General features: G+C 56.9%; 52 protein-coding genes (2 of these 52 only partly in view). 30 read left to right on the top strand and 22 right to left on the bottom strand.

Going from position 1 to position 57,671, the window contains the following annotated elements; translation table 11 throughout:
* Together mrcB and hrpB are read right to left on the bottom strand one after the other, a co-directional pair.
* Positions 1 to 2,419: the 5' portion of a bifunctional glycosyl transferase/transpeptidase gene (gene mrcB / locus FHW04_RS08140; protein ID WP_069728412.1), read on the bottom strand. Its footprint begins 113 nt before the window's first position; the window shows 2,419 of its 2,532 coding nt (coding positions 1-2,419); the start codon lies at positions 2,417 to 2,419; its stop codon lies off the left edge, out of view.
* A 98-nt stretch (positions 2,420 to 2,517) separates the two neighbouring features.
* A complete protein-coding gene (hrpB, locus tag FHW04_RS08135) occupies positions 2,518 to 5,001 on the bottom strand; it encodes an ATP-dependent helicase HrpB (protein ID WP_179420076.1) in 2,484 nt (827 codons plus the stop codon).
* A gap of 36 nt (positions 5,002 to 5,037) precedes the next feature.
* Here hrpB and thpR point away from each other — a divergent pair, with 36 nt between their 5' ends.
* From thpR to panD, 9 genes are all read left to right on the top strand, one after another.
* Positions 5,038 to 5,565, top strand: a complete 528-nt coding sequence (gene thpR / locus FHW04_RS08130) for an RNA 2',3'-cyclic phosphodiesterase (protein ID WP_046289201.1) — start codon at positions 5,038 to 5,040, stop codon at positions 5,563 to 5,565.
* Between the two features lie 11 nt (positions 5,566 to 5,576).
* On the top strand, positions 5,577 to 6,281 hold the full coding sequence (gene sfsA / locus FHW04_RS08125) for a DNA/RNA nuclease SfsA (protein WP_069728414.1): 705 nt from the start codon (positions 5,577 to 5,579) through the stop codon (positions 6,279 to 6,281).
* Between the two features lie 248 nt (positions 6,282 to 6,529).
* Positions 6,530 to 6,985 (top strand): RNA polymerase-binding protein DksA, encoded by a 456-nt coding sequence (gene dksA, locus FHW04_RS08120; protein ID WP_031375735.1) that lies wholly within the window; start codon positions 6,530 to 6,532, stop codon positions 6,983 to 6,985.
* A 73-nt stretch (positions 6,986 to 7,058) separates the two neighbouring features.
* A complete protein-coding gene (gene gluQRS, locus FHW04_RS08115; RefSeq protein WP_069728415.1) occupies positions 7,059 to 7,985 on the top strand; it encodes a tRNA glutamyl-Q(34) synthetase GluQRS in 927 nt (308 codons plus the stop codon).
* A gap of 39 nt (positions 7,986 to 8,024) precedes the next feature.
* Positions 8,025 to 9,443, top strand: coding sequence for a polynucleotide adenylyltransferase PcnB (gene pcnB / locus FHW04_RS08110; protein ID WP_206108874.1), 1,419 nt, complete (start codon positions 8,025 to 8,027; stop codon positions 9,441 to 9,443).
* A complete protein-coding gene (folK, locus tag FHW04_RS08105) occupies positions 9,440 to 9,925 on the top strand; it encodes a 2-amino-4-hydroxy-6-hydroxymethyldihydropteridine diphosphokinase (RefSeq protein WP_089561394.1) in 486 nt (161 codons plus the stop codon). Before pcnB ends, folK begins: the two co-directional genes overlap by 4 nt.
* Before the next feature lie 83 nt (positions 9,926 to 10,008).
* The gene (gene panB / locus FHW04_RS08100; RefSeq protein ID WP_069728416.1) at positions 10,009 to 10,803 is read left to right on the top strand and encodes a 3-methyl-2-oxobutanoate hydroxymethyltransferase; all 795 of its coding nucleotides are present in this window, start codon (positions 10,009 to 10,011) and stop codon (positions 10,801 to 10,803) included.
* A gap of 15 nt (positions 10,804 to 10,818) precedes the next feature.
* Complete coding sequence (panC, locus tag FHW04_RS08095; RefSeq protein ID WP_031375739.1) at positions 10,819 to 11,673, top strand: pantoate--beta-alanine ligase; 855 nt, start codon at positions 10,819 to 10,821, stop codon at positions 11,671 to 11,673.
* 51 nt (positions 11,674 to 11,724) lie between these two features.
* Positions 11,725 to 12,105 (top strand): aspartate 1-decarboxylase, encoded by a 381-nt coding sequence (gene panD, locus FHW04_RS08090; protein ID WP_031375740.1) that lies wholly within the window; start codon positions 11,725 to 11,727, stop codon positions 12,103 to 12,105.
* Positions 12,106 to 12,164: 59 nt separating this feature from the next.
* Here panD and FHW04_RS08085 read toward each other — a convergent pair whose 3' ends face one another.
* The 3 genes from FHW04_RS08085 to FHW04_RS08075 all read right to left on the bottom strand — a co-directional run bounded on the left by FHW04_RS08085 (position 12,165) and on the right by FHW04_RS08075 (position 15,307).
* The gene (locus FHW04_RS08085; protein ID WP_046289199.1) at positions 12,165 to 13,178 is read right to left on the bottom strand and encodes an acyltransferase family protein; all 1,014 of its coding nucleotides are present in this window, start codon (positions 13,176 to 13,178) and stop codon (positions 12,165 to 12,167) included.
* A 435-nt stretch (positions 13,179 to 13,613) separates the two neighbouring features.
* The gene (locus FHW04_RS08080; RefSeq protein ID WP_089561393.1) at positions 13,614 to 14,384 is read right to left on the bottom strand and encodes an ABC transporter permease; all 771 of its coding nucleotides are present in this window, start codon (positions 14,382 to 14,384) and stop codon (positions 13,614 to 13,616) included.
* A complete protein-coding gene (locus FHW04_RS08075; protein WP_031375742.1) occupies positions 14,381 to 15,307 on the bottom strand; it encodes an ABC transporter ATP-binding protein in 927 nt (308 codons plus the stop codon). Before FHW04_RS08075 ends, FHW04_RS08080 begins: the two co-directional genes overlap by 4 nt.
* Positions 15,308 to 15,415: 108 nt before the next feature.
* Between FHW04_RS08075 and can the strand changes: the two genes are divergently transcribed.
* Complete coding sequence (can, locus tag FHW04_RS08070; RefSeq protein ID WP_089561410.1) at positions 15,416 to 16,069, top strand: carbonate dehydratase; 654 nt, start codon at positions 15,416 to 15,418, stop codon at positions 16,067 to 16,069.
* A 73-nt stretch (positions 16,070 to 16,142) separates the two neighbouring features.
* Here the strand turns inward: can and hpt are convergent, their stop codons facing one another.
* Positions 16,143 to 16,679 (bottom strand): hypoxanthine phosphoribosyltransferase, encoded by a 537-nt coding sequence (hpt, locus tag FHW04_RS08065; RefSeq protein ID WP_046289198.1) that lies wholly within the window; start codon positions 16,677 to 16,679, stop codon positions 16,143 to 16,145.
* A gap of 235 nt (positions 16,680 to 16,914) precedes the next feature.
* Here hpt and FHW04_RS08060 point away from each other — a divergent pair, with 235 nt between their 5' ends.
* Entirely contained in the window at positions 16,915 to 18,198 is a 1,284-nt protein-coding gene (locus tag FHW04_RS08060) for a cystathionine gamma-synthase family protein (protein ID WP_089561392.1), read from the top strand.
* Between the two features lies 1 nt (position 18,199).
* On the opposite strand, the gene cueO is transcribed toward FHW04_RS08060, so the two are convergent.
* The gene (cueO, locus tag FHW04_RS08055; protein ID WP_089561391.1) at positions 18,200 to 19,786 is read right to left on the bottom strand and encodes a multicopper oxidase CueO; all 1,587 of its coding nucleotides are present in this window, start codon (positions 19,784 to 19,786) and stop codon (positions 18,200 to 18,202) included.
* Positions 19,787 to 19,966: 180 nt separating this feature from the next.
* On the opposite strand from cueO, the gene FHW04_RS08050 reads away from it, so the two are divergent.
* The 3 genes from FHW04_RS08050 (at position 19,967) to speD (ending at position 22,123) form a co-directional block, all read left to right on the top strand.
* The gene (locus tag FHW04_RS08050; RefSeq protein ID WP_009092068.1) at positions 19,967 to 20,314 is read left to right on the top strand and encodes a YacC family pilotin-like protein; all 348 of its coding nucleotides are present in this window, start codon (positions 19,967 to 19,969) and stop codon (positions 20,312 to 20,314) included.
* A gap of 107 nt (positions 20,315 to 20,421) precedes the next feature.
* Entirely contained in the window at positions 20,422 to 21,285 is an 864-nt protein-coding gene (gene speE, locus FHW04_RS08045) for a polyamine aminopropyltransferase (protein ID WP_046289196.1), read from the top strand.
* A 28-nt stretch (positions 21,286 to 21,313) separates the two neighbouring features.
* Complete coding sequence (gene speD / locus FHW04_RS08040; RefSeq protein WP_046289219.1) at positions 21,314 to 22,123, top strand: adenosylmethionine decarboxylase; 810 nt, start codon at positions 21,314 to 21,316, stop codon at positions 22,121 to 22,123.
* A gap of 59 nt (positions 22,124 to 22,182) precedes the next feature.
* On the opposite strand, the gene FHW04_RS08035 is transcribed toward speD, so the two are convergent.
* From FHW04_RS08035 to dtnK, 3 genes are read right to left on the bottom strand one after another with little or no spacing between them, the layout of a single operon-like run.
* Positions 22,183 to 22,944 (bottom strand): DeoR/GlpR family DNA-binding transcription regulator, encoded by a 762-nt coding sequence (locus FHW04_RS08035; RefSeq protein WP_089561390.1) that lies wholly within the window; start codon positions 22,942 to 22,944, stop codon positions 22,183 to 22,185.
* A 6-nt stretch (positions 22,945 to 22,950) separates the two neighbouring features.
* A complete protein-coding gene (locus FHW04_RS08030) occupies positions 22,951 to 23,931 on the bottom strand; it encodes a D-threonate 4-phosphate dehydrogenase (RefSeq protein ID WP_031376678.1) in 981 nt (326 codons plus the stop codon).
* Positions 23,924 to 25,246: a D-threonate kinase gene (gene dtnK, locus FHW04_RS08025; RefSeq protein WP_031376679.1), complete on the bottom strand. Its 1,323-nt coding sequence runs from the start codon at positions 25,244 to 25,246 to the stop codon at positions 23,924 to 23,926. The genes FHW04_RS08030 and dtnK overlap by 8 nt, the downstream gene beginning before the upstream one ends.
* Before the next feature lie 186 nt (positions 25,247 to 25,432).
* Here dtnK and FHW04_RS08020 point away from each other — a divergent pair, with 186 nt between their 5' ends.
* From FHW04_RS08020 to FHW04_RS08000, 5 genes are all read left to right on the top strand, one after another.
* On the top strand, positions 25,433 to 26,584 hold the full coding sequence (locus tag FHW04_RS08020) for an iron-containing alcohol dehydrogenase (protein ID WP_046289194.1): 1,152 nt from the start codon (positions 25,433 to 25,435) through the stop codon (positions 26,582 to 26,584).
* An 8-nt stretch (positions 26,585 to 26,592) separates the two neighbouring features.
* Positions 26,593 to 27,477 (top strand): dihydrodipicolinate synthase family protein, encoded by an 885-nt coding sequence (locus FHW04_RS08015; RefSeq protein WP_031376680.1) that lies wholly within the window; start codon positions 26,593 to 26,595, stop codon positions 27,475 to 27,477.
* 213 nt (positions 27,478 to 27,690) lie between these two features.
* Entirely contained in the window at positions 27,691 to 29,106 is a 1,416-nt protein-coding gene (locus tag FHW04_RS08010) for a sodium:solute symporter family protein (protein WP_031376681.1), read from the top strand.
* A gap of 1 nt (position 29,107) precedes the next feature.
* A complete protein-coding gene (locus tag FHW04_RS08005; RefSeq protein WP_069728421.1) occupies positions 29,108 to 30,301 on the top strand; it encodes a sialidase family protein in 1,194 nt (397 codons plus the stop codon).
* Positions 30,302 to 30,309: 8 nt separating this feature from the next.
* Positions 30,310 to 30,981 carry an SDR family NAD(P)-dependent oxidoreductase gene (locus FHW04_RS08000; RefSeq protein WP_031376683.1) on the top strand — a complete coding sequence of 224 codons (672 nt, stop codon included), beginning with the start codon at positions 30,310 to 30,312 and terminating at the stop codon, positions 30,979 to 30,981.
* A gap of 13 nt (positions 30,982 to 30,994) precedes the next feature.
* Here FHW04_RS08000 and yacL read toward each other — a convergent pair whose 3' ends face one another.
* The 3 genes from yacL to FHW04_RS07985 form a co-directional block, all read right to left on the bottom strand.
* Complete coding sequence (gene yacL, locus FHW04_RS07995) at positions 30,995 to 31,378, bottom strand: protein YacL (protein ID WP_031376684.1); 384 nt, start codon at positions 31,376 to 31,378, stop codon at positions 30,995 to 30,997.
* 189 nt (positions 31,379 to 31,567) lie between these two features.
* A complete protein-coding gene (gene acnB / locus FHW04_RS07990) occupies positions 31,568 to 34,165 on the bottom strand; it encodes a bifunctional aconitate hydratase 2/2-methylisocitrate dehydratase (RefSeq protein ID WP_089561388.1) in 2,598 nt (865 codons plus the stop codon).
* Between the two features lie 461 nt (positions 34,166 to 34,626).
* On the bottom strand, positions 34,627 to 35,139 hold the full coding sequence (locus tag FHW04_RS07985; protein ID WP_162287698.1) for a phenolic acid decarboxylase: 513 nt from the start codon (positions 35,137 to 35,139) through the stop codon (positions 34,627 to 34,629).
* A gap of 102 nt (positions 35,140 to 35,241) precedes the next feature.
* On the opposite strand from FHW04_RS07985, the gene FHW04_RS07980 reads away from it, so the two are divergent.
* On the top strand, positions 35,242 to 36,138 hold the full coding sequence (locus FHW04_RS07980) for a LysR family transcriptional regulator (protein ID WP_089561386.1): 897 nt from the start codon (positions 35,242 to 35,244) through the stop codon (positions 36,136 to 36,138).
* Between the two features lie 519 nt (positions 36,139 to 36,657).
* Here the strand turns inward: FHW04_RS07980 and lpdA are convergent.
* The 4 genes from lpdA to pdhR form a co-directional block, all read right to left on the bottom strand.
* Entirely contained in the window at positions 36,658 to 38,082 is a 1,425-nt protein-coding gene (lpdA, locus tag FHW04_RS07975; protein ID WP_031376687.1) for a dihydrolipoyl dehydrogenase, read from the bottom strand.
* Between the two features lie 160 nt (positions 38,083 to 38,242).
* Positions 38,243 to 40,144, bottom strand: coding sequence for a pyruvate dehydrogenase complex dihydrolipoyllysine-residue acetyltransferase (gene aceF / locus FHW04_RS07970; RefSeq protein ID WP_089561385.1), 1,902 nt, complete (start codon positions 40,142 to 40,144; stop codon positions 38,243 to 38,245).
* Between the two features lie 14 nt (positions 40,145 to 40,158).
* Positions 40,159 to 42,825, bottom strand: a complete 2,667-nt coding sequence (aceE, locus tag FHW04_RS07965) for a pyruvate dehydrogenase (acetyl-transferring), homodimeric type (RefSeq protein WP_031376688.1) — start codon at positions 42,823 to 42,825, stop codon at positions 40,159 to 40,161.
* Positions 42,826 to 42,928: 103 nt separating this feature from the next.
* Positions 42,929 to 43,693 carry a pyruvate dehydrogenase complex transcriptional repressor PdhR gene (pdhR, locus tag FHW04_RS07960; RefSeq protein ID WP_031376689.1) on the bottom strand — a complete coding sequence of 255 codons (765 nt, stop codon included), beginning with the start codon at positions 43,691 to 43,693 and terminating at the stop codon, positions 42,929 to 42,931.
* 516 nt (positions 43,694 to 44,209) lie between these two features.
* Here pdhR and aroP point away from each other — a divergent pair.
* The 3 genes from aroP to FHW04_RS07945 all read left to right on the top strand — a co-directional run bounded on the left by aroP (position 44,210) and on the right by FHW04_RS07945 (position 48,133).
* Complete coding sequence (aroP, locus tag FHW04_RS07955; protein ID WP_031376690.1) at positions 44,210 to 45,565, top strand: aromatic amino acid transporter AroP; 1,356 nt, start codon at positions 44,210 to 44,212, stop codon at positions 45,563 to 45,565.
* Between the two features lie 199 nt (positions 45,566 to 45,764).
* Positions 45,765 to 47,177, top strand: a complete 1,413-nt coding sequence (locus FHW04_RS07950) for a glycoside-pentoside-hexuronide (GPH):cation symporter (protein ID WP_031376691.1) — start codon at positions 45,765 to 45,767, stop codon at positions 47,175 to 47,177.
* Entirely contained in the window at positions 47,174 to 48,133 is a 960-nt protein-coding gene (locus tag FHW04_RS07945) for a glycoside hydrolase family 43 protein (protein WP_089561384.1), read from the top strand. The genes FHW04_RS07950 and FHW04_RS07945 overlap by 4 nt, the downstream gene beginning before the upstream one ends.
* Here the strand turns inward: FHW04_RS07945 and ampE are convergent.
* A complete protein-coding gene (ampE, locus tag FHW04_RS07940) occupies positions 48,115 to 48,969 on the bottom strand; it encodes a beta-lactamase regulator AmpE (protein WP_046289190.1) in 855 nt (284 codons plus the stop codon). The two genes, FHW04_RS07945 and ampE, sit on opposite strands and share 19 nt — an antisense overlap.
* 16 nt (positions 48,970 to 48,985) lie before the next feature.
* Positions 48,986 to 49,537, bottom strand: a complete 552-nt coding sequence (gene ampD / locus FHW04_RS07935) for a 1,6-anhydro-N-acetylmuramyl-L-alanine amidase AmpD (protein ID WP_089561383.1) — start codon at positions 49,535 to 49,537, stop codon at positions 48,986 to 48,988.
* 198 nt (positions 49,538 to 49,735) lie between these two features.
* Here ampD and nadC point away from each other — a divergent pair, with 198 nt between their 5' ends.
* The 4 genes from nadC (at position 49,736) to hofC (ending at position 53,827) form a co-directional block, all read left to right on the top strand.
* Complete coding sequence (gene nadC, locus FHW04_RS07930; protein ID WP_031376694.1) at positions 49,736 to 50,632, top strand: carboxylating nicotinate-nucleotide diphosphorylase; 897 nt, start codon at positions 49,736 to 49,738, stop codon at positions 50,630 to 50,632.
* Positions 50,633 to 50,807: 175 nt separating this feature from the next.
* Positions 50,808 to 51,263 (top strand): prepilin peptidase-dependent pilin, encoded by a 456-nt coding sequence (ppdD, locus tag FHW04_RS07925; protein WP_031376695.1) that lies wholly within the window; start codon positions 50,808 to 50,810, stop codon positions 51,261 to 51,263.
* Positions 51,250 to 52,635 (top strand): type II secretion system protein GspE, encoded by a 1,386-nt coding sequence (gspE, locus tag FHW04_RS07920; protein WP_089561382.1) that lies wholly within the window; start codon positions 51,250 to 51,252, stop codon positions 52,633 to 52,635. Before ppdD ends, gspE begins: the two co-directional genes overlap by 14 nt.
* On the top strand, positions 52,628 to 53,827 hold the full coding sequence (gene hofC, locus FHW04_RS07915; protein WP_089561381.1) for a protein transport protein HofC: 1,200 nt from the start codon (positions 52,628 to 52,630) through the stop codon (positions 53,825 to 53,827). Before gspE ends, hofC begins: the two co-directional genes overlap by 8 nt.
* Positions 53,828 to 54,042: 215 nt before the next feature.
* Here hofC and FHW04_RS07910 read toward each other — a convergent pair whose 3' ends face one another.
* Positions 54,043 to 55,083, bottom strand: a complete 1,041-nt coding sequence (locus FHW04_RS07910; protein ID WP_089561380.1) for a GMP reductase — start codon at positions 55,081 to 55,083, stop codon at positions 54,043 to 54,045.
* 225 nt (positions 55,084 to 55,308) lie between these two features.
* Between FHW04_RS07910 and coaE the strand changes: the two genes are divergently transcribed.
* The 3 genes from coaE to yacG are packed head-to-tail and all read left to right on the top strand — an operon-like array spanning position 55,309 to position 56,880.
* On the top strand, positions 55,309 to 55,926 hold the full coding sequence (gene coaE / locus FHW04_RS07905; RefSeq protein WP_031376699.1) for a dephospho-CoA kinase: 618 nt from the start codon (positions 55,309 to 55,311) through the stop codon (positions 55,924 to 55,926).
* A gap of 4 nt (positions 55,927 to 55,930) precedes the next feature.
* Complete coding sequence (gene zapD, locus FHW04_RS07900) at positions 55,931 to 56,674, top strand: cell division protein ZapD (RefSeq protein WP_046289189.1); 744 nt, start codon at positions 55,931 to 55,933, stop codon at positions 56,672 to 56,674.
* 8 nt (positions 56,675 to 56,682) lie between these two features.
* Positions 56,683 to 56,880: a DNA gyrase inhibitor YacG gene (gene yacG, locus FHW04_RS07895; RefSeq protein ID WP_031376700.1), complete on the top strand. Its 198-nt coding sequence runs from the start codon at positions 56,683 to 56,685 to the stop codon at positions 56,878 to 56,880.
* Between the two features lie 30 nt (positions 56,881 to 56,910).
* Here yacG and mutT read toward each other — a convergent pair whose 3' ends face one another.
* Both mutT and secA read right to left on the bottom strand, forming a co-directional pair.
* Entirely contained in the window at positions 56,911 to 57,306 is a 396-nt protein-coding gene (mutT, locus tag FHW04_RS07890) for an 8-oxo-dGTP diphosphatase MutT (RefSeq protein ID WP_069728429.1), read from the bottom strand.
* 165 nt (positions 57,307 to 57,471) lie between these two features.
* A protein-coding gene (secA, locus tag FHW04_RS07885; RefSeq protein WP_031376702.1) for a preprotein translocase subunit SecA crosses the window boundary here: on the bottom strand, positions 57,472 to 57,671 show its 3' end. Its footprint extends 2,506 nt past the window's final position; the window shows 200 of its 2,706 coding nt (coding positions 2,507-2,706); the start codon falls outside the window, past its right edge; its stop codon occupies positions 57,472 to 57,474.

Raw genomic sequence — 57,671 nt, 5'->3', positions numbered from 1 at the left:
GCTGTTGCTGCTGCTGAACCTGTTGTTGCTGTTGCTGACACAGCGCATTCGGGTCCAGCGCCCACACTGGCAGCGAACGCCAGGTGCTGCTGCCGGTGCCGCAGACAAAGTTACCGGCCGAGTCGATATTCATCAGCGACACATCTTCCGGTGGCGTCAGCTGCAACGGCATAGGCGCCTGGTTGTCGAGGTAACGACGATAGAGCTGCATCGCCCCGCTGGCGCCGTACAGTTTGGTCGGCTGGTTGTTATCCCGTCCAACCCAGGTGATCGCCACTTCTTTGCCATCGATACCGGCAAACCAGCTGTCGACCAGATCGTTGGTGGTACCGGTTTTCCCCGCCAGATGTGCATTCGGGAATCGCGCGCCCAGCGCACGTGCGGTACCGTGATCGGCCACCTGCTGCATGGTGTAGAGCGTCAGGTAAGCGGCCTGAGCCGGCTCAACGCGCTGCGCCTGCGGATAGCTCTGATACAGCACGCTGCCATCTTCAGCAATCACCGAGCGCACCGCCGACAGCGAGGCGCGGTTGCCACCGCTGGCGATCGACTGGAACGCCTGCGCCACTTCAACCGGCGTCAGGTTTAACGCCCCCAGCAGCATCGCTGGCACCGGGTGCAGCTGCTCTTTCGGCACGCCCAGCTTGTTCCAGGTATCGACAACCGCATCCAGACCCAGCGTCATCCCCAGGTTAACCGTAGGCACGTTCATCGAGTTGGTCAGCGCATCCACCAGCATCACTTTCCCGCTGAAGCGACGATCGTCGTTCATCGGTTTCCAGACGCTGCCATTCGGCTGTTTCAGCGCGATGGGCTCATCGGCAATCCAGCTGTTAAGACGATAGCTGTTCGGCTGGCTCAGCGCGGTCAGATAGGTGGCCGGTTTTGCCAGCGAACCGATAGAACGACGCGCCTGCAGCGCACGGTTATAACCGGCATACTGCGGATCGGCACCGCCGACCATGGCGCGCACTTCGCCGCTGAAGCGGTCAACGACTACCATCGCGGTTTCCAGATCCTTCAGGCCACGCTGTTTTTTCAGCGTCGGAATGCCGTCGATTACCGCTTTTTCTGCCGCATCCTGCGAGACCGGATCGAGGGTGGTGAAAATCTTCACGCCGGAGAGATCTTTCACCTTGTCACCGAGCTTCGCCTGCAGCTCATTACGCACCATCTGCATAAAGGCTGGCTGCGGCGTAATGACTCCGCCTTTAGGCTGTACGCCCAGCGGACGCGCCGACAGCATGTCATACAGCTCCTGGTCGATCACTTTCTGCTGCTGCAACAGGCGCAGCACCAGGTTGCGGCGTTCCAGCGCCAGTTTCGGGTTACGCCATGGGTTATAGAGCGAGGCTCCTTTCACCATGCCGACCAGCATCGCCTGCTGATCGAGGCTCAGCTCATCAACCGGGCGACCAAAGTAGTAGAGGCTGGCCAGCGGGAAACCGCGGATCTGATCGCTGCCGGCCTGACCGAGATAAACTTCGTTCAGATAGAGTTCCAGAATGCGATCTTTGCTGTAGCGCGCATCCATGATCACTGCCATATAGGCTTCACGCGCTTTACGCCACAGCGAACGCTCGTTGGTGAGGAACAGGTTTTTTACCAGCTGCTGGGTCAGGGTACTGCCGCCCTGCACCGCTTTACCGGCGGTGATGTTGGCGAGGAAAGCGCGACCAATCGAATAGGGGCTGATGCCGTCATGTTCGTAGAAGTGGCGATCCTCGGTGGCAATCAGCGTATCGACCAGCAGATCCGGGAAGCCGGCGCGCGGTACAAACAGACGCTGTTCGCCATTTGGCGACTGCAGCATGGTAATCAACCGCGGATCGAGGCGGAAAAAGCCAAAATCACGGCCGGTTTCGAGGTTTTTAATCTCGCTCAGCTCATCCTTACTGAAACTCATGCGCGCGTGGATCTGCCCCTCTTTACTGTCGGGGAAATCGAACGGACGACGCAACAAATCAATGGTATTGCCTTTAACCGAAAACTCGCCAGGGCGGGTGATACGTGACACCTCGCGGTACTGGGTGCCCTCGAGCAGCGCCACCATTTCACTTTTGTTGTAGGCCATGCCCGGTTCCAGGCTGACCATACGGCCATAGACGGTAGCGGGCAGTTGCCACACTTTTCCGTCAATCCGGCTGCGAATTTCCGAGTCGAGGTAGACGCCCCATGCGGCCATCACCACAACAAACACCAGGAACAGCTTGATTAACCATCCCAGCCAACGGCGTTTGCCGCGCGGCGGTTTTCCACCTTTACCTTTACGTGGCACCGGCGCTTCCTCCTCGTCATCATTAAAATCATCCTGATCGATATCCTGTTCGATATCCCTGCGGCGTCCCCGGCGCGCACTGCTGCGCGGCGGCAACGGTTTACCTTTGCGCCCAATAGGTTCGCGATCGTTCCCAGACATTGCTTTTATTCTCCAGGCATAGCTTACGGCTGCGCCGCTACTCTAACTGCTTTCTGGTGTTCCGCATGGCAGAACCCTCTGAATTCGATCCAGCGGCCTCAACCTTGCGGGGACATTTTTTTGGTGCGCCTTGTCGGCAAGGCGGTGGCCGGATCGTCTGGCCAGGGATGTTTAGGATAGCGCCCTTTCATCTCTTTACGGACCTCCGGATATGCACCGCGCCAGAATGCCGCCAGGTCGCGGGTAATCTGTAACGGGCGCTGCGCCGGCGATAACAGCTCCAGCACCAGCGGCACCCGGCCTTCAGCGACGGCGGGATTAGTGGCTTCGCCAAACATCTCCTGAATCCGCACCGCCAGTGCCGGGGGCTTGTCCGCATGGTAGCGGATTGGCAGCCGGCTTCCGGTCGGCACAGTGTAATGAGTTGGCAGCGCACTATCCAGCCGCTGGCGTTGTGACCATGTGAGTAAATGTAATAGCGCGTTGACGAGGTCCACCGATTGCAGCGTTTTCAGATCGCGGACGGCGGACATCTGCGGCAGCAACCATTGTGGCAGGCTGTCGAGCAGCGCGGCGTCATCGACCGCTGGCCACGGCTCTTCCGGCAACCATTGTGCGGCACACTGGATGCGCAGGCGCAGCTGCTCCGCCTGAGGCGTCCAGCCCAACACCGACAGCCCCTTTTCCGCCACCCAGCGCAGAATAGCCGCCTGCAGCACCGCCGGTTCCGGACGGGCCAGCGGCTGGGTTTTCAGCACCAGCGCGCCAATCTGCTCACGTCGCAGGGTGCGCAGGGTGCCCTTCTCCTCATCCCATTCGACTTCAGTCCGCCGCTCAATCAGCGCAGGCTGCTGCTGACACAGCGCCTCAATGTCGACCGGCAACGCCAGCAACATCCGCGCATCCGGCGTGGTGCTGCCCTGTAACAACGCCGGAGCGATCAGCCACGCATTGCGCGTCAGACCATCCTGCTGATCCAGCATGGCACCCAGGCCGTTGGCCAGCTGATAGCGGCCGCTCTCGTCACGCCGGCGCGCCAGCCGATCACCGAAGCCCACCGCCAGTAAGGCGGCAAAACGGTCGTCGTCCACCCGGCCGCCGCTGACCTTAAGCCGTCGCTGCCACTGCTGCGCCCGACGCAGCCACTGCGGTTGCGGCCGGTGCAGCGCATCGCGCAGATCGGCGCTGCCGCTGCGCGGGGGATCTTCCAGAATCGCCACCAGCAGCGCGGCAGTAGCGACCGCATCGGCATCCTGACCGGCGGCGCACAGCATGGCCGCCAGCCGGGGATCGCAGCCCAGCGCTGCCATCCGCCGTCCCAGCGTGTTGAGCAGTCCATGACTGTCCAGCGCGCCAAGGCGGGTTAACTGCTGCTGTGCCGCCGCCAGATGTCTGGCCGGAGGCAGATCTAGCCACTGTAGCTGTTGCGGCTGGGTACAGCCCCACTGCAGCAAATCGAGCCACAGCGATGACAAATCACTGTGCAGGATCTCCGCCTCGCTCTGTGCCGCCGCGCGAGACGCCTGCTCCTGTGGCAGCAGATGCAGACAGATGCCCGGCATTAAACGCCCGGCACGTCCGGCGCGCTGGGTCATGGAGGCCTGGCTGTTGCGCTGGGTCTGCAGACGGGTCACGCCGCTGCGGGCATCAAACAGCGCGCTGCGTTCCAGCGCACTGTCGACCACCAGCCGGATCCCTTCTATCGTCAGGCTGGTCTCGGCAATATTGGTGGCGAGCACCACTTTCCGGCGTCCTTGCGCCGCAGGAAGGATCGCCCGACGCTGCGCCGCCAGCGGCAGTGCGCCATACAGCGGCGTCAGATCGACGTCATCGCTAATGCGTGATTCCAGCTCGCGTCTGACCCGTTCGATCTCCGCCACGCCGGGCAAAAACAGCAGTAACGATCCCCACTCATCGCGCAGCAGCTGCGCCACTTCACGCGCCACGGCTTCCTCGAAACGCACGGTTGTGTTCAGTGACGCGTAGCGCCGTTCAACCGGATAGCTGCGCCCTTCCGACACGATCAGCGGCGCGTCTGGCAACAGCGCCGCCAGCCGCGCATTGTCCAGCGTGGCTGACATCAGCATGATCTTCAGATCGTCGCGCAGCCCCTGCTGGACATCCAGCAGCAACGCCAGCGCCAGATCGGCCTGCAGGCTGCGCTCGTGGAACTCATCAAGGATCACCAGCGAAACCCCGTCCAGCATCGGATCGTGCTGTAGCATCCGCGTCAGCATCCCTTCGGTGACCACTTCCAGCCGGGTCTGCGGCCCGACACAGCTTTCGCCGCGCATCCGGAAACCGACCGTGCCCCCCGGCTGCTCACCCAGTTGCTCCGCCAGCCGTTGCGCCACGTTGCGCGCCGCCAGCCGACGCGGCTCCAGCATGATGATCCGGCCTGGCAGATCCGCCTGCTGCAATAGCTGCAGCGGCAGCCAGGTTGATTTGCCCGCGCCGGTCGGCGCCGCCAGCAGGATTTGTGAGGCGCGGCTCAGTGCCGCCAGGATGTCAGGCAGCACCGCGCTGACCGGTAAATCGCTCACAGCAAACTCCGCTTCTGCCTGTGCTAAGATGGCGCGCATTGTAGCATCCATCCGTGATATTTGCCGGAGAGCGCCATGTCGACCCAACGCTTATTTTTTGCCATCAGCCTGCCTGACGCGATGCAGCAACAGCTGGTGCGCTGGCGGGCCGATACCTTTTCCGCCGAGGCGGGCCGCCCGGTAGCCGCCGCCAATCTGCACCTGACGCTGGCGTTTCTTGGCGAGGTGACGCCAGAGACCGCACAGCGGCTGCAAACCCTGGCGTCGCGCATTGTACAGCCGGCGTTTGATCTTGATCTGGATGACGCCGGTCACTGGCCACGTCCCGGCGTGGTGTGGCTCGGCTGCCAGCGCGCGCCGCGCGGTCTGTTGCAACTGGCCAGCCTGTTGCGAGCGCAGGCCGCCCGCCACGGCTGTCATCAGAGCCCGCAGCCGTTTCATCCGCACATCACGCTATTGCGACAGGCAACGCAGCCGGTCGCCCTGCCGCCACGCGGCTTTCACTGGCGCTTTCGCGTCGCGCAGTTTTCCCTGTTCGCCTCTGACTTCGCTCAGGGCCGGACCCGCTATCGTGCGCTGGCCAGCTGGCCGTTACAGCCTTAATCAGGACGCTTATGGATTTTTCTCCGCCCCTCAAACCCGCTCGCTTGATCGCCCGTTACAAGCGTTTTCTAGCCGATGTCGAAACCCCCTCCGGCGAGATCCTGACGATTCACTGCGCCAATACCGGTGCCATGACCGGCTGCGCCACGCCAGGCGATCGGATCTGGTACTCCACCTCAGACAACCTGACGCGAAAATACCCGCACAGCTGGGAGCTGACCGAGACACAACAGGGCCACTGGATCTGCGTCAATACCCTGCGCGCTAATCAGCTGGTGGCTGAAGCGCTCGATCAGCAACGCCTGCCCGAACTGGCCGGTTATCAGCAGCGACAGGCAGAAGTGAGATATGGCAGTGAAAAAAGCAGAATTGATTTTCTGCTCAAGGCGCAGGACCGACGCAACTGCTATATTGAGGTGAAATCCGTAACCCTTTTACATGAAGGAAAAGGTTATTTTCCGGATGCGGTGACGGTTCGGGGACAGAAACATCTGCGCGAGCTGGCTATGGTCGCGGCAGAAGGTCATCGGGCCGTTTTGTTGTTTGCCGTTCTGCACTCGGGGATTGAGGACGTTTCCCCGGCGCGTCACATTGACGTGGCTTACGCAGAGCAACTGGTCCAGGCGCAGCGGGAAGGCGTGGAGGTTTTAGCGTATCAGGCGGACTTATCCGCAGCGGGCATGTTTCTTAAAACGCCGCTTAACGTAAGCTTGTAATATCTTTTGCAATTTTATGTGATAAGAATGTTCTATGCTAAGGCCCGATTACGCTGTTCCTCACAGGCTTGTCAAGGTGTGTTCACGAATAATTGCCAACCTTGACTGCTTCTGTTATTTATAGCGGCCTGTTTTTTTCCCCAATGGGGGATCGATGTACCCCGTAGATGTCAAACAGCAGGCTAGCAGCAACGCACCTGCAAGACGAAAGTCGAAGGGTATAGTGCGTGTTATCCAGGAGAAACAACATGCAAGAAGGGCAAAACCGTAAAACATCGTCCCTGAGTATTCTCGCCATCGCTGGGGTGGAGCCTTATCAGGAGAAGCCGGGCGAAGAGTATATGAACGACGCGCAGCTGACCCATTTTCGCAAGATTCTGGAAGCCTGGCGTAATCAATTGCGGGACGAAGTCGATCGTACCGTATCGCATATGCAGGATGAAGCTGCCAACTTCCCGGACCCGGTTGACCGTGCCGCGCAGGAAGAGGAGTTCAGCCTGGAGCTGCGTAACCGCGATCGCGAACGTAAACTGATCAAAAAGATCGAGAAGACGCTGAAGAAAGTCGAAGATGACGACTTTGGCTATTGCGATTCCTGTGGCGTTGAGATCGGTATCCGCCGTCTCGAAGCGCGTCCAACGGCCGATCTCTGCATCGACTGTAAGACGTTAGCAGAAATTCGTGAGAAACAAATGGCCGGCTAATGCCGCGTCCAGCACGTTGCCACGCAGTGGAACACCAACCGGTTTTTCCGCTGCGTGGTCACGTTTAACGCCTATGACCGCCTCCTGCATTGGCCGCTTCGCCCCCTCTCCGTCTGGTGAACTTCATTTCGGCTCGTTGATTGCTGCGTTAGGCAGCTACCTGAGCGCACGTGCTCAGCAGGGTATCTGGCGGGTACGGATTGAAGATATCGATCCGCCACGTGAAGTGCCGGGCGCAGCCTCGCGTATTCTGCATCAGCTGGAACATTACGGGTTAACCTGGGATGGCGAGGTATTGTGGCAGTCACAGCGCCATCAGGCTTACCGCGACGCGCTGGCCTGGCTTCAGCAGCATCGTCAGAGTTATTTCTGTACCTGTACCCGTCGTCGCATTCAGCAGATCGGCGGTTTCTATGATGGCTACTGCCGCGATCGGCAGCGCGGGCCGGAGAATGCCGCCCTGCGTTTGCGGCAGCATAACCCGGTCCTGGCGTTTGACGATCGGTTGCGCGGCCACGTGCAGGCGGACCCGCGACTGGCGCAGGAAGATTTTATCATTCACCGTCGCGATGGCCTGTTTGCCTACAACCTGGCGGTGGTGGTCGACGATCATTTTCAGGGCGTCACCGAAGTCGTTCGCGGGGCGGATTTGATTGAGCCGACAGTGCGGCAGATTGCGCTTTATCAGCAGTTTGGCTGGCCGGTCCCTGACTATCTGCATTTACCGCTGGCGCTGAATCACGACGGCAATAAGTTGTCGAAGCAGAATCATGCGCCGTCACTGCCGGATGGCGATGCCCGGCCGCTGTTAGTCGCGGCGTTACGCTTCCTCGGACAGCCGGTTTCCAGCGGCTGGCAGGACTTAACGCAGGACAAACTGCTGTCTGACGCGGTGTCGCAGTGGAATATCGCTTTGATGCCCCAGGACAACGCCCTGAAACCGGATGCAGAGACAACAGCATTCTCAAATGGTTCTCAACAGGCTATGATTAGCCGCTGATTTTACCTACACCCTTTTACGCCACTGTCGAGGTGTCCCATTTTTACCCGAGTAGCTAATTTTTGCCGGAAAGTCCTGAAGCGTGATGAAGAGGAAGCCCCTGCAGAGGTTGAACCAGAGAGTCATATGACCATCATTCCTCGTGAAAGCCACACCATCTCACGCAAAGACATCAGCGAAAATGCCCTCAAAGTGCTCTATCGCCTGAATAAAGCCGGTTATGAAGCCTATCTGGTAGGCGGTGGCGTGCGCGATTTGCTGCTGGGGCAAAAACCCAAGGATTTCGATGTCACCACCAACGCCACGCCAGAGCAGATGCGCAAGCTGTTCCGCAACTGTCGCCTGGTTGGCCGCCGTTTTCGTCTGGCGCACGTGATGTTTGGTCCGGAAGTGATTGAAGTTGCTACCTTCCGTGGTCACCACCAGGTGGAAGAGAGCGAAGACGATCGCAACAGCTCGCAGCGCGCCCAGAGCGGCATGCTGCTGCGCGACAACATTTTCGGCACCATCGAAGATGATGCCCAGCGCCGCGATCTCACCATCAACAGCCTCTACTACAGCGTCGCCGATTTCAGCGTCCGTGACTATGTTGGCGGTCTGCAGGATCTGCAACAGGGCATCATTCGTCTGATTGGCGATCCGGAAACCCGCTATCGCGAAGATCCGGTGCGGATGCTGCGCGTTGCGCGCTTTGCCGCCAAACTCAACATGAGCATTGCGCCGGAAACGGCTGAGCCGATCCCGCGTCTGGCCTCGCTGCTGCGTGATATTCCGCCCGCGCGCCTGTTCGAAGAGTCGCTTAAGCTGCTGCAGGCTGGCTACGGTTACAGCACCTATCTCAAGCTGTGTGAATACCAGCTGTTCCAGCCGTTGTTCCCGACGCTGGCGCGCAACTTCACCGAGCAGAGCGACAGCCTGATGGAGAAGATGCTGGCTCAGGTGCTGAAAAACACCGATAACCGCATCCACAACGACATGCGCGTCAATCCGGCCTTCCTGTTTGCGGCGATGTTCTGGTATCCGCAGCTTGAAGCGGCCGAACGCATTGCGCAGGAAAGCGGCCTGACCTATTTTGAAGCCTTTGCGATGGCGATGAACGATACGCTGGATGAAGCCTGTCGTGCGCTGGCGATCCCGAAACGTATCACGTCGCTGATCCGGGATATCTGGCAGCTTCAGTTACGCATGTCGCGTCGCCACGGTAAACGTGCCTGGAAACTGATGGAGCATCCTAAGTTCCGCGCCGCGTATGACCTGCTGGCGTTGCGCGCTGAAGTGGAGAATAACCCGGAACTGCTGCGCCTGAGCCAGTGGTGGGGTGAATTCCAGGTGGCGGCACCGCCACACCAGAAAACCATGCTCAACAACCTTGGCGACGATCCGGCACCGCGGCATAAATCACGCCGTCCACGCCGTCGTCCTTCGGCACCGCGTCGCGATAATCAAAACGCCTCATGACCCGGGTTTACCTCGCGTTAGGCAGTAATCTGGCCGATCCGCTGCATCAGGTTGATGCAGCGCTGAGCGCACTGGATGCGTTGCCAGAGACGCAACGCATCGCCACCTCGCCGTTCTATCGTACGCCGCCCTACGGCCCACCCGATCAGCCTGACTTTCTTAACGCCGCCGTGGCGCTGGAGACCGGGCTGAGCGCGGAGGCGTTGCTGGATCATACCCAGCGGATTGAGCGGGAGCATGGCCGGGTGCGCAAGGCAGAGCGCTGGGGTCCACGCACGCTGGATATCGACGTGATGCTGTTTAGCGACGCGGTGATTAACAGCGATCGCCTGATTGTGCCGCACTATGACCTGCTGAACCGCGCCTTTATGCTGGTGCCGCTGCTGGCAATCGCACCCGACGCCACGCTGCCGGATGGCCGGGCGCTCAGCGCCGTGCTTGCCACGCTGGATAGCAGCGCTATCCGTCTCTGGCACGCCTGAGCACACAATCACACATCTTCGATTCCGCTCTTTAACGCTATCCAGTAAACTGCGCCCATCAGAATTTCTGAGTTGAGAGCGCCATGAAACCCACCACAATGTCCCATCTGCGTCAGTGGAAAGCCGACGGCAAAAAATTCGCCACGCTGACCGCCTATGATTTCAGTTTTGCCCGCCTGTTTGCCAACGAAGGCATTCAGGTGATGCTGGTTGGTGATTCCCTCGGCATGACGGTGCAGGGCCACGATTCCACCCTGCCGGTCACGGTCAGCGATATCGCCTACCATACTGCCGCCGTCCGGCGCGGCGCGCCACAGGCGCTGCTGCTGGCCGATCTGCCATTCATGAGTTATGCCACACCACAACAAACCTTCGACAATGCCGCACAGCTGATGCGTGCCGGTGCCAACATGGTGAAGCTGGAAGGCGGAAGCTGGCTGGCAGAGACGGTACGGATGCTGACCGAGCGTGCGGTACCGGTCTGCGGGCACCTTGGTCTGACGCCACAGTCGGTCAATATCTTTGGCGGCTACAAGGTTCAGGGCCGGGATGAGGCAGGCGCAGAGCAGCTGATGACCGATGCGCTGGCGCTGGAAGCGGCGGGTGCACAGCTGATGGTGCTGGAGTGTGTACCGGTTGCGCTGGCTCAGCGCGTAACCGCTGCCCTCTCCATTCCGGTGATCGGCATTGGGGCCGGCAACGTAACCGATGGGCAGATTCTGGTAATGCACGATGCGCTGGGCGTGACCGGCGGGCATATCCCCAAATTTGCTAAAAACTTCCTCGCCGCGACCGGCGATATCCGCGCCGCGATTCGCCACTATATCGCCGAAGTCGAAGCCGGAACCTACCCGGCGGCAGAGCACAGCTTCCAGTAATTCAGGAGAGTAACCGTGTTGATCATTGAAACGCTGCCGATGCTGCGCCGTGAAGTGCGTCGCTGGCGGCAACAAGGTAAGCGCATCGCGCTGGTGCCCACCATGGGCAATCTGCACGAAGGACATTTAACGCTGGTCGATGAAGCACGTTCGCGCGGCGACATCGTAATCGTCTCCGTCTTCGTCAACCCGATGCAGTTTGATCGCGCTGACGATCTGGCGCGCTATCCGCGTACCCTGCAGCAGGATTGCGAGAAACTGAACCGCCATCAGGTTGATGTGGTGTTCGCCCCGTCACCGGCTGAAGTCTATCCGCACGGCCTGAAGAATCAGACCTTTGTTGAAGTGCCGGTGCTCTCTTCGCTGCTGGAAGGGGAAACCCGCCCCGGTCATTTTCGCGGCGTGGCAACCATTGTCAGCAAGCTGTTTAACCTGGTTCAGCCGGACATTGCCTGTTTCGGTGAAAAGGATTTCCAGCAGTTGGCTATCATTCGCAAGATGGTGGCTGACATGGGCTTTGACATTGAGATTGTCGGCGTGCCTACGGTGCGCGCCAAAGATGGCCTGGCGCTGAGTTCGCGTAATGGCTACTTAACCGCTGACGAGCGTAAGCTGGCGCCTGCGCTGAGTCAGGTAATGAATCAGATGGCGGCGCGGCTGGCTAACGGCGAGCGCCACATTGAAGAGATCATCGAAGCGGCCAATCAGACGCTGCTGGAGCGGGGATTACGCCCGGATGGCCTGGCCATCTGCGATGCGGAAACCCTGCAACCGCTGACGGTTGACAGCCAGCGCGCCGTGGTACTGATGGCGGCCTGGCTGGGTAATGCCCGTTTAATCGATAATCAAACTGTCGACCTGACGCAGTAAGCTGCATCCGCTGAAGGTCATTTTATTTCTCGTCTGACAAGGTTTCTGGCTATGATTCGCACTGTATTACAAGGCAAGTTGCACCGCGTGAAAGTTACGCAGGCGGACCTCAACTATGAAGGCTCCTGTGCTATCGATCAGGACTTCCTTGATGCGTCCGGCATTCTGCAATATGAAGCGATTGATATTTACAACGTCACCAACGGCCAGCGCTTTTCGACCTACGCCATCGCCGCTGAACGTGGCTCCAAAATCATTTCGGTCAACGGGGCGGCGGCGCGCTGCGCCTGTGAAGGCGACATTCTGATCATCTGTTCCTACGTGCAGGTCGAGGATGCGGAAGCGCGCCAGTGGCAGCCTAAAGTGGCCTACTTTGAGGGCGACAACCAGATGAAGCGGCTGGCGAAAGCGGTGCCGGTGCAGGTTGCCTGATCGAAAAAAGGGCCGCCGATCAGCGATCGGCGGCCCTTTTTTTGCTGACCTGACGGTCGTTACACCGGTTTAGTGGCGAGCGATTTAGACGGCTTTTTCATGGTAAACAGGAAGTTGAACCAGCCACGTTTTCTCAGCAGACACAGCGTCCACGGCAGCGCCAGCGCCACCAGAAAAGCGGAGATAAACTTCAGGTCGTTTACCCAGGCTGACGGGCTTTCAAATTTCACAATCTTACTGAAGAACTGAATCGCCAGATAATGCGACAGGTAAAAGACGATTGAGTTGACCCCGATGTAGTAAACCAGATCCGACTTCAGCTTCAGCGCAATCCAGACAAAGAACGGCACCGACAACAGCGCCAGCGGCGACAGTAAAGCCGGCGAGTTGGTCTCCAGCACAAAGATATTCAAGCAGGAGAGCAGCACAAAGCTTAACAGTGAAATAAATAACGTCGGGCCATGCTGCACTTTATCCGCAATATCGACCTGTTTTCTTACCACGTAGTCACCGAGGTAGAAGAAAACGAACAGGTAGAACGACTTATTCACGTGGGTGTTATCGAAGCTGGCGAATACGCTGTCAGGATCGATCGCCGGAAGGCCCCAGCTCAGCCCCATACAAACCGCGAACACCAGCAGGAACGGCAGGTGACGGGCAAAGATAATCACCACAAAGAAAATAAACAGCGACTGCAGGAACCATGTCATATCGCCCCCGCCCGTCAGGTGGGACAGAATGATATTCAACGGTGACTGCGGCGTATTGGCCATTGAGCTAAAGACGATCTTTAACCCGCCATAAATAATCACCCATACCACGAAAGGATAGAGGATGCTGCGGATCTTATTATTAAAAAAGGGACCCAGGCCTTTTCTTAATCCCGCATCGACAAATAAACCTGAAACGAAAAACATCAGTCCTAATCGAACTGGTGCAAGCATTTCATTTAACAGGCTACTGAAGGCGGTAAAGTGTCCGGCATTATTATGCACGGCGATAGTGCTATGCAAAAAAATGATTGCGAGAATACTCAATCCCCGCAGATTATCGATCCACGTAATACGATTCATCTTTTCCTGCCTTTTAATTAAGACTGGCCCTGATTTACCGGCCATCTTTCTTACTGAACTCTCAACATTCCCCCATTTCCATCCATGATCAAGGAAATAACGTTAATCTGACGGTATTTTGCTAACTCGGCTTCAATTAAACAACAGCCAGCTATTCATCCAATTCCTAAAAATTTTTTAACTGAGTTAAATCAGCGCGATATAAAGGAAGCAGGGGTTATTATCAGATAATACTTAGGGTTATTTTATTGCCAGTACCGCGGAGACTGGCATTAATGCCAGCAGCAGAGGAAGAATAATCAGCCGGGGTGGGATTAAGATGTTATTAAAAGGTTAAATTAGATACCGGCCACCAGCTTAAATCGGCCAGTCTTTATACGGTCAAAAAAAAGCCACGCCGTTTTCACCGCGTGGCTGCTTTGTTGAGAGCGGCAATCAGGTACGTAATCCGCGACCGCGCTGAATCAGGGTATATACCAGACCATAGAACACCACGATAAAGGCGATCAGCACCGACAGAGTAAATACCAGTGGCACGTCGTTAATACCGAGGAAGCCGAAACGGAAACCGCTGATCATATAAACGATCGGATTAAGTTTCGAGACCGCCTGCCAGAAAGGCGGCAGCAGCGTCAGGGAATAGAATACCCCGCCGAGATAGGTTAACGGCGTCAGCACAAAGGTCGGGATCAGGCTGATGTCATCAAAAGTCCGGGCGAAGACTGCATTCAGCAGGCCGGCCAGCGAAAACAGCACCGCAGTCAGCAGCAGCGTCACCGCCACCATGGTCCAGGAGTGGACATGGAACGGCACAAAGAACAGCGAAATGGCGGTAACCAGAATGCCGACGCAGACGCCACGCGCTACCCCGCCGCCCACGTAACCGGCGATGATAATGTGGGTCGGCACCGGTGCGACCAGCAGCTCTTCAATATTGCGCTGGAACTTGGCGCTGAAGAACGACGAGGCCACGTTGGCATAGGCGTTGGTGATCACCGCCATCATGATCAGACCCGGCACGATGAACTGCATATAGCTGAAACCGTGCATCTCACCAATCCGCGAGCCGATCAGGTTACCGAAGATGATGAAGTAGAGCGTCATGGTGATCACCGGTGGCACCAGCGTCTGGATCCAGATGCGGGCAAAACGGTTGATCTCTTTGGCCCAGATGCTCTTCAGCGCCACCCAGTACAAATGTGTCATGCTTTTGCTCCTGTTTTTCCCTGCGTCAGGCCGACGAACAACTCTTCCAGACGGTTGGCTTTGTTACGCATGCTCAGCACCTGCACGCCCTGCGCGCTGAGCTGGCTGAACACGCTGTTCAGACCCTGCTCCCGTAACACTTCCACTTCCAGCGTCGAGGTATCCACCAGACGATACTGGAAGCCTTCCAGCGTCGGTAACGGACTGCGCGGCGCCAGATCGAGGATGAAGGTTTCCGATTTAAGCTTGGAGAGCAGTTCTTTCATTGAGGTGTTCTCGACCAGTTCCCCGCTCTGAATAATGCCGATATTGCGGCACAGCATTTCTGCCTCTTCCAGATAGTGGGTGGTGAGAATAATGGTGGTGCCCTTGGCGTTGAGATCTTTCAGGAACACCCACATTGAGCGTCGCAGTTCGATATCAACCCCGGCGGTTGGTTCATCGAGGATCAGCAGCTTAGGTTCATGCATTAACGCCCGGGCGATCATCAGACGGCGCTTCATGCCGCCGGAGAGCATCCGCGCCCGTTCGCTACGTTTTCCCCACAGATCGAGCTGCTTCAGGTACTTTTCCGCCCGCTCATTGGCTTCGCGACGTTCGACGCCATAGTAACCCGCCTGGTTAACTACGATTTGCATCACCGTCTCAAACGGGTTGAAGTTAAATTCCTGCGGCACCAGACCGAGCTGGCGTTTGGCGTTGACCACATCTTTTTCCAGATCGTAGCCAAATACCCGGACGCTGCCGTCAGATTTGTTGACCAGCGAACTGATAATACCGATGGTGGTTGATTTACCGGCGCCATTCGGTCCCAGCAGTGCATAAAAATCACCGGCCTCAACGTTAAGATCGATACCCTTCAGCGCCTGCACGCCGCCGGGATAGGTCTTGGTCAGCCGGGAAAGTTCCAGTGCATAAGTCATTCCGAATCCATACCCTGTTTTGATGGCAATTTAATGCCGTTTAAATTTGTGAAGCCTTCGCCTATAGTACGCGCACGCACTCTGCGCAGTAACCGGTCGCTCAACGCCATGACAGATATCGATACCCTGATCAGTAATAACCGCGAATGGTCCAAATTACTGGTCGAAGAAGATCCCGGCTTTTTTGAGCGGCTCGCCCAGGCCCAGAAACCGCGCTTCCTGTGGATTGGCTGTTCTGACAGCCGCGTCCCCGCCGAACGTCTGACCGGACTGGAACCGGGTGAACTGTTTGTCCACCGCAACGTCGCCAATCTGGTGATTCACACCGATCTCAACTGTCTTTCCGTGGTGCAATACGCCATCGAAGTGCTGGAGGTTGAACACGTCATTGTGTGTGGTCATTATGGCTGCGGCGGCGTGCAGGCGGCGATGGATAACCCGGAACTGGGGTTGATCGACAACTGGCTGCTGCACATCCGTGACCTCTGGTACAAGCATAGCGTGTTGCTGGGGGAACTCTCGCCGGATAAACGTCTGGATAAACTGTGCGAAATCAACGTCGTTGAACAAGTCTATAACCTGGGACACTCGACCGTGCTGCAATCTGCCTGGAAACGCGGGCAGAATGTCTCACTGCATGGCTGGGTTTACGGCATTCAGGACGGCTGCCTGCGTAACCTTGATGTTACGGCAAACAGCCGCGAAATCCTTGAACAACGCTACCGTCACGGCATCGCTAATCTGTTGAATAGCGATAAATAAGCGGAGTCAGGCGCGACACAGCCTACACGAAGCAGGCGGTGCTGGCCTTGGAAGAATGTGCGGTGCGCTGTAATCAGGATTCGATCGGCACCACTTTGCCGATATACGGCAGATGGCGATAGTGCTGCGCATAGTCGATACCAAACCCAACCACGAACTCATCCGGGATGGCAAAGCCGACGTACTCAACGTTGACCTCTACTTCACGGCGTTCCGGCTTATCCAGCAGGGTACAGATCGCCAGTGATTTTGGCTGACGCAGCTGCAGGATTTCGCGCACCTTACTCAGAGTGTTGCCGGAGTCGATGATATCTTCGACGATCAGCACATCTTTGCCACGGATATCTTCATCCAGATCTTTCAGGATTTTCACATCGCGGCTGCTGGACATGCCGCTGCCGTAACTCGACGCGGTCATAAAGTCGACTTCGTGCGGGACATCAATCGCGCGGCACAGGTCGGCCATAAACATAAAAGAGCCACGCAGCAGCCCCACCAGCACCATATCGCTGCCGCTGTCACGGTAATGGTCGTTAATCTCTTTGCCCAGTTCAGCGATGCGCGCGGCGATTGCCTGTTCAGGGATCATCACTTCAACAGTGTGTTTCATTGCTTTCAGCCCGGTTACGTCAGAAAAGCCACGAAGTCTATCATAGAGAGTAGCGCGGCGGCTGCGCCAGCCTTAAAGCAAACGATACCGTGGTGAAAATTATTGCGCCCCGGCGAGGGGCGGTGCAAATGCGCATTACCTTAGAACTTTCTGGCATTTACCAGCATGATTCGCTGCATGGTAGCCTTTATCCAACATATCGTTACTCCACTCGTGCCGCTGGCCGGAGATCTCAATGACTTCATCATCAAGTAAAAAAACCCACATCGGCGATCGCCCGCTGCATCCTGAAACCCAGATGCTGAATTACGGCTATGACCCTCGCCTCTCTGAAGGCGCGGTCATGCCGCCGGTGTTTCTGACCTCAACCTTTGTGTTTGACAGCGCTGAAGAGGGACGGGATTTCTTTGACTATGTGTCAGGCCGGCGTGAACCGCCAGAAGGCAAATCGGGTGGACTGGTCTATTCGCGGTTTAACCATCCCAACAGTGAAATCGTTGAAGATCGGCTGGCGGTCTATGAGCAGGCGGAGAGCTGTTCGCTGTTCTCTTCCGGTATGTCAGCAATCGCCACTACCCTGCTGACCTTTGCCCGGCCGGGTGAGGTTATTCTGCATTCTCAGCCGCTGTATGGCGGTACCGAAACGCTGCTGAGCAAGACGCTGCACAATCTGGAGATTAAGGCGGTCGGCTTTAGCGACGGCAATGACGAGGCCAAAGTGCGGGAGGCGGCGCAGCAGGCGATGGCGCTGGGTCGGGTAGCGATTATCCTGATCGAGACGCCGGCAAACCCGACCAATAGCCTGGTGAACATCCGTCTGATGGCGCGGATCGCCGATGAGATCGACCAGCAGCAGGGTTCACGTCCGATTATCGCCTGTGACAACACCCTGCTCGGCCCGCTGTTTCAGCAGCCGCTGACGCTGGGCGCGGACCTGTCGCTCTACTCGCTGACCAAATACGTTGGCGGCCATTCCGACCTGATTGCCGGTGCGGCGATGGGCAGTAAAAAGCTGATGGGGCAGGTCCGGGCGCTGCGCAGTGCTATCGGCACTCAGCTCGATCCGCACTCCAGCTGGATGATCAGCCGATCGCTGGAAACGCTGTCGCTACGAATGGAGAAAGCGTTTCACAACGCCGAAGCGGTGGCCGCCTTCCTGCGCGATCATCCTAAAGTGGCGAAACTGCACTGGCTGCCTTATCTGGATGAAGCGAGTGCAGAAGGCAAAACCTACCGCGAGCAGTGCAGCGGAGCCGGTTCGACCTTCTCGTTTGATATTGCTGGCGGCCAGCAGGCAGCCTTCCGTTTTCTCAACGCCCTGTCGCTGTTCAAGCAGGCGGTCAGCCTTGGCGGCACCGAGTCGCTCGCCAGCCATCCCGGCAGCACCACGCACTCCGGTGTGCCGCAGGCGGTGCGTCAGCGTATCGGCATCACTGACGCCACGGTGCGGCTGTCGATTGGTATTGAGAACGCGGGTGACCTGATTGAAGATATCAGGCTGGCGCTGGATCAGGCCTGATTTAGCTGACGGTGAACCCGAGCATCATGCCGGTATCTTCATGCTCCAGCAGATGACAGTGGGCCATATAGGCATGTTCGGCGGCGGCGACGTAACTGAAGCGCACCAGCACTTCACTGCGCCAGCCGTCGACATTCACCATGTCTTTCCAGCCCTGACGATGCGGCGCCGGTGGTTTGCCGTTCTCTGACAGGATACGGAACTGCGTACCGTGAATATGGAACGGATGCAGCATCGCGTCACCCTCGCCGGAAATGGTCCATTTTTCCGTTTCATCCAGTTTTACCGCGAATGACGGCTGGGTCATATTGAATGCCTGGCCGTTGATCTTATTGCCGCTACGGAAATCGTAACCGGCCGGTTGCGCCATGCCGTGCATGCTGTGATCCATCGGCTGATCGTGACTGGCCGCCGGTTTATCGTGCGCCATCGGCATCGTAGGATGACCGCCTTTGCCCATCGCCTTGTCACCGTAGCGCTGCATCAGCGCCTGCATCCCCTGCTGATCCAGCTGAGGATCCATCATCAGTTGTAGCCAGCGACTGGTCAGCCCCTCGGTTTTCGGCAGCGGCGGCAGCGTTGCCAGCCGATCCGGCAGCGTGCCGCTGGCCATCACCCGCAGCGGTAAAATCTGCACCAGCGGCAGCGGTTGATCGAACGGTGCCAGCGTCATGCCCATCTGCCCGACCGGCAGAGTCACCAGATCAAAAGCCTTACCATCCCCGGTATCGATCATCACTTCAAAGCGCTCGCCCGGCAGCATCGGCAGTGATTCCAGCCTGACCGGCTCTGCCAGCAGTCCGCCATCACTGGCGATGACATAGAGTGGACGCCGATCGCTGGCGGCGATGTCCAGCGAACGGGCATTGCAGCCGTTGAGTAAGCGCAACCGCAGCCAGCCGCGCGGTACGGCTTGCTGCGGATATTGCACGCCATTGGTCAGCATCATGTCACCAAACCAGCCGACCGCAGCGCGCATCACGTCCAGCTGGTAATCGATGCGGCTGCCATCCTGGGTCAGCTGTTTGTCCTGAAAGATCAGCGGTACGTCATCAGCGCCCCACTGAGTAGGCAGCCGCAGTTTGCCGATCTCGTTATCTTCCAGCAGGATCAGCCCCGCCAGTCCCTGTGCCACCTGATGACCGGTTTTCCCGTGCAGATGCGGATGATACCAGCAGGTTGCTGCCGGTTGATCGGGCGTGAAAGAGACCTGCCGGGTGTCGCCAGCGGCGATGCTGGCCTGCGGCCCGCCGTCAACTGCGCCAGGGATCTCCAGCCCGTGCCAGTGCAGCGTCGTCGCTTCGTTCAGCCGGTTATGAATGTTCACCGTGGCGGGCTTGCCGCTTTGCAGCCGGATCGCCGGACCGAGCAAATTGCCGTTATAGCCCCAGGTCGGCACCGCTTTGCCATTCCACTGACTGGTACCCTGCATCGCGGTCAGCGTGTACTGGCCGTTAGCATCCGGCGTCAGCAGCGAGGGAACGGGCAGCAGCGGGCGGCTGGCGGCCATCAGCGAGCGGCTCCAGAGCGGCAGCGCCCCGGCGGCACTCAGGGCGGCGGTGAGTTTCAGGAAATGGCGACGTTGCATGGTGATCATCCTTGTGGCATGAGAACAGACAGCCTAAACCCTGACCTTATGGGAAGGTCAAGTGTTACCCGCCAGAATGAGCCGAAAAAAGCCGGAGAGCCGCACGGTACGGCAAATTAATCGAAAACCTGATAGCAACTGTGCTAACGTCATTAACAATATCCATTGAAGAGAACGATTATGAAGCAAAGCATTAAGATCCTGCTGCTGACGGGACTCCTTGGCTTCTCCTCCACCAGTTTTGCCCTGAGCGAATCCGAAGCGGAAGATCTGGCCGATCTGACGGCGGTGTTCGTCTATCTGAAAAATGATTGCGGCTATCAGGATCTGCCGGATGCGCAGATTCGTAAAGCGCTGGTGTTTTTTGCTCAGCAGAACCGCTGGGATTTAAGCAACTACAGCAATTACAACATGAAGGCGCTGGGTGAAGAGAGCTATCGTGACCTGAGCGGCATCGCCATCACTAACGATAAAAAATGCAAGTCGCTGGCGCGTGATTCGCTGAGTCTGCTGGCCTACGTCAGATAACCCTCTCCCCTCTCTTCTGCTGGACATTTGACCGTGCAACCACGGTCAGAGTTAGCTATGATGTGCCGCCCATTTTCATGGCGATGTCATCAGAGGAGAGCCCCACCATGGCCCAAAATGAAATGTGGTATGAAACCCTTCATGCCGGTTTTGGCCAGTATTTCACGATTGATAAACAGCTCTATCGTGAGAAAACTGCGCATCAGGATTTAATCATTTTCGAAAATGCCGCGATGGGTCGCGTGATGGCGCTGGACGGTGTGGTACAGACCACCGAGCGCGACGAATTTATCTATCATGAAATGATGACCCACGTTCCTCTGCTGGCGCACGGTGCGGCGAAAAGCGTGCTGATTATCGGCGGCGGCGATGGCGCAATGCTGCGCGAAGTGTCACGTCATCCGCAGATCGAAAAGATCACCATGGTGGAGATTGATGCGGGCGTGGTGACGTTCTGCCGTCAGTATCTGCCGAACCACAGCGCCGGTGCCTATGACGATCCGCGCTTTACCCTGGTGATCGACGACGGGGTTAACTTTGTTAACCAGACCCGCGAAAAATTCGATGTCATCATCTCGGACTGCACCGATCCGATCGGTCCTGGCGAAAGTCTGTTTACCTCAGAATTTTATGCCGGCTGCAAAGCGGCCCTTAATGAAAATGGCATCTTTGTGGCGCAGAATGGCGTCTGCTTCCTGCAGCAGGACGAAGCGGTCAACAGCCATCGCAAACTGGGTCACTATTTTGCCGATGTCAGCTTCTATCAGGCGGCGATTCCGACCTATTATGGCGGCATCATGACCTTTGCCTGGGCCAGTGACAATCCGGCGCTGCGCCAGCTCGATAGCGCGACGTTACAGGCGCGTTTCGAGGCCGCTGGCCTGACCTGCCGTTACTACACACCGGCAATCCATACCGGCAGTTTTGCCCTGCCGCAATATCTGTTGAATGCGTTATCCGCCACGCGCTGATGGCACATTTCTAAGGGGGTGAGTGAAATTGCAAAAGCTAAAACTACATGGCTTCAACAACCTGACTAAGAGCCTGAGTTTTTGTATTTACGATATTTGCTATGCGAATACTGAAGCTGAACGTGATGGTTATATTGCCTATATTGATGAGCAATATAACGCCAACCGTCTGACCGAAATTCTGACCGAGACCTGCTCGATCATTGGTGCCAACGTGCTGAACATTGCGCGCCAGGATTATGAGCCGCAGGGCGCGAGCGTCACCATTCTGGTCAGCGAAGAACCGATCGATCCGAAAGATATCGATAACTCGGAACACCCTGGCCCGTTACCGAATTCGGTGGTGGCCCATCTGGATAAGAGTCATATCTGCGTACACACCTATCCGGAAAGTCATCCGGAAGGCGGACTGTGTACCTTCCGCGCCGATATTGAAGTCTCTACCTGCGGCGTGATTTCACCGCTCAAAGCGCTGAACTACCTGATTCACCAGCTGGAATCTGACATCGTCACGGTCGATTACCGGGTGCGCGGGTTTACCCGTGATGTGAAGGGGATGAAGCACTTTATCGATCACGAAATAAACTCGATCCAGAACTTCATGTCGGAAGATATGAAAGCGATGTATGACATGGTGGATGTGAACGTTTATCAGGAAAACATCTTTCATACCAAGATGTTGCTGAAAGAGTTCGATCTGAAGCACTACCTGTTTAATACCAAACCTGAAGATCTCAGCCCACAGGAGCATAAACGGATTACCGACCTGCTGTGGAAAGAGATGCGTGAAATTTATTACGGCAGAAATATCCCGTCTGTGGGTCTGAAGACGCTGTAATCCTTGCGGGCGGCGCGCTGTGTCTGGCAGCCGCCGCTTACCGTTGTTGCCGCTGGCGGTTATGCCGTCAGCAACAAGCCGATCCCACGCTCCCGCAGCCCATGCCGGGCAGCCTCTTCCAGCCGCTCATCGGTCACAATATCGGTCAGGCTCTCCAGCGGCGCGGCGCAAAACAGCGACCAGGAACCATATTTACTGCTGTCCGCCAGCAACACCCGACGCCCGGCATTGGCCAGCAGATCGTGCTTCAGCCCGGCTTTCTCCTCGGTTGGAGTAGTAATGCCGCGCTCAAGGCTCCATGAATTACAACTGACAAAGGCGATATCCGGATTGATGCTGCGCAACAGTCGACGGCCATGTTCGCCAATACAGGACTGGCTGGAGTCGTCGATGCGGCCACCGATAATCGTTACCTCAATCTGCCTGAATTCCGATAAAAACAGCGCAATGTGCAGATCGGCGGTAATCACCCGCAGCGGCAGATGGGTCAGCTGGCGCGCCAGTTCCAGCATAGTAGTACCGGCATCCAGCACCACCACGTCGCCCGCCTGAACAAAGCTGGCAGCACAGGCGGCTATCGCCTGCTTTTCCGCCAGATTACGCTGCATTTTTTCCAGCGTGGTCGGCTGCGTAGGTATGAACCGATTGAGGGTGACGCCGCCATGACTGCGGCTGATCACCCCTTCTTTATCCAGCTTAATCAAATCACGTCGAATCGTGGCCGGCGAGGCGGAAATCGCACTGACCAGTTGCTCAACAGTCACCAGATTATGGCTTTTCAGGTAATCCATAATCTGGTCAAGACGGCTCTGTCCCTTCATATTTCCCTATGCGAGCTGCATCGCGAGTTTGATAGAGATCGCCATGCTCTCAGACTTCGCTTTACCTGTCCAGGCGATATCAAACGCCGTGCCGTGGTCCGCCGAGGTGCGGATAAACGGCAGGCCCGCAGTGATGTTCACCCCATCGTAGAATCCCAGCAGCTTCAGCGGAATGTGTCCCTGATCGTGGTACATTGCCACCACCATATCGTACTGCCCTTCCTGACATTGCAGGAATACCGTATCCGGTGGACAGGGGCCCGACACCGCGATGCCCTGTGCTTTCATTGCCGCAATCGCCGGGGCGACCGTAGTCATTTCCTCATCACCAAACAGGCCATTTTCACCGGCGTGCGGATTGACGCCCGCCACGGCGATGCGCGGCTGGGTAAAGCCGACCCGACGCAGGAAGGTGTCCGCCATGCCGATCACCGTCTCAATGCGTGAACGGCTCAGGGTATCGAGGAATTTACGCAGCGCAATATGGGTGGTGACGTGAATGACCTTCAGCTTATCGGTATAGAGCACCATGGCGTAATCCTGAGTGCCGGTCAGGTGCGCCAGCAGTTCAGTGTGACCCGGATAGAGATGACCCGCCGCGTGCAGCGCCTCTTTGTTGAGTGGCGCGGTGGCAATAGCCTGTACCTCGCCCGCCAGCGCCAGTTCGGTGGCGCGCTTCACGCAGCGCCACGCCAGATCGCCCGCCTGCTTCTGCACCATACCTGGCTTTAGCGCTTCAGGATCGGCTAACGGTTCATCGATCACGTTAATGATGCCGGGCGCAAAGTGGGCCGATGCCACCCGATCCACAATCCGCAGTTCCGCCTGTGGCGTAATGTTCATCGCCATAATCCGCCGCAGCGTCGCAGCGCAGCCGACAACCACCGCTGGCACGCCATTCAACTCACCTTCCAACAGCGATTTGATAATGATTTCCGGGCTGATGCCCGCCGGATCGCCCATGGTGACCGCAATAATTTTACTCACTCGACTTCTCCTCAATAAAACCAATGGCTGCTACCAGGGTGTTTTCATCACCAAAGCCACCGGCTTTGGTCATCACCGGCAGGGTAAATTCACTGTTAAGCAGAACCCCGTGCGGCACACAGCCCGCCACCAGGCCCTGAATCTGAAATCCGCTGGCACCCAGAGCCTGAGCGACGGCAATCGCCACGTCGCCGCCAGACAGATAGAGCGCATGCGGGAGCTGGCTGTCACACAACGTGCGGGTCATCTCACCGAGCAACTGACAAATCGCTTCGCCCAGTTGCTGGCGCGTCAGCTGAAACTGCTGGCAGAGCATTTCAATCTCATGCCGCTGTGAAGCATGCTGACAGGTGCGGATCACCGTATGTCGTCCCTGACGTAGCGCCGCTGTGGCTTGTCCCAGCCAGTCCGCTGCATCGGGCCAGGCGGGCTGGCGGAACAGCTGACGGATATCAACATCCACCACCGTCACCTGCCGCTGGGTCGCCAGCGTGGCGATCTGCTGCTGTGCGCGGCTGCTCATCGAGCCGATAACCGCCAGTACCGGTCGTGCTGCGTGGACACCTGCGTCAACCGCCGTACCGCTAACTCTCCTTTCCGCCGATGACGACGGCGCAGGCCGGGCGGCGAGATGGCGGCCCAGTGCCTCGCTTAAGCCTGCCGCACCCACCAGCAGCGGTTTTTCACTCAGCCGTGCCGCGGCTGCCATCAGGCGAGCCAGGTCAGTGTCGTTTTCAGCATCGACCACCAGCACGCCGCGGGCGTCCGTTAAGCGCTGCTCAAGCCGATCGCTGCGCAGGGTGGCGAGATCGATCTGATCCCCGTCGATGTGCAGTTGCTGAAGCACGCTGGCGCTGACGATGGGGGTTTTGGGATCGCTGGCAAATTCGGTATCCGTCAGCAAACGATCGCCAAGCCAGACCTGACCGGCACGCGTAGTGCGGCCGAGGTACGGCACGGCCGGTGCTACCAGCGCCAGACGTTTACCGCTGGCTGCCAGCGCCGCCCGCAGTTCAGCAGCGACATTGCCCCGCAGCGTGGAGTCGATCTTTTTAAACAGCCAGCCCTGCGCAATCTGCGGAGCGTAGTGGCCCACCGCCTCAGTGATCCGCTCTGCCGCCACCACGGGCGTGACTGCCCGACTGTCGGTGCTGATTACCCAGACATCCGCTGCCTCGCTATCTGCAGGCGTCGTTGGGCTGAACAGCACCTGAACCCGGGCACCGGCCTGTGCCAGCCCACTGCCTGCATCATTGGCTCCGGTAAAGTCATCGGCGATGACCACTACCGGGGTTTTCCACCATGACGAACTCATCGTCTCTCCTGTCAGGCTATTGCCGCTGCAATTGATTATATTCAATCATGATTGATTATATGTGAGCAAGATCAAATTAATCGAAATCGATATGTCCTATAAAATTAGCCACAGCAAGGGGATTACGTCAGCGTTACTCTGAGCGATATCAATCATTGCTTCAGAAATTACCAACAAGGGTGTGAGATGAATATCAACAGCACGGTGATCAGCGGCTATCAGACGTTGAACGACATGCGCTATCTGCTCGACGGCATCACGACAGCGTTAGTGGTAACCGATAACAACATTGAAGCCATTCCCGCCGTGCAGGCACTGGTGGGACAACTCCGGCAGCAGATCCCCGGACTCAGTGTGGTGAACAGCGTTCCGCCAGAGCCAGGCCAGCATGATGTGGCGGCGATTGTCAGCGCCCTGCCAGCGCAGGAGGTTGAACTGGTGATTGGCATCGGCGGCGGCAGCGTGCTGGATGTCGCTAAGCTGCTGTCAGTGCTGTGCGCCGGGGATGCGCCGTCACTGGATGCGCTGCTGGCAGGCGAGAAACCGCAGCGCCGCGTTCGCTCGCTGTTGATTCCGACCACCGCCGGGACCGGCTCGGAGGCCACGCCGAATGCGATTCTGGCGATTCCGGAGAAACAGACCAAGGTTGGCATTATTTCACCGGTGATGTTGCCCGACTGGGTCGCGCTGGTGCCGGAACTCACCACCAGCATGCCGCCGCATATTGCTTCATCCACCGGGATTGATGCGCTGTGCCATCTGATTGAGTGCTTCACCGCCACGGTCGCCAATCCGGTGAGCGATAACTATGCGCTGATCGGCATGAAGAAGCTGTTCGCCAGCCTCGAAACCACGCTACGTGAACCACACAATTTAGCGGCGCGACTGGAGATGCTGTGGGCCTCATACTACGGCGGTGCATCGATTGCCCACGCCGGGACGCACCTGGTCCACGCCATGTCCTACCCGCTCGGCGGCAAATATCATCTGCCGCACGGCGTTGCCAATGCCATTCTGCTGGCCCCCTGCATGCGCTTTGTCCGGCCCGCGGCGGTGAGCAAATTTGCTCAGGCTTACGATCTGCTGCCCGAGGCTGATACCGGCTTAAGCGAGGAGCAGAAATCTCATGCGCTGGTCGATTACTTCAGCGCACTGGTTCAGCGCCTGCAGCTGCCGGCCAGCCTGGAAGCGCTGGGCATCAGCCCGGATCACCTGCCCTATTTAGTCGATGCGGCGCTCGACGTGCAGCGCCTGATGAAAAACGTGCCGCTGGCCGTGACGGCGGACGATGTGCGCGCAGTCTACCTGACGCTGTTTCCTTCTCACCCGGCGCAATGAGGATTGCCATGAACAAAAAAATAACCGGGGTACTGACCGCCATCGTTACCACTTTTGATCGCGACGGTGAGTTTAATCCGGCTGCCCAGCGTGAGCAGGTGCGACGCCAGCTCGATGCCGGTAACGGTATTTTCTGCGGCGGCACCAACGGAGAATTCTTTGTGCTGAATCAGCAGGAGAAGATCGCGGTCACCGAAACCTGCGTCGATGAAGTCAACGGCCGTGCGCCGGTGGTGGCGCACATCGGTGAGATATCAACCCGTGAAACCATCCGCCTCGGTAAGCAGATCGCCAGGCTGGGCGTTGATGCCGTCTCGGTGATTACGCCATGGTTCGTGCCGTTAAAGCAGCAGGAGCTGATCGCGCATTACCACGCCGTTGCAGACGCGCTTGAGGTGCCGCTGTTCCTTTACAACATCCCGGCGCGTACCGGCAATACTCTGCAGCCTGACACCGTCAGGACGCTGGCGGCACATCCGAACATCATCGGTATCAAAGATTCAGCCGGCAGCTACCAGAGTCTGAGTGGCTTCCTGCAGGCTGCCGACGGCATCGATCACTTCGATGTGCTGAACGGCCCCGACTCGCTGATTCATCAGGGGTTCGTCGATGGCTGCTCCGCCTGCATTTCCGGGCTGGCAAACGTGGCGCCCGAGGCGATCAACGCCATCTGGGCGCAGTTTAACGCCGGCGATATTGCCGGTTCGCATCAGGCACAGGAGCGCGTCACCGGTTTACGCACCGATCTCTATAACATCGGCTTCTCTCCTGCTGCGGTGAAAAAGGCGGTCAGCCTGCTGGGCTTTGACGTAGGTGACAGCCGCTATGCGGTGCAGTTCAGCGCCGATCAGCAGCAGCAGATCCGCCAGATCGTCAATCAGTACCTGCAGTAATCGCCAGCAGGGCGGATGCCCTGCGTCTTCGGCAGGACCGGGGTGAGGTCCTGAAACGACACCGCGAACCGCTCGCGGCTGGCACCAATGACTCATCACCTTTTGGCGTGTCGTCAGCCTGCCCTGCCGGGGAACGACCATCATCTTTGTATCCTACCGGTCAGATGAGAACGAACCTGATGGTCGCCATCTGCCAGAACAATCGAGGTCATGATGAAAGCATTTTCTACTGAGAGCACCCTGCTGATCGTTGGCATGGTGGTCGCCTATATCCTGTTTACCACCTGGCTGACCTGGCGGCTGCGCAGCAAAAGCAGCGGTGACTTTATGGAAGGCTCACGCGCGATGCCGGCATTTATCGTCGGCGTGATGCTGATGTCAGAATATATCGGCGCCAAGTCGACCATTGGCACCGCCCAGGCGGCTTTTGAAGATGGCTTTGCCGCCTCGTGGTCGGTGATTGGTGCGGCGATCGGCTTCCCGCTGTTTGGTCTGATCCTGGTGAAACGCATCTATAACACTGGCAAAATCACTATTTCGGGCGCGATTGCCGAGAAATATGGCACCTCAACCAAAAATATCATCTCTCTCATCATGATTTATGCGCTGCTGCTGGTGAACGTCGGCAACTACATCAGCGGCGCAGCGGCCATTTCAACCGTGTTGAAAATCGACCTGACGCAGGCGGCCTTTATCACAGCAGTGGTCAGCACCTTCTATTTTGCCTTCGGCGGGATGAAAGGGGTCGCGTGGGTCACGCTGCTGCACAGCGCGCTCAAATATGCCGGGATCCTGATAATCCTCTTCGTGGCGCTGAAGATGACCGGCGGCGTAGCACCAATGATCGAAAAAATGCCGGCGTTCTACTGGACGTGGGATGGTCACGTCGGGGCCAGTACCATTGTGGCGTGGTTGATCGGGACGGTCGGATCGATCTTCTGTACCCAGTTTGTGATCCAGGCGATCTCATCGACCAAAGATGTGAAGTCCGCGAAGCGTGCCACCTGGGTCGCCTTCTTTTTCTGCCTGCCGATTGGTCTGGCGATGGCACTGATTGGCGTGGCGGCGAAATTTGCCCATCCTGATATCAAAAGCCTGTATGCGCTGCCGGTGTTTCTGCAGGATATGTCACCGTGGCTGGCGGGCATTGTCACCACCTCGCTGGTAGCGTCGATCTTCGTCAGCGTCGGTACCGTGGCGCTGGCGATCGCCTCGCTGGTGGTGAAGGACTTTTACGTGCCCTACCGCAATCCGACCCCGGAGCGTGAATTTAAAATGACGCGCTGGATCTCAATCGCTATCGGCTTCTTCCCGCTGCTGTTCGTGCTGTTCTTCCCGGAAGTGCTGAAGCTGTCATTCTTTACCCGCGCCATTCGTCTGTCGATTACCGTGGTGGCGATCATGGCGTTCTACCTGCCGTGGTTTAAAAGCACCCGCGGTGCCAATGCTGGTTTGATCGGCGCCTGTCTGGCGACGTCGGTGTGGTTCATCCTCGGTAACCCATTCGGCATCGATAATATGTACGTGGCGCTGGCGACGCCGGCGATCATCATGGTGATTGACCGCTGCATCCCGTCACGCCAGTCTCAGCCCAATACGCAACGCAATGCACAAAACAGTGGAGCCTAATATGACTCAGGAAACCGTCACCGTCGAACGCACCGGCCAGCTGGCGCCGCACCCGCAGGATAGCGCGCAACAGGTGGCGATGCTGCCATCGTCCTGCCCGCAAAACCATGCCGCCAATCTGCTGCCGCTGCCCAATGGCGATCTGCTCTGCGTCTGGTTTGGCGGTACCCAGGAAGGCATCGCCGATATTTCGATCTGGTGTTCGCGGCTGGCAGAAGGCAGCTCTCGCTGGAGCGAGGCGCAGCAACTGTCGGACGATCCGAGCCGTTCGGAACAAAATCCGGTGCTGTTCCTCGACCCGGATCAGGTGCTGTGGCTGCTGTGGACCGCGCAAAAATCGGGGAATCAGGACACCGCGATTGTACGCTATCGTCAGTCGCACGATCTGGGCCGCAGCTGGGGTGCCATCGCCACACTGCTGGATAAGCCGGGCACCTTTATCCGCCAGCCGGTGGTGGTGCTGCCCAACGGTAACTGGCTGCTGCCGGTGTTTTACTGCCTGACCCGGCCAGGTGAAAAGTGGGTCGGCAGTTATGATATCAGCGCGGTAAAAATCTCTGAGGACAAGGGGCAGAGCTGGCGTGATGTTGAGGTCCCGGACAGCACTGGCTGCGTCCACATGAACGTCACGCTGCTGGATGACGGCACGCTGCTGGCACTCTATCGCAGCCGCTGGGCCGATCATATTTACCAGAGCCGCTCCGTCGATCAGGGCGAAAGCTGGAGTGCCCCACAGCCGTTGTCGCTGCCTAACAATAACTCATCGATTCAGGTCACCACGCTGCGCAATGGTCATCTGGCGCTGGTGTTCAATGCGATGAGCGCGCAAGGCGCGAGTGAGCGGCGGCTGTCGCTGTATGACGAAATTGAAGATGAGGATGATGATGAGGTAGCTGTCGCCGCCCAGCCAGTGGCACACGGCGCGCGAACGGCCTTCTGGGGTGCACCGCGCGCGCCCATGACGCTGGCGATTTCGCATGACGGCGGCAAAAGCTGGCCGCTGCAGCGTAATCTGGATGAAGGCGATGGCTACTGCATGACCAATAATTCACAGCAGAAGCTGAACCGTGAATTCTCTTATCCAAGCATCAAACAGGGAGCCGGCGGTGAACTGCATATCGCCTACACCTTTTATCGTCAGGCAATCAAGTATGTTCGCGTTGAAGAGTCGTGGGTGGCGGGAGGTCGCGCGTGATTGACCAAATGGCGCTGGTCACTGGTGCCAGTTCAGGCATCGGCCAGGCGATTGTTGACCGCTTGCTGGTGGAGGGCTGGCAGGTGATCGGCCTGAGTCGCTCGGCGCTGACGCGGCAGCATCCGGCCCTGCAGAGTTATCAGGTGGATGTCAGTGATGCCGCCGCCTTACAGAAGGTGTTAGCCCGACTGCCGGTGCCCCAGGCGCTGGTACACGCGGCAGGCATGATGCAGGCTGCGCCGCTGGGTGAACTCGATCTCCACGCCAGCGCGCGCTTATGGCAGTTGCATGTGGCAGCGGCGGAGCAACTGGCTAATCACTGCGCGCCACGGATGACCAGTGGCGGCAGGATTGTGCTGCTGGGCAGCCGCACCTCAGGCGGAGCGGCAGGACGCAGTCAGTATGTGGCGACCAAATCCGCAATGATCGGGATGGTGCGCAGCTGGGCGGCAGAACTGGCACCGCGCGGCATTACCGCCAATATTGTGGCGCCTGGCGCAACCGACACGCCGATGCTGCAACAGCCGGGTCGGGGCAGCTCACCGCCGAGGCTGCCGCCAATTGGCCGCTTTATTCAGCCGGAGGAAGTGGCCGGGCTGGTGCATTTTCTGCTCACGCCTGCCGCAGCGGCGATGACCGGACAGCAGCTGGTGCTGTGTGGCGGGGCGTCTCTCAGTTAACCGGCCGGGCGGCTCAGGTCGCCCGGCTTTTATTACCGTACTGATTCACAAACTGGCGATAAGCAGCGATCACCAGCAGAAAATCTTCAATGCCGCAGAATGAGAGGCTCTCTTCGTCGTAGTAGTTCATCCCCTCCTCCATGCCGTCATCTTCCAGCGCCAGCAGATTGGCACGGATCATCACCTCTTCCTCGTCCAGCAGGATAGTGTATTCGCTGCCGACGCGCTGCCATTGTCGCACGCTGCCTTTCACATCTTCAATCGCCGCTTCGACTTCATCCAGCAGGCCGGGATCGTCCCTGACTTCTTCATTGAACCAGTGGCCGACCGCTTCGTGATCCATCGACATGCGCACCTTAATCTGGCCGGTCACATCGCGTAAAAATTCATATTCCATCGCCCGTTCCTCTCAACATCATCGCGTCACGTTATCAGTGTCAGCGCTGCCCCAACGGCAAAGTGTGACAAGTGGCGCATTATTGCAGGCTGTCCGGCGAAATCCAGCTTTTCATCGCACCGGTTGCCGTTGCACAGACGAAAAAAAGGGGCGAATCATCGCCCCTTTTTACTGCTGCTGGTCAGTGAATCAGACCGCAGTCTGGAAAATCACGCCGTCAGCTTTATCGGTGTACTGGGTCAGCTGGTCGAAGTTGAGATAGCGATAAGTGTCGCTGGCAGTTTTATCCACCTGCGCCATAAATTGCTGATACTCATCCGGCGTTGGCAGACGACCTAACAGTGAAGCCACCGCCGCCAGCTCGGCTGACGCCAGGTAGACGTTAGCGCCGGTACCCAGACGGTTCGGGAAGTTACGGGTTGAGGTGGAGACCACCGTCGCACCGTCCGCCACACGCGCCTGGTTACCCATGCAGAGTGAACAGCCTGGGATCTCGATACGCGCGCCGCTCTTACCGAATACGCTGTAGTAACCTTCCTCAGTCAGCTGCGCCGCATCCATCTTGGTTGGCGGAGCCACCCACAGACGGGTCGGTAACTGGCCTTTATGGCTATCCAGCAGCTTACCGGCTGCACGGAAGTGACCGATGTTGGTCATGCACGATCCGATAAAGACTTCATCGATCTTCTCGCCCTGCACGTCAGACAGCAGACGGGCATCGTCTGGATCGTTTGGTGCGCAGAGGATCGGCTCTTTAATATCAGCCAGATCGATCTCAATCACTGCGGCATATTCCGCATCCGCATCCGCTTCCAGCAGCTGTGGATCCGCCAGCCATTTCTCCATGCCTTCAACACGACGCTCCAGGGTACGGCGATCGCCATAGCCTTCAGCAATCATCCACTTCAGCAGAACGATGTTGGAGTTGAGGTATTCAATGATTGGGTCTTTATCCAGCTTGATGGTACAGCCGGCCGCTGAACGTTCAGCTGACGCATCTGACAGCTCAAACGCCTGCTCGACTTTCAGATCCGGCAGCCCTTCAATCTCAAGGATGCGGCCAGAGAAGATGTTTTTCTTACCCTTCTTCTCAACGGTCAGCAGACCCTGTTTGATGGCATACAGCGGAATGGCATGAACCAGATCGCGCAGCGTAATGCCCGGCTCCATTTTACCTTTGAAGCGAACCAGCACGGATTCCGGCATGTCGAGCGGCATAACGCCGGTCGCTGCGGCAAACGCCACCAGGCCAGAACCCGCCGGGAAGGAGATGCCGATCGGGAAACGGGTATGTGAATCGCCGCCGGTGCCGACGGTATCCGGCAGCAGCATACGGTTCAGCCAGCTGTGGATAATGCCGTCACCCGGACGCAGCGACACACCGCCACGGTTCATGATGAAGTCAGGCAGCGTATGGTGTGTATTCACATCTACCGGCTTAGGATAAGCCGCGGTGTGACAGAATGACTGCATCACCAGATCGGTTGAGAAGCCGAGGCAGGCCAGATCTTTCAGTTCATCACGGGTCATCGGACCGGTAGTATCCTGCGATCCCACCGAGGTCATTTTCGGTTCGCAATAGGCGCCCGGACGGACACCGTCGACGCCACAGGCGCGACCGACCATTTTCTGTGCCAGCGAGAAACCGCGGGTGCTCTCCGCGACATCTTTCGCCTGACGGAATACGGTGCTGTGCGGCAGACCCAGCGACTCACGCGCTTTGGTGGTCAGGCCACGACCGATGATCAGCGGAATACGGCCACCGGCGCGCACTTCGTCAATCAGCACTTCGGTTTTCAGTTCGAAGCTGGCCAGCAGTTCGTTGGTCTGGTGGTTACGCACTTCGCCTTTGAATGGATAGATGTCGATGACATCGCCCATGTTCAGGTTGTTCACGTCGACTTCGATCGGCAGTGCACCGGCATCTTCCATGGTATTGAAGAAGATCGGAGCAATTTTGCTGCCCAGCACCACGCCGCCGCCTTTTTTATTCGGCACGTTCGGGATGTCGTCGCCCATAAACCACAGCACCGAGTTGGTGGCGGATTTACGTGAGGAACCGGTACCGACCACGTCACCGACGTAAGCCAGCGGGAAGCCTTTTTCCTGCAGCGCTTTAATCTGTTTGATCGGGCCGACGTTGCCTGGCTCATCCGGCTCAATGCCTTCACGGGCATTTTTCAGCATCGCTAACGCGTGCAGTGGGATGTCAGGACGTGACCAGGCATCCGGTGCCGGAGAGAGGTCGTCGGTATTGGTTTCGCCGGTAACTTTGAACACGGTGACGGTAATCTTTTCCGCCAGTTCTGGTCGTGACAGATACCATTCCGCATCTGCCCACGACTGCATCACCTGCTTCGCGTAGTCATTGCCCGCTTTGGCTTTCTCTTCTACATCGTAGAAGCTGTCGAACATCAGTAGCGTGTGTGACAGGGCTTTGACCGCGATAGGAGCCAGTTTTTGGTCGTCCAGCGCCTCGATCAGCGGATGAATATTGTAACCGCCCTGCATGGTGCCGAGCAGTTCAACCGCTTTTTCAGGAGAGATCAGAGGAGAGGTGGCTTCGCCTTTGGCGACAGCGGCCAGGAAACCCGCTTTAACGTACGCCGCTTCATCGACGCCGGGTGGAACACGGTTGACCAACAGATCGGTCAGAAATTCTTCTTCACCCGCAGGTGGATTTTTTAGCAGTTCAACCAGCGCGGCCATTTGGGAAGCATCTAAAGGCTTAGGTACGATCCCTTCGGCGGCACGCTCGGCAACGTGCTTACGGTATTCTTCTAGCACGACGTTATCCTCGCTCTCATTATGTAGGGCTTTCCGACCACCTTGCTCACTTATAGAGAACAACCTTACCTTATGATGTCCAGGTTGAGGTGCCCGGTTTCGCGGAGGGCAGAATAGCAGGATTTCGGGTGTTTGTTAATCTGTTTACAAAAATACAACATTAAATGCATAACCAATTGCGACGGTTTTACGCCGCCAGCCATCGCCCTTCCGGACGGCAAACCGGCCCGTAAAGCACGCCATTACGCCGCCGGAAAACATCACCACGCGTTGACCTGCCGGTCAGGGTTTTACCAGCAATGATTTATCTGAAATGTATAACGGCGAGGAATAGAACGCCGGCCTGAAGATAATTTTTGGCGAGTTGCTGGCAGAATCAGATACTGTTTCGCAGCAGACAGCAGATGGTTTTGGCGGGTAAGAAAAGCAGAAGAGCCCGGCATGGGCTCTTCTGAACGAGGTTAGTTTTTCAGATTGGCAGGAAAATCGGCGGGCAGTTCACTGGCCGGGCAATCAATCACGCTGTCATTGTTTTCGCCGGCATCGCGGATAAAGGTCAGCGTAGCGAACTCATCAATCACTTCAGTCGGATAAGCCGGACCTGCCTCGCGATATTGTGCCATCTCTTCCAGATGTTCGTTCTGGAAGCAGACAGTTTTTTCCGGATTGTTCATCACCCAGCGAGGGAAGAAGATGGTGCCGTGGAAAATTTTATCGGTCAGGTTAACCGCCAGGCTGACATCGGTGCCGGTTGGCTCGGTCCAGGAGACTTTATAGACATCCTGTGCCAGACGGACGATATAAGCGTGCTGATTTTTCACCCAACGGTTACCCACCATTCCGCTGTGAATCCGGTAATCAACGGTGTTGGCATTTTTTATATAGAGCTCGTAGTTCCAGCCGTTGTCATAGGTATAAACCAGATGTTTGCCGACCAGACCAGACAGGGTGTTTTTATCAAAAGTGCTCATGATGATTTCCTCATTTATTTGCCTTGAGGAGATTATTGCGCGTTACAAAACCGATTAATAACGCTATTTTTAGCACTTATTCATTCAAATTTTAGATATATTATTATGCATAAAACGACGCTCGAACAGTGGTTTCTTCTCGACTCGGTAGTTAACGAAGGAAGCTTTGCACTGGCGGCAGAGAAAAATAACCGCAGCCAGTCTTCAGTCAGTTACCAGATTGGTTTGCTGCAGCAGCGGCTGGGCGTAGCGCTACTGCAACAGGCAGGACGCCGGGCGGTTCTGACGGCGGAGGGCCAGCAGCTACTGGCGCAGGCGCGGCCGCTGCTGACCGGTTTTAGTAGCCTGGAAGCGCAGGCGGCGGCGTTACAGCGCGGCGAGCCTTCCCGTGTCGACCTGATGGTCGATGCCATCGCACCTAAACCGCTGCTGTTTAAGGTGTTACACCAGTTTCAGCAGCGTTATCCGCACGTCCGCGTCTGGTTCAGTGAAATCGTCCGCAGCGAAACGCCGCTCAGGCTGGCTGAACAGCAGGCCGATCTCTGGCTGGTGGCACACAGCGACGACCAGCCATTGGCAGGTGAGAGTCTGATGAGCGTCGATTTTATTGCCGTCGCCCATCGCGATCATCCCCTGCACAGCGAACCGGCTCCGCTCAGTGCGACGACGCTGGCGCGCTGGCCCTGCATTACCATCCTCGATCGGCAGCAACAGCAGCAGTCAGAAGTCAGTGGCGAGCAGGCAGAGAACTGGTCATTCACTACCCTGTCGGCGGCTATTGAGGCGGTGCAGCATCAGCTGGGCTATGGCTGGTTGCCGGAGAAGAACATTGCCGCCTTGCTGGAGAGCGGCGAACTGCGCCCGCTTCCGCTGCTGCAGGGACGTCGACGTTCAACCTCGCTGATGTTGCGCATCAATGAGGAGAGATTACCGGGCAATGCGGCCATCGCGGTACTGGCGCAGATGTTTATCGACCAGGTGGCGGCGGACCGACGGGTGTGATGATACGTGTTTCGTTCGTGGGAGAGGATAAGTGCGGGTTGGGGTATTTTGTCCCCGCAGATGCGGGGAATACGTGCCGTAATAGCGGTGATGGCAATCGATGAGCGTTTATCCCCACTGGCACGGGGAACACTTCAGGAAGTTCCCAACCATCTTCTGCCGCCTCGGTTTATCCCCGCTGGCGCGGGGAACACTCCAGCCGCCCGCTGGCGATGGTGTCGTAAGCCGGTTTATCCCCGCTCACGCGGGGAACACGGCTTTCAGTGCTTCCAGGTTCTTCAATATTGCGGTTTATCCCCGCTCACGTCCAGACTGCAGAAAGCATGATCGCGGTTTATCCCCGCTCACGCGGGGAACACCCTAAAATTATCTGATTGATTACTAACTTCTTTTTCAAGCCCGATAATTCTACCGAATTCTACCCCCAGACTTAAGCCAGATGCACAGTTAATCGCCAGTCCAAAATTCAGGCAAAAAAAAGCTCCCTTATCGGGAGCTTTTTCTATCAGGCAGAGTGACTTATTTCTTTTTCGCTTTCGCGTTAGGCAGATCGGTGATGCTGCCTTCAAAGATTTCAGCCGCCAGGCCCACTGACTCATGCAGGGTTGGGTGAGCATGGATGGTCAGCGCGATATCTTCCGCATCACAACCCATCTCGATCGCCAGACCGATTTCACCCAGCAGCTCGCCGCCGTTGGTGCCGACAATCGCGCCACCGATAACCCGGTGCGTTTCTTTGTCGAAAATCAGTTTGGTGATGCCGTCTGCACAGTCAGAAGCGATAGCACGGCCAGAGGCTGCCCACGGGAAGGTGGCGGTCTCGTAGCTGATGCCTTTCTCTTTCGCTTCTTTCTCGGTCAGGCCGACCCAGGCAACTTCTGGCTCGGTATAAGCGATGGATGGGATCACTTTAGGATCGAAGTAGTGCTTCAGACCCGAGATCACTTCCGCCGCAACGTGGCCTTCGTGCACACCTTTGTGCGCCAGCATTGGCTGACCGACGATGTCGCCGATAGCGTAGATGTGCGGCACGTTAGTGCGCATCTGCTTATCGACACGAATGAAGCCGCGATCGTCCACTTCCACGCCCGCTTTGCCCGCATCCAGACCTTTACCATTCGGTACACGACCGATAGCAACCAGCACTGCATCGTAACGCTGTGCTTCGCCTGGCGCTTTTTTACCTTCCATCGAAACGTAAATGCCATCGTCTTTTGCTTCAACGGCGGTCACTTTGGTTTCCAGCATCAGGTTAAATTTCTTGCTGATTTTCTTGGTGAAGACTTTCACCACGTCTTTATCCGCAGCCGGGATGACCTGATCGAACATCTCGACCACATCAATCTCTGAACCCAGCGCATGATAGACCGTCGCCATTTCCAGACCGATGATACCGCCACCCATAACCAGCAGGCGCTTCGGTACTTCTTTCAGTTCCAGTGCATCGGTTGAATCCCAGACGCGTGGATCTTCATGCGGAATGAACGGCAGTTCGATTGGGCGTGAACCCGCAGCGATGATAGCGTTATCGAAGTTGATGGTGGTCGCGCCGCCTTCTCCTTCAACCACCAGGGTGTTAGCACCGGTGAATTTGCCCAGGCCATTAACCACTTTGACTTTACGACCTTTTGCCATACCTGACAGGCCGCCAGTCAACTGGTTGATCACCTTCTCTTTCCAGCTGCGAATCTTGTTGATATCAGTCGATGGCTGACCAAACACAATGCCGTGCTCTTCAAGGGCTTTCGCCTCTTCAATCACTTTAGCAACGTGCAGCAGCGCTTTAGATGGGATACAACCGACGTTCAGACAAACACCACCGAGGGTGCTGTAACGCTCTACCAGTACGGTTTCCAGACCTAAATCCGCGCAACGGAAGGCTGCAGAGTATCCTGCAGGACCCGCCCCAAGTACTACGACCTGGGTTTTAATCTCTGTACTCATCATGACCTCTTATTTGATATCCGGCGGGTCAGACGTTCTTATGATGCCCTTGTTCCACCGGGACTTTCACCGCAAGAGTTTACAGAATTGTTAACAAACTGCCAACCGCGGTGCGACGAATCGTTACAGGAAGGCCGGCTTTCGCCGGCCTTCTTCACATTTACATAACTAAACGACGAATGTCGGAGAGCATATTGCCGATCAGAGTGATGAAACGCGCACCATCAGCACCGTCGATAACACGGTGATCGAAGGAAAGAGAAATTGGCATCATCAGACGCGGCGTAAACTCTTTACCATTCCATACCGGCTCCATCGCCGATTTGGAGACACCAAGGATCGCCACTTCCGGCGCGTTAACGATCGGCGCGAAGTGGGTGGTTCCCAGGCCGCCAAGGCTGGAGATAGTAAAGCATCCGCCCTGCATGTCCCCTGCCGTCAGCTTACCGTCACGCGCTTTCTTCGAAATCGCCATCAGTTCACGCGACAGCTCGGTGATGCCTTTTTTGTTCACGTCTTTGAAGACCGGAACCACCAAGCCATTTGGCGTATCAACCGCCACACCGATGTTGATGTATTTTTTCAGCGTCAGCTTCTGGGCATCTTCAGACAGCGAGCTATTGAAGCGTGGCATCTGCTCAAGCGCCGCAGCAACCGCTTTCATGATGAACACCACCGGGGTGTACTTCACGTCCATCTTACGCTTCTCGGCTTCCGCGTTCTGCTGCTTACGGAATGCTTCCAGGTCGGTGATGTCGGTTTTGTCGAAATGCGTAACGTGTGGGATCATCACCCAGTTACGGCTCAGGTTAGCACCGGAAATTTTCTGGATGCGTCCCAGTTCGACTTCTTCGATTTCACCAAACTTACTGAAGTCCACTTTCGGCCATGGCAGCATGCCTGGCAGACCACCGCCGCTGGCAGCAGCTGGTGCCGCTTCAGCGCGTTTGACCGCCTCTTTCACGTAGCTCTGCACGTCTTCTTTCAGGATGCGACCTTTGCGGCCGGTGCCTTTGACTTTCGCCAGGTTAACACCGAACTCACGCGCCAGACGACGGATCACCGGAGTAGCGTGAACGTACGCATCGTTCTCGGCAAACTCACCTTTGCTCTCCGCTTTCGCTGCTGGTGCTGCGGCCGGTTTGGCTTCGGCTTTTTCTGCCGGTGCGGCTGCGTCCTGCTTCGCGGCGGCCGGTGCTGCGGCTGGCGCGGCACCTTCCACTTCAAACACCATGATCAGCGAACCGGTGCTGACTTTGTCGCCGGTGGCCACTTTCAGCTCTTTCACGGTGCCGGCGAATGGCGCAGGAACTTCCATTGAGGCTTTGTCGCCTTCCACCACGATCAGTGACTGCTCAGCCTCAACTTTGTCGCCGACTTTAACCAGCACTTCAGTAACTTCTACTTCGTCACCGCCGATGTCCGGTACGTTAACCTCTTTTGCGCCCGCAGCCGCAGCCGGAGCCGTTGCTGCTTCTTCTTTCACTTCAGGTTTCACGTCAGCGGCTGGCGCTGCGCCTTCCGCTTCAAACACCATGATGTGCGAACCGGTGCTCACTTTGTCGCCGGTGGCAATATTGATCTCTTTCACGGTGCCGGCGAACGGTGCCGGGACTTCCATCGAGGCTTTGTCGCCTTCCACCACGATCAGAGACTGTTCTGCTTCAACTTTGTCGCCAACCTTCACCAGAATCTCAGTGACTTCAACTTCGTCACCACCGATATCCGGCACATTGACATCTTTGCTGGCAGTAGCAGAGGCAGCCGCTGGCGCCGGGGCCGCGTCGGCTTTTTTCTCTGCGGCCGGGGCCGGTGCAGCTTCTGCCGCACCTTCCGCTTCAAACATCATGATCAGCGAGCCGGTTTCCACTTTGTCACCGGTGGCGATTTTGATCTCTTTGACCACGCCAGCCTGCGGCGAAGGCACTTCCATTGAGGCTTTGTCGCCTTCCACGGTGATCAGCGACTGTTCGGCTTCCACCTTGTCGCCAACTTTCACCAGAATCTCGGTGACTTCAACTTCGTCAGACCCGATATCCGGTACCTTAATTTCGATAGCCATTACTCTATTACCTCTTAAGCCAGACGCGGGTTAACTTTATCGGCATCGATATTGAATTTGGTGATCGCGTCAGCCACCACTTTCTTCTCAATCTCGCCACGTTTAGCCAGCTCACCCAGCGCGGCAACCACGACATAAGATGCATCCACTTCGAAGTGATGACGCAGATTTTCGCGGCTGTCAGAGCGACCAAAGCCATCGGTACCCAGCACGCGATAGTCGCTGGCTGGCACATAGCTACGAACCTGCTCAGCGAACAGCTTCATGTAGTCGGTTGAGGCGACGGCCGGTGCATCGTTCATCACCTGAGCAATGTAAGGCACGCGCGGTGCTTCTGTCGGATGCAGCATGTTCCAGCGCTCACAATCCTGGCCATCACGTGCCAGTTCGGTGAACGAGGTCACGCTGTAGACGTCAGAGCCGATACCGTAGTCTTTCGCCAGGATCTGCGCGGCTTCACGTACGTGACGCAGGATAGAACCTGAACCCAGCAGCTGGACTTTACCTTTGCTGCCGTCGACCGTTTCCAGCTTGTAGATACCCTTACGGATACCCTCTTCCGCACCCTGCGGCATCGCCGGCATGTGGTAGTTTTCGTTCAGCGTGGTGATGTAGTAGTAGACGTTCTCTTGCGCTTCGCCATACATCCGCACCAGACCGTCATGCATGATCACCGCGACTTCATATGCGTATGAAGGATCGTAGGAGATACAGTTCGGGATGGTCAGCGACTGAATGTGGCTGTGACCATCTTCATGCTGCAAACCTTCGCCGTTCAGCGTGGTACGACCGGAGGTGCCGCCGACCAGGAAGCCGCGCGCCTGTTGGTCGCCCGCCAGCCACATCAGATCGCCGATACGCTGGAAGCCGAACATGGAATAGTAGATGTAGAACGGGATCATCGGCAGGTTGTTGGTGCTGTAAGAGGTCGCCGCCGCCAGCCAGGATGAACCTGCACCCAGCTCGTTGATCCCTTCCTGCAGAATCTGGCCTTTCTCGTCTTCTTTGTAGTAGGCAACCTGCTCACGGTCCTGCGGCGTGTACTGCTGGCCGTTCGGGCTGTAGATACCGATCTGACGGAACAGACCTTCCATACCAAAGGTACGCGCTTCGTCCGCCAGAATCGGAACCAGACGATCTTTGATCGACTTGTTCTTCAGCATCACGTTCAGGGCACGCACAAAGGCGATGGTGGTAGAGATCTCTTTGTTCTGCTCTTCCAGCAGCGCACCGAACTCTTCCAGCGCTGGCATTTCCAGCTTCTCGGTGAACTTCGGCTGACGCGTCGGCAGGTAGCCGCCCAACTTCTCACGCTGACCGTGCAGATAGTTGTACTCTTCAGAGCCTTTGTCGAAGGTCACGTATGGCAGTGATTCAATCTTGTCATCGGCTACCGGCACGTTGAAGCGATCACGGATATAGCGCACGCCATCCATGTTCATCTTCTTCACCTGGTGAGCAATGTTTTTGCCTTCCGCGGTGTCGCCCATACCATAACCTTTAATGGTATGCGCCAGGATCAGCACCGGCTTGCCTTTGGTGTCCTGCGCTTTTTTCAGTGCCGCGTAGATTTTCTTCGGATCGTGGCCGCCACGGTTCAGTGCCCAGATTTCATCATCGGACATATCTTTAACCAGCGCGGCGGTTTCCGGATATTTACCAAAGAAGTGCTCACGCACATACGCGCCATCACGCGATTTAAAGGTCTGGTAATCGCCGTCAACGGTTTCGTTCATCAGCTGAATCAGCTTGCCGCTGGTATCTTTGCGCAGCAACTCATCCCAGCGACCGCCCCAGATGACTTTGATCACTTCCCAGCCAGCACCGGCAAAAATGCCTTCCAGCTCGTTGATGATCTTACCGTTACCGGTGACCGGGCCATCCAGACGCTGCAGGTTGCAGTTGATGATGAAGACCAGGTTATCCAGTTTTTCACGGGTAGCGATGGTGATTGCGCCTTTTGATTCCGGCTCATCCATCTCGCCATCGCCGAGGAAGGCGTACACGGTCTGCGCGGAGGTATCTTTCAGGCCACGGTGTTCCAGATATTTCAGGAACTTCGCCTGGTAGATAGCCGACAGCGGACCCAGACCCATAGAAACGGTCGGGAACTGCCAGAATTCCGGCATCAGTTTCGGGTGTGGATAAGAAGAGAGGCCTTTACCGGCCACTTCCTGACGGAAGTTGTTCATCTGCTCTTCGGTCAGTCGACCTTCAAGGAACGCACGGGCATAAATGCCTGGGGAAATGTGGCCCTGGAAGTAAACCAGGTCGCCGCCATCCTTCTCACTGCGCGCGCGGAAGAAGTGGTTAAAGCACACTTCATAAATGGTGGCAGAAGACTGGAAGGAGGACATATGGCCACCGAGTTCCAGATCTTTCTTCGATGCGCGCAGCACCGACATGATGGCGTTCCAGCGGATCGCGGAACGGATACGACGTTCAAGAGAGGTGTTGCCCGGATAATCCGGTTCATCTTCAACGGCAATAGAGTTGATATAGTTGCTGATTGCAGAAGATCCTGCAGCAACGTTCACGCCGCCTTTGCGGGCTGCACCCAGTACCTGATCAATCAGATACTGCGCACGTTCAACACCTTCTTCACGGATGACCGATTCGATCGCCTGTAGCCAGTCACGAGTTTCAATCGGATCCACGTCATTGTGTAAACGTTCTGACATGGGTGTGTTCCTTATCTGTGTCTAATACGTTGAATAATCGGGAGCCTGTTACAGCACATGCAGGCAGGCTCGTCGCACATGTCCGTACGATCTTTGTCGCACGTTATTCCTTACGTTGCTGTAAACGACGCAGGGAGCGTTCTCGACGGCTCTGCTCCCGACTTCTGTCCAGCAAGATTTCCTCAATGAACGCCAGGTGACGGTGTGAAGCCTCGCGCGCTTTTTCCGGCTCACGAGCCACAATCGCCTCAAAGATTCTGGCGCGGTGACCGCTCACTTTCGCCAGCATTTCCCGGCGCGAGTAGAGCAATTCAAAATTCTGACGGACGTTTCGTTCCAGCATAGGGCCCATAGAGCGTAGCAAATGCAAAAGCACGACATTATGGGCGGCTTCTGTGACAGCGATCTGATACTGCATCACTGCGTCCGCTTCGGCGTCTAAGTCGCCGCTGTCCTGTGCCTGCTGGATCTGCAGATGGCAATCGCGAATCCGCAGCAGATCCTCTTCGGTGCCGCGCAGTGCCGCATAATAGGCAGCAATGCCTTCTAAGGCATGGCGCGTTTCCAGCAGATCAAATTGTGATTCCGGATGGTCGGCGAGAAGCTCTACGAGTGGATCGCTCATGCTTTGCCAGAGATGCTCCTGTACAAACGTTCCGCCACCCTGACGGCGTAGCAGTAATCCTTTGGCTTCTAAGCGCTGGATCGCTTCGCGGAGAGACGGACGTGAGACATCGAATTGTTTGGCGAGTTCGCGCTCGGGGAGCAGCTTCTCTCCCGGACGCAGCGTCCCTTCCATGATCAGGGATTCGAGCTGTTGCTCGATAGCGTCGGAGAGCTTGGGTTGGCGAATCTTACTGTAAGCCATCTTCCCTTCTTATTGAGCCAATCGTCCGGAGTAAATTGGTAATACCAATTGCCAAAAGGTGCCGGTAAAGTAACAAAGTATTCACCTTGTGTCTATACGGTCCGGATGACATTCCAGTGCGGCTAAAGCCAGTGCTGACGCTAACTTACGGTTAAAAAAATGAAAAATTACCGTGGAAGCAAATGTTAAATATTTTCACTTTTACCAAACCTTACACCCGCTTAGCTGCTAAACGCAGCGGCAACCATAAGTGAAACCTATTCGTCATCAGTAACATTTCATGGCAGAAATTTGGGCAACACCAACGTGAGCCGGACGCTGTTTTTTCAGTCAATGCTCAGCACGAAAAGCGAAAGCAGGTGCAAAGCGATTCGCTTATCACTATTCTTGTCGCCAGGGTAGCGCATGGCAGCAGACAGCACGCCAGATACCGTAAAATAATCAATACATTAATGTAACTCCTTCCTTACAGCGGTCTGCGCTGCGAACGAAGAATAAAAACATCACGAGGTTTGTATGGAACAACAGCAAGGCGAAGCGCTGAAACGTGGTCTGAAGAACCGCCATATTCAGCTCATCGCGCTGGGTGGTGCGGTGGGGACCGGCCTGTTTCTCGGCAGTGCATCGGTCATTGAATCCGCCGGACCGGCAGTCATTCTGGGGTATGCCATTGCCGGTTTTATCGCCTTTTTAATTATGCGCCAGTTAGGCGAGATGGTGGTGGAAGAGCCGGTTGCCGGCAGCTTTAGCCACTTCGCTTATAAGTACTGGGGCAACTTTGCTGGCTTCGCGTCGGGCTGGAACTACTGGGTACTCTATGTGCTGGTGGCGATGGCGGAACTGACCGCAGTAGGCAAATATATCCAGTTCTGGTGGCCTGACTTTCCCACCTGGGCCTCAGCCGCCATCTTCTTTGTGATGATCAACGCCATCAACCTGACCAACGTAAAAGTGTTTGGCGAAATGGAATTCTGGTTCGCCATCATCAAAGTAGTGGCAGTGATTGGCATGATCCTGTTCGGCGGCTGGTTGCTGTTCAGCGGCAGCGGCGGCCCGCAGGCAACGGTGCGCAATCTGTGGGAACAGGGCGGATTTTTCCCTCATGGCCTCGGTGGGCTGGTGATGGTAATGGCGATCATTATGTTCTCGTTTGGCGGCCTGGAACTGGTAGGGATTACCGCGGCAGAAGCCGATAATCCGGAAACCAGCATTCCCAAAGCCACCAACCAGGTGCTGTGGCGCATCCTGATTTTCTATATCGGTTCGCTGGCCGTGCTGCTGTCACTGATGCCGTGGACCCGGGTCACTGCCGAAGTCAGCCCGTTCGTCTTCATCTTCCACGAGCTGGGTGATGCGATGGTGGCCAATGCGTTGAACGTGGTGATCCTGACTGCCGCGCTGTCGGTCTATAACAGCTGCGTTTACTGCAACAGCCGCATGCTGTTTGGTCTGGCGCAGCAAGGCAACGCGCCAAAAGCGCTGCTGAAAGTGGATCGCCGCGGTGTGCCGGTGCTGACCATTCTGGTCTCCGCCGTCGCCACTGCGCTGTGCGTATTGATTAACTACCTGATGCCGGGCGAGGCTTTCGGCCTGCTGATGTCTCTGGTGGTTTCTGCGCTGGTGATCAACTGGGCGATGATTAGCCTGGCCCACCTGAAATTCCGTCGTAAGAAAGATCAGCAAGGGGTCACCACCCGCTTTAAAGCGCTGCTCTATCCGGTAGGTAACTGGATTTGCCTGATCTTCCTGGCCGCGATTCTGGTCCTGATGGCAAACACGCCGGGCATGGCGATTTCCGTCTGGCTGATCCCGGTCTGGCTGGTCATTCTGGGCATCGGTTACTTCATTAAAAATCAGACGCAGAAAGCCTGATAAGCACTTTCCTGCTGCGACACCGTTGGCGGTCGCAGCAGGCTTCTCTCCCCCGCCGGCGTACGCTGCCAAAGACCGATCCAGCTCACACTTCTCCCCGCGCACCTGATTTGTCCATCTTCACGACGATTTATTCCCAGTCATCTCTCTGATTTAGCGACAATAATTCCTGTTCACACCGGATGCGCAGGAGAGAACCATGAAAGGTGCAGCCCTCTCGTTTCGAGAAAAACTGGGTTATGGCATGGGCGATGCCGGATGCAACATGATTGGCGGTGCCATCATGCTGTTCCTTAACTACTTCTATACCGATGTTTTCGGTTTAGCCCCGGCGCTGGTCGGCACGCTGCTGCTGTCAGTGCGGGTACTGGATGCGGTAACCGATCCGATTATGGGCGCGATTGCCGATCGCACCCAGAGTCGCTGGGGTCGTTTCCGCCCGTGGCTGCTGTGGGTTTCCGTCCCGTATGTGCTGTTCAGCGTGCTGATGTTTACCACGCCGGACTGGACCTACCATAACAAGGTGATCTGGGCCTTCGTCACCTACTTCCTGATGTCGCTGACCTACACTGCCATCAACATTCCCTACTGCTCGCTGGGCGGCGTAATTACCAACGATCCCGGTGAGCGCGTCTCCTGTCAGTCTTACCGTTTCGTGATGGTCGGCATCGCAACGCTGATCCTGTCGATGTCGCTGCTGCCGATGGCGGAATGGTTTGGCGGCGAAGACAAGGCGCGGGGTTATCAGATGGCGATGACCGTGCTGGCAACCATCGGCCTGGCGATGTTCCTGTTCTGCTTTGCCACGGTGCGTGAGCGTATTCATCCTGCCGTCCCCAGTAATGACGATCTGAAGAAAGATCTGCGCGACGTCTGGAAAAACGACCAGTGGGTGCGCATTCTGCTGCTGACCTTCTGCAACGTCTGTCCCGGCTTTATCCGCATGGCCGCCACCATGTATTACGTCACCTGGGTAATGGGACAATCGACCCACTTCGCCACGCTGTTTATCAGCCTTGGCGTGATCGGCATGATGTTCGGCAGTACGCTGGCAAAAGTGCTGACCGACCGCTGGTGTAAGCTCAAGGTCTTCTTCTGGACCAACATTGCATTGGCGCTGTTCTCCAGCGCATTTTACTGGATCGATCCGCACGCCACGCTGATGGTGGTGATCGCCTACTTTGTGCTGAACATCCTGCATCAGATTCCGTCGCCGCTGCACTGGTCGCTGATGGCCGATGTCGACGACTATGGCGAATGGAAAACCGGCAAGCGCATCACCGGTATCAGCTTCTCCGGTAACCTGTTCTTTCTCAAAGTGGGACTGGCGGTCGCCGGGGCGATGGTTGGCTTCCTGTTGTCGATCTACGGCTACAATGCCGGGGCTAAACAGCAGTCGCCGGAAGCGATCAACGGCATCATGCTGCTGTTTACCGTGATTCCGGGCGTTGGCTATCTGATTACGGCGGGTGTGGTACGCCTGATGAAGGTCGACCGTAAAATGATGATCACTATCCAGCAGGATCTCGCGCTGCGCCGCGAAAATTTCCGAGACTTACAGACTACTCGCCCACGCGACGGCGTTGTCCCGCAAACCGGAGAAGTAAAATGACCGTTACCTGGCCTAATCCCTTTATTGAACAGCGCGCCGACCCGTTTATCCTGCGTCATGATCAGCACTACTATTTTATCGCCTCGGTGCCGGAATATGACCGGCTGGAGATCCGGCGTGCCGATACGCTGGCAGGCCTGCGCAGCGCTGAACCGGTGGTGGTATGGCGCAAACCGGACAGCGGCCCCTGCAGCGAGCTGATCTGGGCGCCGGAACTGCACGTTATTGATGGCCAGTGGGTGATCTACTTCGCCGCTGCTCCGACACGCGACATCAAAGATGGCCTGTTTCAGCACCGGATGTATGCGCTGGTGTGTGATGCCGCCGATCCGCTGCAGGGTGAATGGCAGCCGTGTCGTCGGGTATTCAGCCAGTTCGACAGTTTCTCGCTTGATGCCACGCACTTCGTGCATCAGGGTAAGAACTGGTATCTGTGGGCGCAGAAAGATCCGGCCATCCCGGGTAACTCCAACCTCTATCTGGCCGAGCTGCTCAATCCCTGGACGCTGAAAGGCACGCCGGTGATGCTGAGCCGACCTGAATATGAATGGGAATGTGCCGGATTTAGCGTTAACGAAGGCGCGGCGGTAATCAGCCATGGCGATCGGCTGTTCGTGACCTACTCTGCCAGCGCCACCGATGAGAATTACTGTCTGGGTTTACTGTCGATTGCGATTGATGCCGATCCGCTCGACGTCACCGCCTGGCAGAAATCTGCGCGGCCGGTGTTTGTATCGAGCTGGGATAATCATCAGTATGGACCGGGCCATAACAGCTTTACCCAGGATGAGGCGGGACGCGACGTGCTGGTTTACCACGCGCGTAACTACACCGAAATTGAAGGCGATCCGTTATGGGATCCGAATCGCCATACCCGGCTGAAGTACTTTGACTGGCGGGCAGATGGCACACCTGACTTTGGCGTGCCGCCCGCCGATCACACCAGCGTGCCGTAGATCGTCAGCAACGCAACGGCCACCACCAGCACCAGCGACGTTCGTTTCGCTAACGCCACGGCAACCCGTGGCGTTTCCACTTTATCAGTGTGCGGATCGCGCGACAGCGAGAACTGGGCCAGGCTGGTCAGCACCTGATACTGCGAACGATGACGGTCGGTCAGCGAGGCAAACCATGCCGGCAACGCTTTCTCGCCGTGTCCCAGCAAGGCGTAGGCCACACCTGCCAGCCGCACCGGGATCCAGTCGAGCACATGCAGTATGCTATCCACGCCCGACTGCGCACGCGCCATCGGCGTGCCCTGTTTTGCCAGCCAGCCCTGCCAGGCGCGCAGGAATGCGTAACCCACCAGCAGCACCGGTCCCCATGCGCCACCCACCACCAGCCAGAACATCGGCGCGAGGTAGAAGCGGAAGTTAATCCAGATCAGCGCATTCTGCAGTTCGCGCAGGAATTCACGCTCGCTGCACTCAACCGGCACACCGTGGATCAAGGTCAGCTCTGCCGCCATCGCCTGATGGGCTGCGGCATCATCGTGGCTGGCCGCCTTCAGATAGGTGTGATAGTGCAGACGGACCGATCCCGCGCCGATACATAACAGCCCAATGACGATCCAGAACAGCAGTTGCAGCACACCAAACAGCAGGCCTTTCAGGCTCCAGACCACCAGCGCCGTCACGGCCATCGCCAGCACCGTCATCAGCAGGGTGCGCATCAGAGAGAAATGCTGACGACGACGAAAAAACGGCTCCAGCCGATGTTCGAGTTGCCAGTGCTCGCCCAGCTTAAACAGGCGCTCCCAGCCTAAAACCAATAACAAGGTAAACAACGTCATACTGACTCCGCAAAAATCACGATTTTTGCTGCGTTAACAGCTGCTTATAGTAGTCCCAGTCAAATGCAGGTCCGGGATCGGTTTTGCGCACCGGCGCGATATCACTGTGTCCGGTAATGCGCGCAGGCGTGATGGGATAGTGCTGCAACAACACCTGTGTAACCTGTTGCAGCGCCCGGTATTGCGCCTCGGTATAGGGTTGGTTATCCGTCCCTTCCAGTTCAATGCCAATCGAGAAGTCGTTGCAGTTTTCCCGGCCGTCGAACTGTGACACGCCCGCATGCCAGGCGCGTTTATCAAACGGCACATACTGTACAATCTCACCTTGCCGGCGAATCAGGCAGTGCGCCGCCACGCGCAGGCTGGCGATATCCGCAAAATAGGGATGAGCATCCGGCGGCAGCGTACCGGTGAACAGTTTGTCGATCCACGGACCGCCAAATTCGCCCGGCGGCAGACTAATATTGTGGATCACCAGCAGCGAAGGCGCCTCGTCGTCGGGTCGATCATTGCAATGCGGCGAGGGGACCTGACGCACCCCGGTCAGCCAGCCATGTTCAAGTTTCATGCTGCATTTCCTTGTTCAATCAGGCTGAGAATAGCATGAATAGTAAGGGTTTCTTGCGTCTTAATGCGTCATCAGGCCGCAGTCCGATCGGCTTTTGTTAAGGATACTAAACAAAATTCCGCTCATCACTGGTACGCTGCGGCGGTTCAGGCTATTGTGGACGCCTTACTCATCATCCCTTTTTGGAGTTGATCGCTTATGTCTTCGCGTGGTTATGATCCGGACAGTCGCCGCCAGGCGCTGATTAGACGCATTGAAGGTGACATCCCTGAGGCTGTCGCACGCGCTTTACAGGAAGATCTCGGCGGCGAAATTGACGCCGACCGTGATATCACCGCCCAGCTGTTACCTGCCGAAACGCAGGCCCATGCTCAGGTGATTACCCGTGAGGCGGGTGTTTTCTGCGGTAAACGCTGGGTTGAGGAAGTGTTTATTCAGCTTGGCTCGCACGCCACCCTGACCTGGCATGTAGAGGATGGCGATCGCATCGAGCCTGACCAGCCGCTGTTCGACATTGACGGTCCGGCGCGACTGTTGCTGACCGCTGAGCGTACCGCGCTCAATTTTGTCCAGACGCTTTCTGGCGTTGCCACCGAGGTCAGCCGCTATGTGGCGCTGCTGGCGAACAGCCAGACGCAGCTGCTGGACACGCGAAAAACCCTGCCCGGGCTGCGCACCGCCCTGAAATATGCCGTGCTGTGCGGCGGCGGCAGTAACCATCGCCTTGGCCTGTCCGATGCCTATCTGATTAAAGAGAATCACATTATTGCCAGCGGATCGATCCGTCAGGCGGTAGAAAAGGCGCAGTGGCTGCAGCCGGATGTGCCGGTAGAAGTTGAAGTCGAATCGCTGGAGGAGCTGGACCAGGCGCTGGACGCAGCGGCGGATATCGTCATGCTGGATAACTTCAGCCTGGAGCAGATGCGGACGGCGGTAGAGCGTAATCAGGGTCGTGCGCTGCTGGAAGTCTCTGGCAACGTCACGGAAACCACTCTGCCTCAGATTGCGCAGACCGGCGTCGATTATGTCTCGGTAGGGGCGCTGACCAAGCATGTGCGCGCACTCGATTTGTCGATGCGTTTTCAGCAACAGTAAGACATTACGCCGTGTAACCGCACGGCGTTTTCTGCGATCCCGCTTCCATGACCCTTTCGGCTGCACTGCAAGCAACAAATATGTTCTCGCCCCCTTTTCCATTGTTTCATTCTGCGACTGTGATTCTTCTGCCCGCCTTTTTAGTCTGACGTTTTCTTAATCAGGAGGCGATGTGATGAATTATCAAGGCGGATTTACGCTGGTTGAACTGATGATTGTGGTGGGTATCGTGGCGATCTTAAGCGCTATTGGCCTGCCCGCTTATCAAAACTATCTGCAGCGCGCGGCGCTCACCGACATGCTGCAAACCATGGTGCCGTACAAAACGGCAGTGGAACTCTGCGCCATGGAGCGCGGCGATCCGGCGCAGTGTCAGGCTGGCGAGCACGGTATTCCTGCCGTCAGAAGCTCACGCTACGTTTCTGCCCTTAGCGTGACCAAAGGCATCATCACCCTGACCGGTCAGGAAAATCTGAAGGGCTTAAGCGTGGAGATGCTACCGGTGTGGGACAGCACGGAAGGTAGCATCAGCTGGCAACGGAGCTGCACCAGCAGCAATATCAGCCTGCGTGACAACTGCCTTGCTCAGTTCCGCTTTGCCGATAAAGGGGCGAATGATGAACAAGCATAATGCAGCGATTGCAGCATTATGCCAGCGCTATCGCGCTCTGGTGCTGCACCACGATGCCAGCCAGCTACGGGTTGCCGTAGCGGAAAGTGTGCCGCAGGGGCTGGCTGAAGCGCTTAACTTCGCCAGCCAGTGTCAGATTGAGATTGAGTGCTGGCCGCAGGCGCGCCTCGATCAGCTGCAGCATGCTGAAACGCCGCTGTCAGCCCGCGAAGATGCACCGGCAGAGTCAGCCGTTGAGGCAACGCAACAGATACTGCATCAGGCGCTGGAACGTCGCGCGTCTGACATTCACATTGAGCCCTGGCGGGAGGGTCTGCGGGTCAGGTTGCGGATTGACGGCGTCCTGCATCCGCTCTCCTCACTGCCCGCCACCCAGCCTGCGGCACTGCTGGCGCGCCTGAAAATTCTCGGCGGACTGGATATTGCCGAACGCCGGTTACCACAGGATGGTCAGTTCAGCCTGGAGATTGCGGGCAAACCGGCTTCTTTTCGCCTCGCCACGTTGCCGATCCATGGCGGTGAAAAAGCGGTGGTGCGACTGTTGCAGAGCGAAAGCGCGGCATTATCGCTGGATAAACTGGGGCTTCCTGCCGCCCAGTTACGCCTGTTGTGCTCAGCGCTGGCCCAGCCGCAGGGGCTGATCCTGGTGACCGGACCCACCGGCAGCGGCAAAACCTTTACGCTTTACAGCGGGCTGAGCGCGCTGAATACGCCAGACAAAAACCTGTGCAGCGTCGAAGACCCGATTGAAATCCCGCTGCCCGGCATCAATCAGACCCAGATTAACAGTAAAAGCGGGCTCGACTTCCATCGCGTACTGCGTGCGCTGTTGCGCCAGGATCCGGACGTGATCATGGTCGGCGAGATCCGCGATGCGGAAACCGCTGAAATAGCCGTTAAGGCCGCGCAGACCGGACACCTGGTACTCTCCACGCTGCATACCAATTCAACCGCCGAAACCCTGACCCGCTTACGCCAGATGGGTATTCCTGGCTATCTGCTGGGATCGGCGCTACGGCTGATCGTTGCGCAGCGTCTGGTACGGCGGCTCTGCCCGCACTGTCGTCAGCCGGCTCAGGCGGTGGCGCACTATCCTTCCGAACTCTGGCCCGGCACCCTGCAGACCTGGCGCGCGCCTGGCTGCGATCACTGCTTCTCAGGCTACTTTGGTCGGCTGGCGCTGTTTGAGCTGCTGCCGGTAAACGCCAGGCTGCAAAATGCCATTGCAGCAGAAATGCCGCTTGAAAATCTGCTCAGTCTGGCAAAACAGCAGGGGCTGCGTACCCTGCTTGCCTCCGGGCTGGAAGCGGTAAGCCGCGGTGACACCTCGCTGGAAGAGATGCAGCGGGTTATCGGGCTGGAAGATGGCTAATCCAGCGTTGTTTCGCTGGCAGGCGGTTGACAGCCAGGGCGCGCTACAAAGCGGTCAGCTACTGGCTGTCGACAGTGAGAATCTGCTGCTGATGCTGGCGCAGCGCGATCTGCTGCCGGTCAGCTGGAAATGCGAAAAGGTCTGGCGGCAGTCCGCCTGGACGTGGCAGCACAAAACCGATCTGATACGCCAGCTGGCAACTCTGCTTAAGGCGGGCTTACCGCTGGCGGAGAGTCTGATTCTGCTGGCTGAGGGACATCCGCACGCGGGCTGGCGGGCACTGATGCTGGCGTTGCATCATCGGGTTTTGAGCGGTCAGCCTTTTTCACAGGCGCTGCGTGAGTGGCCGCAAATCTTTCCGCCGCTCTATCCGGCCCTGATGGAGGTCGGCGAGCTGACCGGGCAGCTGGATGTCTGCTGCAGCGAACTGGCACAACAGCAGACCCGGCAGCAACAGCTGTGGCAACAGGTAGTAAAGGCGCTACGCTATCCACTGTTCATTCTGTTAGTCGCGATCGCTGTCAGCTGTGGCATGCTACTGTTCGTGCTGCCGGAATTTGTCACAGTGTATGCCTCGTTTGACGCACCGTTACCGGCGTTTACCGCTGCGGTGATGCAGCTTTCTGCCACGTTGCAGCAGTGGGGACTGTTGTTAGCCAGCGTGCTGCTGCTGTTACTGGTGGGCTGGCAACAGCTGCGGCGACGTTCAGCCAGCTGGCAGCGGCGGGAGCAGCGTTTTTTTCTCCGCATCCCGCTGCTTGCCGGACTATGGCGCGGTTCGCAGCTAACGCAGATTTATACCATCCTGCAGCTGACACAGCACGCCGGACTCACCCTGTTGCAGGGTCTTGCCGCTGTTGAGGTTACCCTCTCCTCCCTGCTGTGGCGGGAAGCGATTGCTGCGCTGCAACAGCATATCGCCGCAGGCAAACCGCTGCATCAGGCGCTGGCGCAGCATCCGCTATTTACTGCACTTTGTGGCCAGCTGATTCGCGTCGGTGAAGAAGCGGGGGCGTTAGATCTGATGCTGGCCCGACTGGCGGAATGGCATGAAGCAGAGACCCGTGAACGTGCTGACACGCTTGCTGCCTCACTGGAGCCGATGATGATGGTGGTGATAGGTGGCATTGTCGGTACGCTGGTGATTGCGATGTATCTGCCGATGTTCGGGCTGGGTGATGCGATGCATTAAGGGGCGCGTTATGCGCCCCTTAACATGAAATCAGGTGAGTAATTGATGAAGTCTGATCAGTGACACCGGATAAGTAGCTGTCGAGGCTGAGCATCAATGGGCCACTGCCGGTGCGTCAGTATCGGAAATACCATCAAGTGCCTGATTGTCATTGAATCTCCATCAGTCACTGTCGGCCACTCCCTGACCCTGAATCGCTGACAACCGGCAGCTAACTATCGGTTAAACACCCGGTTTTCCTGCTCAGTCACCCGGATAAAAGTGGTGCGCTTGGTCAGTTCCTTTAGACGCTCTGCCCCTACGTAGGTACAGGCTGAACGCAGGCCACCCAGAATGTCGCGTGCCGTATCAGCTACCGGACCACGTAATGGCAGCTTCACGGTTTTGCCTTCTGCTGCACGGTACTCCGCAACGCCACCTACGTGACGCTTCATTGCCGACTCCGAACTCATGCCGTAAAACAGCATGAAGCTTTCGCCATTCTCTTCGATGACCTTGCCTTCACATTCATCGTGCGCTGCCAGCATACCGCCCAGCATTACAAAGTCGGCACCGCCGCCAAAGGCTTTAGCAATATCACCCGGCACCGCACAGCCACCGTCACTGACAATCTGTCCACCCAGTCCGTGCGCCGCATCAGCGCACTCAATCACCGCCGAGAGCTGTGGGTAGCCCACGCCGGTCTTCACGCGCGTGGTGCAGACTGAGCCAGGGCCAATGCCCACTTTGACAATATCGGCACCAGACAGAATCAGCTCTTCCACCATTTCCCCGGTTACTACATTACCGGCACAGATCGTTTTGCCAGGAAACGCTTCGCGGGCACGCTGCAGAAAATCGACAAAATGCTGCGAGTAGCCGTTAGCCACATCAATGCAGATAAACTGTAATTTCTCTGACAAGGCCATAATGGCGTTCAGCTTGGTAAAGTCCGCTTCAGAGGTGCCGGTAGAGACCATCACCGCGTTCAGTACCGGCGCGGGCACACGCTGAATAAACGCTCGCCAGTCATCTACGCTGTAATGCTTATGCACCGCCGTCAGGATATTAAAGCTGGCCAGCGCTTCTGCCATCAGAAAGGTACCGATGGTATCCATATTGGCGGCAATGATTGGGACACCGCTCCAGCTCAGGCCGGAGTGCTTAAAGGTAAAACTGCGCTCCAGCTCAACCTGTGAGCGGCTTTTCAGCGTGGAACGTTTTGGGCGAATCAGAACGTCTTTAAAGCCCAGTTTCAAATCTTCTTCAATACGCATGTGTCATGTCCTGGTGAGTGGCAACGAACCGCAGTTCGCGAAGCCAGCACGGCTCCAGTGACCTTATGATACGCGCCTGCCGTCCGGCGACAAGACTGCGAATTTCACTTTATTTACGCTACAATCCGTAAAATTTAGCTGAGCATTATCGTTGTGATCTGGCCCGCATTTTTGCGTTACTGATCCAGACCATTAACATGAACCTGTGTCCAAAAGAGAAGTCAGATGGGAAATAGGCCCTACACCATAGCGCTGACAGGGGGAATCGGTAGCGGTAAAAGCTCGATTGCCAGACAGTTCGCTGCGCTCGGGGTCGACATTATCGATGCTGACCTGATTGCGCGCGAAGTGGTTGAGCCAGGGACGCCGGCTTTACAGGCGATTGAAGCACGTTACGGTGCCGCGATCCTGACCGAACAGGGCACCCTGAATCGCGCGCGGTTACGCGAGATTATTTTTCAGACGCCAGAAGAGAAAAGCTGGTTAAACGCGCTGCTGCATCCGCTGATTAACGCCCGCACCCAACAGTTGATCGCTGCCGCCTCTTCACCTTATGTGCTGTGGGTGGTGCCGTTACTGGTGGAAAATCAGTTACAGCACCAGGCTGACCGGGTACTGGTGATTGATGTCGACGAAGCGACACAGATAGCCCGGACTCAGCAACGCGACCAGCTTTCTCTCGCCCAGGTGCAACGTATTCTTGCGGCACAGGCCACGCGGCAGCAACGCCTCGCCTGTGCTGATGACATTATTGATAACAGTGGCGAGCCTGAAGATGCATTGCCACAGGTTGCCGAACTCCATCAGCGCTACCTCAGGCTGGCGGCAACGAAACAGGATTAACACCATGAGCACACCCGTTCTGTTTGAACATCCCCTGAATGAAAAAATGCGAACCTGGTTACGGGTTGAGTTTCTGATTAATCAGCTGGATGAGACCACCCCGCTGGATAAAACCGTTAACGCCCTGACCTTTTTTCGTCTGATCGGTGAACTGCTCGATATTTTCGAGCGGGGCGACATGCGTACCGAGTTGTTGAAAGAGCTGGAGCGCCAGCAGCAGAAATTGCGCGCCTGGGCTGATGTGCCTGGCGTAGATATGACGCTGGTAGATGCCCTGCGTGAAAAGTTAAAAATGCAGTCAACCCAGCTGATGAATGCGCCGCGGATGGGGCAGCAACTGCGGGAAGACCGTCTGATTGCGCTGGTGCGTCAGCGCCTGAGCATTCCTGGCGGCTGCTGCAGTTTTGATTTACCCGGCCTGCATATCTGGCTGCATTTACCCCAGGAAGCGCGTGATGCCCAGGTGGAAGCCTGGATGCAGACGCTGGTGCCGCTGCATCATGCGCTGGCGATGATCCTCGACCTGATCCGTCAGTCCGGGGCGTTTCGCAATCAGACCAGCCTGAATGGCTTTTATCAGGACAACGCTGAGGGTGCCGACCTGCTCCGCCTGCAGCTGTCGCTGGAGGATGCGCTTTACCCGCAGGTCTCCGGACATAAAAGCCGTTATGCCATTCGTTTTATGCCGCTTGATAGTGAGCGTGGTGAAGTACCAGCCCGACTCGACTTTCAACTGGCCTGTTGTTAGAGGTGAATATGCAGCAAGAAGTTATGACCGTCGCCTGTCCACAGTGCGGCAAAGATGTTATCTGGGATGAACTCAGCCCGTGGCGGCCGTTTTGCAGTAAGCGCTGCCAGCTGATTGATTTGGGTGAATGGGCCGCTGAAGAGAAACGTATTCCCAGCAGCGGTGATCTGAATGACAGCGATAACTGGAGCGAAGAAGACCATTAATTGCCGGATGGGGTGAGTCGCCCCATCCTGTCAAAACTCGCCGGCAATCAGGCGGGCAATCAGTTGATGATTCGCCGGAGGAAACTCTTCGGCGACCAGCGCCTGTTGATCAACCCAACGCTGCGGCTGCCCCTCCTTGCCCCACGGCTCTCCCTTCCAGCCTTCAACCAGGAAGAAATGCAGCGTTACCCGCAGATCTTCATAGCTATGATCAGCCTGACCAATCGGACGCGCTTCGGTGACCTCAATGCCGGTCTCTTCCTGCAACTCGCGAATCAGACCCTGTTCGGCGCTCTCACCCGCTTCAATCTTGCCGCCGGGAAACTCCCATTTATTGGCCATATAGGATGTCGCCGCGCGCTGGGCAAGGAAAATCTGTTTATCGGCATTGCGGATAATACCAACCGCGACCTGCAGGTGCTTCATGAAGAATATCCCGAGATTATTGGGTGAATGAGCAGTGAGTTTAAAACAGGGTGTGGCGGAAGTTAACCGCTTTAACCTGCTGAAACAACCAAACTCAGCGTCTGTCGCGGCCAGGCAGCAGCCAAAAAAAGGAGCCAGTGGCTCCTTTTTCATCAGCTGTTAATCTCAGGCCAGGCGGCCGTGACACTGCTTATATTTTTTACCTGAACCACATGGGCAGGGATCGTTGCGTCCGACTTTGCGTTCACCACTCTGCTGCGCCAGCGCTTCGGCCGCCAGCGTCTCTTCTTCAACGTGGCTCAGTTGTTGCTGCTGAGCCAGACGTTCAGCCTCTTCGCGACGCTGCTGCTCCATCGCTTCAACTT

Origin of the sequence: Pantoea sp. AN62 (assembly GCF_050432985.1) — a bacterium.
Lineage (GTDB): Bacteria > Pseudomonadota > Gammaproteobacteria > Enterobacterales > Enterobacteriaceae > Pantoea > Pantoea brenneri.
The sequence above is the reverse complement of the archived record's forward strand: the minus strand, read 5'-3'. Positions and strand labels throughout refer to the sequence as shown.

Excerpts from the sequence above, each read along its gene's own strand:
- dtnK (WP_031376679.1), bottom strand. The coding sequence starts at position 25,246 with ATGAGTTCGTCATGGTGGAAAACCCCGGTAGTGGTCATCGCCGATGAC.
- aceF (WP_089561385.1), bottom strand. The coding sequence starts at position 40,144 with ATGGCTATCGAAATTAAGGTACCGGATATCGGGTCTGACGAAGTTGAA.
- FHW04_RS08020 (WP_046289194.1), top strand. The coding sequence starts at position 25,433 with ATGAATATCAACAGCACGGTGATCAGCGGCTATCAGACGTTGAACGAC.
- FHW04_RS07910 (WP_089561380.1), bottom strand. The coding sequence starts at position 55,083 with ATGCGTATTGAAGAAGATTTGAAACTGGGCTTTAAAGACGTTCTGATT.
- gspE (WP_089561382.1), top strand. The coding sequence starts at position 51,250 with ATGAACAAGCATAATGCAGCGATTGCAGCATTATGCCAGCGCTATCGC.
- coaE (WP_031376699.1), top strand. The coding sequence starts at position 55,309 with ATGGGAAATAGGCCCTACACCATAGCGCTGACAGGGGGAATCGGTAGC.
- FHW04_RS07950 (WP_031376691.1), top strand. The coding sequence starts at position 45,765 with ATGAAAGGTGCAGCCCTCTCGTTTCGAGAAAAACTGGGTTATGGCATG.
- FHW04_RS08050 (WP_009092068.1), top strand. The coding sequence starts at position 19,967 with ATGAAGCAAAGCATTAAGATCCTGCTGCTGACGGGACTCCTTGGCTTC.
- panB (WP_069728416.1), top strand. The coding sequence starts at position 10,009 with ATGAAACCCACCACAATGTCCCATCTGCGTCAGTGGAAAGCCGACGGC.
- FHW04_RS08080 (WP_089561393.1), bottom strand. The coding sequence starts at position 14,384 with ATGACACATTTGTACTGGGTGGCGCTGAAGAGCATCTGGGCCAAAGAG.
- mutT (WP_069728429.1), bottom strand. The coding sequence starts at position 57,306 with ATGAAGCACCTGCAGGTCGCGGTTGGTATTATCCGCAATGCCGATAAA.
- dksA (WP_031375735.1), top strand. The coding sequence starts at position 6,530 with ATGCAAGAAGGGCAAAACCGTAAAACATCGTCCCTGAGTATTCTCGCC.
- FHW04_RS07980 (WP_089561386.1), top strand. The coding sequence starts at position 35,242 with ATGCATAAAACGACGCTCGAACAGTGGTTTCTTCTCGACTCGGTAGTT.
- gluQRS (WP_069728415.1), top strand. The coding sequence starts at position 7,059 with ATGACCGCCTCCTGCATTGGCCGCTTCGCCCCCTCTCCGTCTGGTGAA.
- ampE (WP_046289190.1), bottom strand. The coding sequence starts at position 48,969 with ATGACGTTGTTTACCTTGTTATTGGTTTTAGGCTGGGAGCGCCTGTTT.
- zapD (WP_046289189.1), top strand. The coding sequence starts at position 55,931 with ATGAGCACACCCGTTCTGTTTGAACATCCCCTGAATGAAAAAATGCGA.
- lpdA (WP_031376687.1), bottom strand. The coding sequence starts at position 38,082 with ATGAGTACAGAGATTAAAACCCAGGTCGTAGTACTTGGGGCGGGTCCT.
- FHW04_RS08000 (WP_031376683.1), top strand. The coding sequence starts at position 30,310 with ATGGCGCTGGTCACTGGTGCCAGTTCAGGCATCGGCCAGGCGATTGTT.
- ppdD (WP_031376695.1), top strand. The coding sequence starts at position 50,808 with ATGAATTATCAAGGCGGATTTACGCTGGTTGAACTGATGATTGTGGTG.
- yacG (WP_031376700.1), top strand. The coding sequence starts at position 56,683 with ATGCAGCAAGAAGTTATGACCGTCGCCTGTCCACAGTGCGGCAAAGAT.
- FHW04_RS07945 (WP_089561384.1), top strand. The coding sequence starts at position 47,174 with ATGACCGTTACCTGGCCTAATCCCTTTATTGAACAGCGCGCCGACCCG.
- hofC (WP_089561381.1), top strand. The coding sequence starts at position 52,628 with ATGGCTAATCCAGCGTTGTTTCGCTGGCAGGCGGTTGACAGCCAGGGC.
- FHW04_RS08015 (WP_031376680.1), top strand. The coding sequence starts at position 26,593 with ATGAACAAAAAAATAACCGGGGTACTGACCGCCATCGTTACCACTTTT.
- FHW04_RS08005 (WP_069728421.1), top strand. The coding sequence starts at position 29,108 with ATGACTCAGGAAACCGTCACCGTCGAACGCACCGGCCAGCTGGCGCCG.
- folK (WP_089561394.1), top strand. The coding sequence starts at position 9,440 with ATGACCCGGGTTTACCTCGCGTTAGGCAGTAATCTGGCCGATCCGCTG.
- hrpB (WP_179420076.1), bottom strand. The coding sequence starts at position 5,001 with ATGCGCGCCATCTTAGCACAGGCAGAAGCGGAGTTTGCTGTGAGCGAT.
- sfsA (WP_069728414.1), top strand. The coding sequence starts at position 5,577 with ATGGATTTTTCTCCGCCCCTCAAACCCGCTCGCTTGATCGCCCGTTAC.
- hpt (WP_046289198.1), bottom strand. The coding sequence starts at position 16,679 with ATGAAACACACTGTTGAAGTGATGATCCCTGAACAGGCAATCGCCGCG.
- FHW04_RS08060 (WP_089561392.1), top strand. The coding sequence starts at position 16,915 with ATGACTTCATCATCAAGTAAAAAAACCCACATCGGCGATCGCCCGCTG.
- aroP (WP_031376690.1), top strand. The coding sequence starts at position 44,210 with ATGGAACAACAGCAAGGCGAAGCGCTGAAACGTGGTCTGAAGAACCGC.
- aceE (WP_031376688.1), bottom strand. The coding sequence starts at position 42,825 with ATGTCAGAACGTTTACACAATGACGTGGATCCGATTGAAACTCGTGAC.
- yacL (WP_031376684.1), bottom strand. The coding sequence starts at position 31,378 with ATGGAATATGAATTTTTACGCGATGTGACCGGCCAGATTAAGGTGCGC.
- speE (WP_046289196.1), top strand. The coding sequence starts at position 20,422 with ATGGCCCAAAATGAAATGTGGTATGAAACCCTTCATGCCGGTTTTGGC.
- panD (WP_031375740.1), top strand. The coding sequence starts at position 11,725 with ATGATTCGCACTGTATTACAAGGCAAGTTGCACCGCGTGAAAGTTACG.
- FHW04_RS08010 (WP_031376681.1), top strand. The coding sequence starts at position 27,691 with ATGAAAGCATTTTCTACTGAGAGCACCCTGCTGATCGTTGGCATGGTG.
- cueO (WP_089561391.1), bottom strand. The coding sequence starts at position 19,786 with ATGCAACGTCGCCATTTCCTGAAACTCACCGCCGCCCTGAGTGCCGCC.
- pdhR (WP_031376689.1), bottom strand. The coding sequence starts at position 43,693 with ATGGCTTACAGTAAGATTCGCCAACCCAAGCTCTCCGACGCTATCGAG.
- nadC (WP_031376694.1), top strand. The coding sequence starts at position 49,736 with ATGTCTTCGCGTGGTTATGATCCGGACAGTCGCCGCCAGGCGCTGATT.
- FHW04_RS08035 (WP_089561390.1), bottom strand. The coding sequence starts at position 22,944 with ATGAAGGGACAGAGCCGTCTTGACCAGATTATGGATTACCTGAAAAGC.
- FHW04_RS08075 (WP_031375742.1), bottom strand. The coding sequence starts at position 15,307 with ATGACTTATGCACTGGAACTTTCCCGGCTGACCAAGACCTATCCCGGC.
- thpR (WP_046289201.1), top strand. The coding sequence starts at position 5,038 with ATGTCGACCCAACGCTTATTTTTTGCCATCAGCCTGCCTGACGCGATG.
- ampD (WP_089561383.1), bottom strand. The coding sequence starts at position 49,537 with ATGAAACTTGAACATGGCTGGCTGACCGGGGTGCGTCAGGTCCCCTCG.
- FHW04_RS08085 (WP_046289199.1), bottom strand. The coding sequence starts at position 13,178 with ATGAATCGTATTACGTGGATCGATAATCTGCGGGGATTGAGTATTCTC.
- can (WP_089561410.1), top strand. The coding sequence starts at position 15,416 with ATGACAGATATCGATACCCTGATCAGTAATAACCGCGAATGGTCCAAA.